47 protein-coding genes, 2 tRNA genes, 2 pseudogenes and 1 riboswitch (1 of these 52 running past the window's edge) are annotated in these 56,140 nt (G+C 70.6%); of the genes and pseudogenes, 16 read left to right on the top strand and 35 right to left on the bottom strand.

Features of this window, described 5'->3' with window-relative positions:
* The 7 genes from ABD340_RS44505 to ABD340_RS44535 form a co-directional block, all read right to left on the bottom strand.
* Positions 1-575, bottom strand: the 5' portion of a protein-coding gene (locus tag ABD340_RS44505) for a C40 family peptidase (protein ID WP_344597823.1). Its footprint begins 409 nt before the window's first position; only the first 575 of its 984 coding nucleotides appear in the window; the start codon lies at positions 573-575; its stop codon lies beyond the left edge, outside the window.
* On the bottom strand, positions 575-1,489 hold the full coding sequence (locus ABD340_RS44510; protein ID WP_344597824.1) for a replication-relaxation family protein: 915 nt from the start codon (positions 1,487-1,489) through the stop codon (positions 575-577). Before ABD340_RS44510 ends, ABD340_RS44505 begins: the two co-directional genes overlap by 1 nt.
* Positions 1,486-3,975 carry a DUF8128 domain-containing protein gene (locus ABD340_RS44515; RefSeq protein WP_344597826.1) on the bottom strand — a complete coding sequence of 830 codons (2,490 nt, stop codon included), beginning with the start codon at positions 3,973-3,975 and terminating at the stop codon, positions 1,486-1,488. Before ABD340_RS44515 ends, ABD340_RS44510 begins: the two co-directional genes overlap by 4 nt.
* A complete protein-coding gene (locus ABD340_RS44520; protein WP_344597827.1) occupies positions 3,972-5,789 on the bottom strand; it encodes a VirB4 family type IV secretion system protein in 1,818 nt (605 codons plus the stop codon). The genes ABD340_RS44515 and ABD340_RS44520 overlap by 4 nt, the downstream gene beginning before the upstream one ends.
* Complete coding sequence (locus ABD340_RS44525; RefSeq protein ID WP_344597829.1) at positions 5,786-6,814, bottom strand: PrgI family protein; 1,029 nt, start codon at positions 6,812-6,814, stop codon at positions 5,786-5,788. The genes ABD340_RS44520 and ABD340_RS44525 overlap by 4 nt, the downstream gene beginning before the upstream one ends.
* On the bottom strand, positions 6,766-8,091 hold the full coding sequence (locus ABD340_RS44530) for a TrbL/VirB6 family protein (protein ID WP_344597831.1): 1,326 nt from the start codon (positions 8,089-8,091) through the stop codon (positions 6,766-6,768). The genes ABD340_RS44525 and ABD340_RS44530 overlap by 49 nt, the downstream gene beginning before the upstream one ends.
* 328 nt (positions 8,092-8,419) lie before the next feature.
* On the bottom strand, positions 8,420-8,845 hold the full coding sequence (locus ABD340_RS44535; protein WP_344597832.1) for a pilin: 426 nt from the start codon (positions 8,843-8,845) through the stop codon (positions 8,420-8,422).
* 546 nt (positions 8,846-9,391) lie between these two features.
* Here ABD340_RS44535 and ABD340_RS44540 point away from each other — a divergent pair.
* The 6 genes from ABD340_RS44540 to ABD340_RS44565 all read left to right on the top strand — a co-directional run bounded on the left by ABD340_RS44540 (position 9,392) and on the right by ABD340_RS44565 (position 15,361).
* On the top strand, positions 9,392-10,219 hold the full coding sequence (locus tag ABD340_RS44540) for a hypothetical protein (protein ID WP_344597833.1): 828 nt from the start codon (positions 9,392-9,394) through the stop codon (positions 10,217-10,219).
* Positions 10,216-11,394, top strand: coding sequence for a TRM11 family SAM-dependent methyltransferase (locus ABD340_RS44545; RefSeq protein WP_344597834.1), 1,179 nt, complete (start codon positions 10,216-10,218; stop codon positions 11,392-11,394). The genes ABD340_RS44540 and ABD340_RS44545 overlap by 4 nt, the downstream gene beginning before the upstream one ends.
* Before the next feature lie 252 nt (positions 11,395-11,646).
* On the top strand, positions 11,647-11,955 hold the full coding sequence (locus tag ABD340_RS44550; protein ID WP_344597836.1) for a helix-turn-helix domain-containing protein: 309 nt from the start codon (positions 11,647-11,649) through the stop codon (positions 11,953-11,955).
* On the top strand, positions 11,909-13,537 hold the full coding sequence (locus tag ABD340_RS44555) for a tyrosine-type recombinase/integrase (protein WP_344597838.1): 1,629 nt from the start codon (positions 11,909-11,911) through the stop codon (positions 13,535-13,537). The genes ABD340_RS44550 and ABD340_RS44555 overlap by 47 nt, the downstream gene beginning before the upstream one ends.
* 194 nt (positions 13,538-13,731) lie before the next feature.
* Positions 13,732-14,487, top strand: coding sequence for a hypothetical protein (locus ABD340_RS44560; RefSeq protein WP_344597839.1), 756 nt, complete (start codon positions 13,732-13,734; stop codon positions 14,485-14,487).
* Positions 14,480-15,361, top strand: coding sequence for a hypothetical protein (locus tag ABD340_RS44565; protein WP_344597840.1), 882 nt, complete (start codon positions 14,480-14,482; stop codon positions 15,359-15,361). Before ABD340_RS44560 ends, ABD340_RS44565 begins: the two co-directional genes overlap by 8 nt.
* Before the next feature lie 103 nt (positions 15,362-15,464).
* On the opposite strand, the gene ABD340_RS44570 is transcribed toward ABD340_RS44565, so the two are convergent.
* Positions 15,465-15,983 (bottom strand): NUDIX domain-containing protein, encoded by a 519-nt coding sequence (locus ABD340_RS44570; protein WP_344597841.1) that lies wholly within the window; start codon positions 15,981-15,983, stop codon positions 15,465-15,467.
* Positions 15,984-16,217: 234 nt separating this feature from the next.
* Positions 16,218-16,649 carry a hypothetical protein gene (locus tag ABD340_RS44575; RefSeq protein WP_344597843.1) on the bottom strand — a complete coding sequence of 144 codons (432 nt, stop codon included), beginning with the start codon at positions 16,647-16,649 and terminating at the stop codon, positions 16,218-16,220.
* 577 nt (positions 16,650-17,226) lie between these two features.
* Here ABD340_RS44575 and ABD340_RS44580 point away from each other — a divergent pair.
* Positions 17,227-17,832 carry an SMI1/KNR4 family protein gene (locus ABD340_RS44580; protein ID WP_344597844.1) on the top strand — a complete coding sequence of 202 codons (606 nt, stop codon included), beginning with the start codon at positions 17,227-17,229 and terminating at the stop codon, positions 17,830-17,832.
* 375 nt (positions 17,833-18,207) lie between these two features.
* Here ABD340_RS44580 and ABD340_RS48245 read toward each other — a convergent pair whose 3' ends face one another.
* From ABD340_RS48245 to ABD340_RS48250, 3 genes and pseudogenes are all read right to left on the bottom strand, one after another.
* A complete protein-coding gene (locus tag ABD340_RS48245) occupies positions 18,208-18,333 on the bottom strand; it encodes a hypothetical protein (RefSeq protein WP_425547537.1) in 126 nt (41 codons plus the stop codon).
* The gene (locus ABD340_RS44585) at positions 18,309-18,536 is read right to left on the bottom strand and encodes a hypothetical protein (RefSeq protein WP_344597846.1); all 228 of its coding nucleotides are present in this window, start codon (positions 18,534-18,536) and stop codon (positions 18,309-18,311) included. The genes ABD340_RS48245 and ABD340_RS44585 overlap by 25 nt, the downstream gene beginning before the upstream one ends.
* Positions 18,537-18,724: 188 nt before the next feature.
* A pseudogene (locus tag ABD340_RS48250) lies at positions 18,725-18,874 on the bottom strand (hypothetical protein); the annotation flags it as partial.
* A gap of 29 nt (positions 18,875-18,903) precedes the next feature.
* On the opposite strand from ABD340_RS48250, the gene ABD340_RS44590 reads away from it, so the two are divergent.
* The 3 genes from ABD340_RS44590 (at position 18,904) to ABD340_RS44600 (ending at position 21,732) form a co-directional block, all read left to right on the top strand.
* Positions 18,904-19,377, top strand: a complete 474-nt coding sequence (locus tag ABD340_RS44590; RefSeq protein ID WP_344597847.1) for a hypothetical protein — start codon at positions 18,904-18,906, stop codon at positions 19,375-19,377.
* Positions 19,378-19,702: 325 nt separating this feature from the next.
* Positions 19,703-20,980, top strand: coding sequence for a delta-60 repeat domain-containing protein (locus ABD340_RS44595; RefSeq protein WP_344597849.1), 1,278 nt, complete (start codon positions 19,703-19,705; stop codon positions 20,978-20,980).
* Positions 20,981-21,177: 197 nt separating this feature from the next.
* A complete protein-coding gene (locus ABD340_RS44600) occupies positions 21,178-21,732 on the top strand; it encodes a hypothetical protein (RefSeq protein WP_344597851.1) in 555 nt (184 codons plus the stop codon).
* A 296-nt stretch (positions 21,733-22,028) separates the two neighbouring features.
* Here ABD340_RS44600 and ABD340_RS44605 read toward each other — a convergent pair.
* The 11 genes from ABD340_RS44605 to ABD340_RS44655 form a co-directional block, all read right to left on the bottom strand.
* Positions 22,029-22,101: transfer RNA gene (locus ABD340_RS44605), tRNA-Lys, on the bottom strand.
* Positions 22,102-22,180: 79 nt separating this feature from the next.
* Complete coding sequence (locus tag ABD340_RS44610; protein ID WP_344597852.1) at positions 22,181-22,729, bottom strand: response regulator transcription factor; 549 nt, start codon at positions 22,727-22,729, stop codon at positions 22,181-22,183.
* A 90-nt stretch (positions 22,730-22,819) separates the two neighbouring features.
* Entirely contained in the window at positions 22,820-24,100 is a 1,281-nt protein-coding gene (locus tag ABD340_RS44615; RefSeq protein ID WP_344597854.1) for an MFS transporter, read from the bottom strand.
* Positions 24,101-24,108: 8 nt separating this feature from the next.
* Positions 24,109-25,314: an alanine racemase gene (locus ABD340_RS44620; protein WP_344597856.1), complete on the bottom strand. Its 1,206-nt coding sequence runs from the start codon at positions 25,312-25,314 to the stop codon at positions 24,109-24,111.
* A complete protein-coding gene (locus ABD340_RS44625; protein ID WP_344597857.1) occupies positions 25,311-26,459 on the bottom strand; it encodes a M20 family metallopeptidase in 1,149 nt (382 codons plus the stop codon). The genes ABD340_RS44620 and ABD340_RS44625 overlap by 4 nt, the downstream gene beginning before the upstream one ends.
* Positions 26,456-26,878 (bottom strand): RidA family protein, encoded by a 423-nt coding sequence (locus tag ABD340_RS44630; RefSeq protein WP_344597859.1) that lies wholly within the window; start codon positions 26,876-26,878, stop codon positions 26,456-26,458. The genes ABD340_RS44625 and ABD340_RS44630 overlap by 4 nt, the downstream gene beginning before the upstream one ends.
* Positions 26,875-27,630, bottom strand: a complete 756-nt coding sequence (locus ABD340_RS44635; protein ID WP_344597860.1) for an IclR family transcriptional regulator — start codon at positions 27,628-27,630, stop codon at positions 26,875-26,877. Before ABD340_RS44635 ends, ABD340_RS44630 begins: the two co-directional genes overlap by 4 nt.
* Positions 27,631-27,917: 287 nt before the next feature.
* Positions 27,918-28,874, bottom strand: coding sequence for a TIGR03557 family F420-dependent LLM class oxidoreductase (locus tag ABD340_RS44640; protein WP_344597861.1), 957 nt, complete (start codon positions 28,872-28,874; stop codon positions 27,918-27,920).
* 91 nt (positions 28,875-28,965) lie between these two features.
* A tRNA-His gene (locus ABD340_RS44645) sits at positions 28,966-29,041 on the bottom strand.
* Between the two features lie 73 nt (positions 29,042-29,114).
* Complete coding sequence (gene orn / locus ABD340_RS44650; protein ID WP_344597862.1) at positions 29,115-29,714, bottom strand: oligoribonuclease; 600 nt, start codon at positions 29,712-29,714, stop codon at positions 29,115-29,117.
* A gap of 34 nt (positions 29,715-29,748) precedes the next feature.
* Entirely contained in the window at positions 29,749-30,375 is a 627-nt protein-coding gene (locus tag ABD340_RS44655) for a pyridoxamine 5'-phosphate oxidase family protein (RefSeq protein WP_344597864.1), read from the bottom strand.
* 113 nt (positions 30,376-30,488) lie between these two features.
* Between ABD340_RS44655 and pdxR the strand changes: the two genes are divergently transcribed.
* Entirely contained in the window at positions 30,489-31,814 is a 1,326-nt protein-coding gene (gene pdxR / locus ABD340_RS44660) for a MocR-like pyridoxine biosynthesis transcription factor PdxR (protein ID WP_344597866.1), read from the top strand.
* On the opposite strand, the gene ABD340_RS44665 is transcribed toward pdxR, so the two are convergent.
* Positions 31,768-32,640, bottom strand: a complete 873-nt coding sequence (locus ABD340_RS44665; RefSeq protein WP_344597867.1) for a hypothetical protein — start codon at positions 32,638-32,640, stop codon at positions 31,768-31,770. The genes pdxR and ABD340_RS44665 overlap by 47 nt on opposite strands.
* A gap of 521 nt (positions 32,641-33,161) precedes the next feature.
* On the opposite strand from ABD340_RS44665, the gene ABD340_RS44670 reads away from it, so the two are divergent.
* Positions 33,162-34,268, top strand: a complete 1,107-nt coding sequence (locus ABD340_RS44670) for a phosphotransferase family protein (protein ID WP_344597869.1) — start codon at positions 33,162-33,164, stop codon at positions 34,266-34,268.
* 72 nt (positions 34,269-34,340) lie between these two features.
* Here the strand turns inward: ABD340_RS44670 and ABD340_RS44675 are convergent, their stop codons facing one another.
* From ABD340_RS44675 to ABD340_RS44685, 3 genes are all read right to left on the bottom strand, one after another.
* A complete protein-coding gene (locus ABD340_RS44675; protein WP_344597870.1) occupies positions 34,341-35,768 on the bottom strand; it encodes an RNA polymerase sigma factor in 1,428 nt (475 codons plus the stop codon).
* A 309-nt stretch (positions 35,769-36,077) separates the two neighbouring features.
* Positions 36,078-37,613, bottom strand: coding sequence for an RNA polymerase sigma factor (locus ABD340_RS44680; RefSeq protein WP_344597871.1), 1,536 nt, complete (start codon positions 37,611-37,613; stop codon positions 36,078-36,080).
* A gap of 379 nt (positions 37,614-37,992) precedes the next feature.
* Entirely contained in the window at positions 37,993-40,221 is a 2,229-nt protein-coding gene (locus ABD340_RS44685; protein WP_344597872.1) for a substrate-binding domain-containing protein, read from the bottom strand.
* 282 nt (positions 40,222-40,503) lie between these two features.
* On the opposite strand from ABD340_RS44685, the gene ABD340_RS44690 reads away from it, so the two are divergent.
* Positions 40,504-41,526 (top strand): endonuclease/exonuclease/phosphatase family protein, encoded by a 1,023-nt coding sequence (locus ABD340_RS44690; RefSeq protein ID WP_344597888.1) that lies wholly within the window; start codon positions 40,504-40,506, stop codon positions 41,524-41,526.
* A 34-nt stretch (positions 41,527-41,560) separates the two neighbouring features.
* Entirely contained in the window at positions 41,561-42,382 is an 822-nt protein-coding gene (locus ABD340_RS44695) for a TrmH family RNA methyltransferase (RefSeq protein WP_344597873.1), read from the top strand.
* Between the two features lie 25 nt (positions 42,383-42,407).
* Here ABD340_RS44695 and ABD340_RS44700 read toward each other — a convergent pair whose 3' ends face one another.
* From ABD340_RS44700 to ABD340_RS44715, 4 genes are all read right to left on the bottom strand, one after another.
* The gene (locus ABD340_RS44700; RefSeq protein WP_344597874.1) at positions 42,408-43,391 is read right to left on the bottom strand and encodes a hypothetical protein; all 984 of its coding nucleotides are present in this window, start codon (positions 43,389-43,391) and stop codon (positions 42,408-42,410) included.
* Between the two features lie 141 nt (positions 43,392-43,532).
* Entirely contained in the window at positions 43,533-43,901 is a 369-nt protein-coding gene (locus ABD340_RS44705) for a hypothetical protein (protein WP_344597876.1), read from the bottom strand.
* Positions 43,898-47,104 carry an SseB family protein gene (locus tag ABD340_RS44710; protein WP_344597878.1) on the bottom strand — a complete coding sequence of 1,069 codons (3,207 nt, stop codon included), beginning with the start codon at positions 47,102-47,104 and terminating at the stop codon, positions 43,898-43,900. Before ABD340_RS44710 ends, ABD340_RS44705 begins: the two co-directional genes overlap by 4 nt.
* A 207-nt stretch (positions 47,105-47,311) precedes the next feature.
* Complete coding sequence (locus ABD340_RS44715; protein WP_344597879.1) at positions 47,312-48,628, bottom strand: aminotransferase class V-fold PLP-dependent enzyme; 1,317 nt, start codon at positions 48,626-48,628, stop codon at positions 47,312-47,314.
* Positions 48,629-48,692: 64 nt separating this feature from the next.
* Positions 48,693-48,809: riboswitch (SAM riboswitch) on the bottom strand.
* A 50-nt stretch (positions 48,810-48,859) separates the two neighbouring features.
* Between ABD340_RS44715 and ABD340_RS44720 the strand changes: the two genes are divergently transcribed.
* A complete protein-coding gene (locus ABD340_RS44720; RefSeq protein WP_344597881.1) occupies positions 48,860-49,243 on the top strand; it encodes a hypothetical protein in 384 nt (127 codons plus the stop codon).
* Positions 49,244-49,629: 386 nt separating this feature from the next.
* Here the strand turns inward: ABD340_RS44720 and ABD340_RS44725 are convergent, their stop codons facing one another.
* The 3 genes from ABD340_RS44725 to ABD340_RS44735 all read right to left on the bottom strand — a co-directional run bounded on the left by ABD340_RS44725 (position 49,630) and on the right by ABD340_RS44735 (position 54,126).
* The gene (locus tag ABD340_RS44725; RefSeq protein WP_344597882.1) at positions 49,630-52,332 is read right to left on the bottom strand and encodes a transglycosylase domain-containing protein; all 2,703 of its coding nucleotides are present in this window, start codon (positions 52,330-52,332) and stop codon (positions 49,630-49,632) included.
* Between the two features lie 230 nt (positions 52,333-52,562).
* Positions 52,563-53,705, bottom strand: a complete 1,143-nt coding sequence (locus ABD340_RS44730; RefSeq protein WP_344597883.1) for an FKBP-type peptidyl-prolyl cis-trans isomerase — start codon at positions 53,703-53,705, stop codon at positions 52,563-52,565.
* Between the two features lie 163 nt (positions 53,706-53,868).
* Positions 53,869-54,126 (bottom strand): hypothetical protein, encoded by a 258-nt coding sequence (locus tag ABD340_RS44735; protein ID WP_344597884.1) that lies wholly within the window; start codon positions 54,124-54,126, stop codon positions 53,869-53,871.
* Positions 54,127-54,571: 445 nt separating this feature from the next.
* Between ABD340_RS44735 and ABD340_RS44740 the strand changes: the two genes are divergently transcribed.
* Entirely contained in the window at positions 54,572-55,756 is a 1,185-nt protein-coding gene (locus ABD340_RS44740; RefSeq protein ID WP_344597885.1) for a LuxR C-terminal-related transcriptional regulator, read from the top strand.
* A 55-nt stretch (positions 55,757-55,811) separates the two neighbouring features.
* Here the strand turns inward: ABD340_RS44740 and ABD340_RS44745 are convergent.
* Positions 55,812-56,140, bottom strand: a pseudogene (locus tag ABD340_RS44745) (flavodoxin-dependent (E)-4-hydroxy-3-methylbut-2-enyl-diphosphate synthase); the annotation flags it as partial.

Below are 56,140 nucleotides of genomic sequence, written 5' to 3' on the forward strand. Positions count from 1 at the left end.
TCGCCGCAGGCCCCGCTCGCCTGCGGCGCTGTTGAGGAGGCACCTCGGGTGGTCTCGCCGGCCTTGGCGTAGGCGCGAGCTTGGCGCAGGACGCTTTGAACGTAGGTGGTCGAGTGGTTGTACCGGAACAGCGCCTGATGAATCTTGTCTGGTGCGCCTTCGTGCTTGAGGTAGCGGGCGGCGCCCGGGACGGCGTCCGCGGGGTCGTAGACGTCCTTGTCGCCGTCGCGGTCGCCGTCCACGCCGAAGGCCGCCCACGTCCCGGCCAGGAACTGCATGGGTCCAGCCGCGCCCGCCTGGTTGGTGCCTGATTTGATGCCGGGTTCGGTGCCGCGTCCGTGGTCGGATTCGATCTTGCCGACGGCGGCGAGCACGTGCCACCCGATTCCGTACCGCTGGCCTGCCTTGAGGTACAAGGCGCCGTAGACGGCGGGGATCCCGAGACCGGTCTGTCCCGAGGGCGGCTGGCACGCCGCCTCTCCGGAGTCGGAACCGGGCAGGACGGCACCGAGGACGGCGACGAACACCGCCGCAAGCATGAGCACGGCGACCACCGCCCCGATGAGGAGCGGCATCAGGACCGCTCGGGTTCAGGGTTTCGGGTGGTTCGCCACACTCGGGCCAGGGCGGCGAGGCGGAGCTTTGGGCCGTGGGTTCCGGCTGGTCGCCACACCGGCCCAGCAGGCCCTTGGAGAGAGCTGGAAAGTGTGTGGACGGCGGTTGCGACGGGGACCTCGGGGGTCCCGAGTCGTTCGCGTAGGTTGGCTTCGCGTCGTGGGCTGGGCAGCCAGAACAGGACGGGGGTGGTGGTGCCGGTGGATTCGGCGAGGTCGGCGTAGCCGCCGAGTTTGGCCGCGACCCGTGCCAGGGTTTCGGTGCCGTTGTCGTACTCGAGGAAGAAGTCCAGAGTGTTGGGCGTGCCGTCGGGTGCGGGTTCGGTCCAGCGGCCGAAGGCGTCGGGGCGGGCGAGGTCGCCCCACAGGTTGGCGCAGCGTTGCTCGGACCACCACTCCTGCACCGAGGTGCCGTCCGATCGGTCGCGGGCGTGGGCGTTCAGGCGGGTGAAGAAGTCGTTCACGCCGACCTGGTGTCCGAGTTTGGACGAGAGCGCTATGGCGGTGGCGCGTGCCTGCCGGTAGCCGAACTCCTCGAGGGTCTTGTCTTGTGCGATGGCCAGGACGTGGGCGCCGGTAGGCCCGAGGACCCAGTGCCAGGGCCGGGACCCGACCGGGGCCCAGGGCCGGAACCGCAGCAGCGCATACAGGCGGTAGAGCTGGTTGAGCCGCTGGCGGGCGCGTTCGGGTGTGCGGAAGAACAGTGCGGTGATCTGGTCGGTGGTGAGCACCTTGTGTTCCCACACCAGGCCGAGCATCGTCCGATCGCGGTCGGTGAGGCGATAGGCCAGATCGGCCACCAGCTCCGGCGTCACCCGCGGTGGACGAGCCTGCGCCCCACGCAGACGGTGGACGACTTTCCTGGGCTGCGTCATGCCAGCTCCTCATCCTTGTCCGTAGGTGATGGGCCTTCGTTGACTGGAGGACCGCTGGGATCGGCTGATAGGTCGCGGAGCCCGACGTCGGGAATCTCGCGTTCGGGGACGGTGGCCACGAAGTGCTCACGGGAGGCCCGCTGAACCTCCCGTGCCCGCCCCGGGATGCGGTCGGGTAGTGGGCGGGTGCGGAAGGTGAAGGCGGGAGTGGGCGCGCTGCCGTGCATCAGCCGTCCGGCGGCCTGAAAGGCGCCCAGGTGGGAGAGATCGTGTGGGGTGAGGAGTGGAGCGGTGTGACGCGACAGATCGGCTGCGTCTTCGGGTGAGGCGGCGAAGTAGATCTTGTTGCGGGCGTCGGCCGAGACTGCCTCACGGAGGTCTTTGGGTAGTTGGGAGAGGTGTTGGTGGGCCAGGACGAGGCTGAAGCGGTAGGCGCGGGCTTCGGCGAGGATGTCGCCGACCGAGCCGGGCAGGTTGAGGAAGTTGTGCGCCTCGTCGATGTAGGCGGCGGCGTCGCGCCGCTGGTGCTCGGCCTGCTGGGCGCGTGGGGTGACGGCCTGCCAGGTGTGGGCCAGCAGCAGCGACCCGAAGAGCCGCACGGCGTCCTCACCCAGGACACCCTTGGGCAGACGGGCCAGGATCAGCCCGCCGGTGTCGAGCATGTGGGCGAGGTCGACGGTCGACTGGCCACCCGACAGGGTGTGGCGGATGAAGGGGCGCAGCAGTACGGCGCGGAGCTTGTTCATGACCGGGCTGATGGCTGAGGCGCGTGCGGCGGGGGTGAGTTCGTCGTAGGAAGCCCAGAATCCGCGCAGCAGCTCGTCAGAAAGCCTGCCGGTCACCCGCGCCCGATATGGGGTGTCGACCAGCAGGCGAGGGATGTCGCCGAGAGTGGCGCGTGCGCCGTTGACGCGGACGAGGGTCAGGCAGGCCGAGCGCAGCAGGTCGTCGAGTCTGGGTCCCCAGGATGAGGAGAAGCAGCGGCGGAAGGTGGTGACGATCGACTCGGCCGCGAACGAAGCATCCGTCCCGGCCAGCACGTTCAGGCTCGGTGGCTTCCCGGGCGCGGCCGGGTCGAACACCACGGTTCGGTCGATGGCGCGTTCGGGTAGCCGGTCCATGACGTCGGAGACGAGGTCGCCTTTGGGATCGATGACAAGGACGCCGCGTCCGGCCTGGGCGTCGGCGAGGACGAGGTTGGCCAGGAAGGTGGATTTGCCGACGCCGGTCTGCCCGAGGACGTGCACATGTTGGCGGGCGCCGGCGACGGTGAGGCCCACCGGCCGGGCCGCCCCCGCCTCCGAGTCCCCGAGCACCCGTATCCCGGGGCCTGCGGTGGGCACGGCGGGCGAGGGCGTGACCGGCCGGGCGCCGGCGCGCGTGACGCCGGGCGCGGCCAGATCGTGGGGAAGGTGGGCGAGGGCGGCCAGCTCGGGGACCGACAGCAGGTATCCGCTGTCGAGTCGGCGGGCGGCCAGATGCACTGCGGGGTTGGGGAGGCGTCGGCGGCGTAGGTGCTGGTGGCCGGAGGTGAACAGGGCGAAGGTGGAGGCGATCTCGTGCGCGTAGCCCCGCAGCCACGCCTTGGCCTCGCCGCCTTCAAGCTTGGTGGTGGCGACCGCGTAGCAGATCCGCACCGCGAAACGGGGCTGTGAGGCTTTGTCGAGGATGGCGCGGACCTGGTCGGCACGCTCGGGGAAATGGCGTGATATCTCGCCCGCCTGCCACTCTCTGGAGGGTGTCCTGCCTGGTGTGAGCAGGTCGAACACCCTCCCGCGAGCGCTGGTGGAACTGCCTGCGCGGAGTGCTGCTGCGGCCCGGTGCGCGCGGTGCAGGCGGCGTCCGGTCACCGGGCGGGCGGACACCTGGACGGCGAGGTGCTCACCCTCGGCCAGGCCGGACGCAGCGCCCAACAAGGCGCGCAGCGGGTCGGTGGTGTGGTCGGTGTTGAGTGGAAAGGAGTCGGGCCGTCCCAGCACGAGACGCCCACCGGCGGCTGCGGCTTCGGTTGGGATCGGGGGTGTGGCGGGACGGGTGGTCAGGGTGGCGCCGGGCCATGCGGACCGGATCGCCTTCTCCAACAGCCCGTCAGGAATCGTCCCGGGCACCCAGATCTGGAACCGGACGCCGTTGTGGTCGGCGATGTACTCGAACGTCAGATGTGGTTGCCCGAAGAGCGTGCGCTTCCATGCGGGGGCGGTGAGGCCCACCAGGCGCGACCACCACGCGGCGGCGCTGCTGTCCTCGATCTTGGGCGGCACCGCGATCTCGATCAGCCGCGCCCCTGGGGCGAGTCGCTGGTTCTGCCAACGCCACAGCAGCGACCGCGCCGCCGTCAGCACCGCAGCCCCAGCCAGGACGCACGCACCGGCGAACGGCCCATGCTCACTGGCCGTCTCCATGAGTGGCTGCGGGTCGCGCAAGAGCCGGGCCAGGAAGTCCAGCCAGCCGCCGGTGTCGAGTGCGGGTGATAGGGGCAGAGTCATTGCGGGCCTGCCTTCTTTCGCTGTGGTGCGGCGAGTTCGGCGGGGTCGGTGGTGGCCAACCTGTGTTCTTGTGCACTGGCCACCCCGGCGAAGGCGGCACGGTCGGAGCCGCCCTCGGTGCCGCACAACAGGCCCTCGCCCCTGCCCGCCGAAAGAAGAAAGGCCTTCTCTCCGTCGGTGAGGTGGAACGCCTCTGCGATCTCGTCGATGACCTGGGGAGCCTGTCGGAGCAGGATCTGGGTGGCGGAGTTGGCGATGACCGCGCGTCCGAGGTCGGAGGACAGCAGGTCGGCGGCGTCCTGGGTGACCACCGCGAGCCCGGCCCAGTGTTTCCGCGCCGATTTGGCGAGTTTGTAGAGGAAGCGGGCGCCTTCGCTTTCGCGCATGAGCGTCCAGGCCTCGTCGACCACGACCAGGCGGCGGCGACGGTCGTCGGGGTCGGTGACCCGGCGCCAGATCGCATCCAGTGCCAGCAGCATCCCGACCGGCCGTGTCTCCTCGGGCAGGTCACGCAGCGAGAACACGACCAGATGGCCCTCGGCGCGAGTGGTGGTCGGCCCGGCGAACAGGCCCCGGTAGGACCCGGTCACGTACGGGGCCAGCCGCGCCGACAGCTCCCCGGCCTCGGCTGTTCCGGCTTGGGCAGCGAGGTCGAGTTGGGCGGCCAGGTCGGCCAGCAGCGGGGCCTGGCGTTTCCAGGTGCGCGGGTCGGAGGTGATGCCGGCTGCGGCGTAGGCGGCGATCACGGCCCGGTCCAGCACCGCCCGCATGGTCGGCGCGAGCGGTTCGCCGAGCATCGCCGCCACCAGCGTCTGGACGAACAACGCGCGGCGGATCAGGGTGTCCTCGTCCTGCCCGGGCGGTAGGTCGAAGGGGTTGAAGCACACTCCCGGGGCCCCGAGCCCGATGTGGGTGCCGCCGACCACGTAGGCGAGGCGGCGGTATTCGTCTTCGGGGTCGACCACCGCGACCTGCACGCCTTGATACAGCAGGCGCAGGGTTTCGAGCTTGGTGAAGTAGGACTTGCCCGCGCCCGAGCGGGCGATGGTGACCGAGTTGTGGTTGTCGCAGGCGAACCGGTCCCAGACCACCACCCCGGCCGAGTAGGCGTTCAGCCCGTACAACACCGGCGTCTCACCGAGCCGGGGCTGCAGGTCGGGCGAGGAGAAGGGGAACGCGGCCGCCAGCGCGGTTGTATCGAACGCCCGCCGCACGTTCAGGCTGTCGACCCCGAGCGGGAGAGTGGTGGTCCACCCTTGCAGGGCACGGAACGTGGCCGGCTGGGCGTCCAGCAGGAGGGACGCGGTCAGCGCCCGCACTTGTTGCACTTCTGCGTCGAGGTCGTCCTGGGTGGCGGCGTGCACGGTCAGGTACAGCCCGACGCGGAACAGGCGGCCGTGGCCGCGGGCGAGGGAGGCGGCCAGTTCGGCGGCATCGTCGGCAGCGGCCTCGGCCGCGAAGTCGGCCAGTCTGCCCCGGTGGGCATCGGCGCGGGAGGCCGACTCCAGACGGGCCAGCTGCCGCCGGAGCCGTTGCGCGGCTACCAGCGGCGGCACCGGCTCAACGTGCAACGAGACGTCCAAACGCCCCGGATAGGTCAGCAGGGGCTCCAGCCAGCCGGCGCCGACCTCGCGCGGGTACCCGGTCACCGCGAAGGAGGCGCACACCTCGCCCGGCAACTCCACCGTCCTGGCGTTCACCCGCAACGCCGACGGACCGGGCACGCTCGCCGCACCCACCTCCGACTCCTCGTTCAACGGGCCGCAACGCTGGAGACCCTCGGCGAGCCAGCTGATGATCGTTCGTCGCGTCACAGCTCCTCCTTGGCGGTGATCACTTCATCGGGCCCTGCGTTATCCACAGGACGGGGTTCGGCTGGGGATAGAGATTCGGCCAGGACGGCGGTGCAGATGGCCGCGTCGAGAACCTCGGCCGTGACGCCGAGGGCACTGAGGGAGCGGACGGCTTCGTCGGCTCGCCGCAGGGCCACGGCCGCGCCAGCGTCCCGGCCCGCGCTCCGCTTGCGGGACTTGCTCCAGGGACGGGGATCGGTCTGGTGCTGCTGGGTGGTGTCGCTGATCACGATGAGGACTTGGCGGATGAGCAGGTCATGCCGAGCGCCGAGCTCGTTGAGGAAGTCGGCGTGGTCCCGGGCGGCCTGTTCCAGGTCCGGATCGGGCAGCGTGGGTGCGGCCTCGAGGATCGGTCCGGCCAGGCCCGACAGATCGACCGGGCGCGCTTGGACAAGGATCTGGACAGGCGCGTCAAGAGAGTTGAGCCAGCGCCCGAACACCGCGACCAGCCCGGCCTGCTCACCCGGCGTCCGCAGCCCGAAGGCCACCGTTCCCGCCCGCACGATCACTGCGGTGCCGCCCTCGGCCAACTCCATCGCCCCGTCCTCGCGCACCGCCCGCACGGGCAGCCGCAGCGGAGCGGGCAGGCGGCCACGCATCCGGCACCAGGAGGGCGGACCCTGCACCGGCTCGCCCGCTGACACCCGGGTTCTGGGGCGTCGGGCATGGGGCAGGGCGGCAACCGCCAGCCGGTCCAGACTCAAGCCGTCCCGGTGCGCAACCGTGAGCACGGCACCGCCGGCAACGACCGGCAGGACGAGGGCCGCCAGCAACGGCAAGGGCAACCGGTCACCGCCCGCGAGCACTATGGCCATAGCGACCGCACCACTGCCGGCCAGAATCGACAGCTGCCTAGCGGTCATGCCGTAGAGGATCTTGTCCGGGCGGTCCACATCCGCCGGGATCTTCGCCGACAGGGGCGGGGTGTCGTGGCGGTTCACGGTTTCCTCCGGGATGGGTTTCGGGTCTTGGGCGGCTCGATCCACAAGGGCAGTTGACGGTGCGGCACGGGCCGCTTGGGCATCCCCGGCAACATCAGCTGGCCCGACCGCACGCGCGGTCGCCGCGGAGCCGGAGCCGGGCGGGCCCCGGGCGGACGCGGCACGCGAGTCACCGGGATCGGAAGCGCAAGCTGCACCGGCCGCTTGGAGGCGGAGTGGCCCGCGGCCGGGATCGGTAGGGCGAGTTGCACGGGGCTCCTGCCTTGGTCGGTGTCAGAGTCTTCGCCCGCCGGCTCGGACGGAGGCGGCGGAACGGGATGCCTGGGAGCAGGGGTGGGCGGCGGCGGTTGCCAGCGCCTGTTCGGCTGGTCTCGTTGCGGGAACCGGTACGGCTTTGAGGTGGTCAGACCACGCATGGCCGCAGCGCCCGTCTTGCTCATCACGGCGCCCACCCCTCGGTAGAGCAGGAAGCTCTTGAGGAGCTGGCCGAGCATGCGGGGCTGGGCGGGTTGCCAGATGGTGCGTGCCACCCAGGCCGGGATGCGGATCAGCAGCCACAGCAGCGCGGTGGCCAGCAGCAGGTCGATGGCGTCGTTGCGGGTCGGGATGCCCAAAACCGAGCCCTGATCGTTCTTGATCTCGGTGAACAGCAACTGGAACGCTGTCGCCAGCACCAGCGACTGGACCACCTGAATGGCCAGCACACCGGTGATGCCCCGCCACCACAGCCGCGCCAGCCCGTCGGTCATCGGCAGGGCGTGGAACATCAGCGCCACCGGCGCCGCCGCGATCAGCACCATCGTGATCGCGACGCGGACGATGTAGATGAAGGCCACGCACAACGCCAGCACCACCACGCCCAGAGCGATCAACGCGGTGAAGGGCTGCATCGGGATCAGGCTCGCGGCGATGTAGCCGGCGATCACATCGGCCATCACGCCCGGATCGATGCGTTTCTCGGCGCTTGTCAGGAACGCTCCGGCCAGCCCGTTGGCCAACGAGATCCCGTACCCGATGACGATCAGACTCAGGTTCGAGGCCAGGAACGCCGCCACCAGCCGGGCCAGCAGCCGCCCCGGTGTCAGCTCACCGCCGGGAAGGGATTGCCCGGCCATCAACAGCACACCGGCCACCGACACGACCAGCACGAAACAGACGTTGGCGATGGTCTGCGACGTGCCCCACAGGTCCCGCGCCCGTGCCATATCGGGTGAGTCCAGCTCCGGAGTCCCCAGCACCGTCGCGCGCAACATCCCGAAGACCGGCTTGGCGGCCCAGGACACCAGGTCCTCAAACCACCCGTTCACGGCCCGCTTGGCCATGCACCCGACATCGACGAACCCGCACTCCTCCCCTCCAGACTTTTGCTGCCCGGTCCCAGGCGAGGAGGCTGGCGCTGGAAGCGGGGACGGAGCCGCCGGGCTCGAGCTGGTCGGCTGCGGAGCCGGACTGGACGATGGCGCCGGCGGCGGCGTGCTGGGTGTGGGAGCGGTCGGGGACGGGGCTTGGGTGAGGGAGGGTGCTGGTGACGGCGTATCCGCCACGCCCGGCGCCGCACCGGCGATCAGGGTCACGGCCGCGATCACGAGCAAGCCCGCTGCGACCGCCACTTGCCCCAGCTGACCACGGCAGGGCCGGTCGGGCCCGGGGTCACGCTTCACCGACGACGCTCTGCAGCAGCTTGACCAGCACTGGTGCTAGGACCGCTACGCCGTAGCCGAGCGCGGCGTAGCGCAGGGTCTTCTTGGCGGCCTCGACCTCTCCGGGGTCGCCGCCGGCCAGGATGTAGCGGACGCCGCCGATGGTGGCGAACAGCGTGGCCAGCCCCACCAGCAGGCTGACGATCACGTTCCGCAGGTTGGTGATGACCTGGTTCAGCGACTCGGCCTTGGCCAGCAGCGTCCCGGCCTCGGCGACATCGGGCACCACCAGCGCGGTGGCCGCACACCCGGCCGTCCACAGCAACGAGGCGGCCACCAGCCGACCCCGGTTAGCCCTCTGGCAGCGCACGCGGGGCGCACTGGGCTGCTCCTGGGCGGTCGGGGCGGTGTGGTGCGAGCGGTTGTTGGTGCTCATGGCAGCGTCTCCAGAATCTGACGATGGGAAGAACGAACTGCCGGACGAGATCACGGGCGCCGGTACAGCCCGGGCTGCGGGCGTCCTCCTCGAAAGGCGACTGGGTGACGGGTTGTGCACGGTGGGGACCGGGTGAACCGTCCGCCCTGGCCGTGCCGGGCCCGTGATCTCGACTGGCCCCCATGAAGCACCGCCTCAACCGCCCAGATTCACGCCCACGCCGCAAGAGATTGCTGAACCTTGACCAGCGGTGACGCCTGTGAATGCGCCTCGGGGCGGCATCGAGCGCCTGGTGACACTGCGCTGTGACGGTGGTGGCCGGTCCCCGGTCGCGCGTGGCCGGGCAAAGCACCGGTCGCGAGTTCTTGACGAAGACGTGACCGGCCTCCGCCGTAAAACCGGGCTGCTCGGCGGTGCTTCAAAGGTGCACAGGGGATCGGGTGACCGTCTCGGGTCACCCAGCAGATGCACCACACACCTTCCAACCCGAACGACCACGGCCACCACCGCTCCGGCGGCCCAGACACCGCCTCCACGACACGGCGGATGCTCCCACTGACCGTCTGGCTCTGCTCCGACAACTCCACCCGGCCCGACCACGACACCAGACCATCCGACACCCCGGCGGCGGCTCGAACGGCAGAGCTCTGCGCACGGCACCGCCAGGCCGTCGGACACCAACTCGCCCGCCACCTCATCGCGCTAGGCACCCGCGAAGGAGACACGGTCGCCGAAGCCTTCACCACCAGCGAGGCCACTCTGGTCGCCGCAGCCGAACTCAACCGGCGTGGCCTGGCCGCCGTCCCGCACTTCCCACTTGCCCAGCACATCGGCTCGCGCCTCCGCACGACCCTGACCGAGGAGCAGTTGGCGCGGGCGGGGATGCGCCCGTGCCGCCCCGACCAGATGGCCCGCGGCATGGCTGACCACCTGGGCGAGGTCGGCCTGGTCATCGCCGCGCCACCTCCCTACGACCCCGGCGGTGGCAGCCCTAGATCAAGGGAGCGCGGGTGCCCGGCCTGCCGGGCCGACATGGGGACGCCCAGCGGCGAACACCTGGGAGCGTTTCTGGCCGCCTCCTGGAAGCTGCTGCGCCCGGGCGGAGTCCTGGCGGTCATCACCACCGCCCGGCACCAGAACGACCGGCTGATCGACCCGGCACCGCGCATCATCCGCCAAGCCCAAGGGCTGGGGTTCCGCTACGCCCAGCACGTCATCGCGCTGCGCGTCCCCGTCGACAAAGACTCCCTGATGGTCCAGGCGGGCCCCACGGATCTGGCCGAACTTCGCGACAGCCGTTCCCGCGTCCTACCACCCGCCGTCACAGTCCACGCCGATCTTTGCCTGTTCCTTCGACCGGGAGGCGCCCGATGAACATGCCATTGCTGTCGGTGCTGGCGACGGGGCAGCGGCCCTCACGGCTCCAACGCCAGGGCCGGTATACGCCCGAATCGATGCGGCACCCAGGCAAGATGCTGCCCGCCCTCGCCGCCCAGGTGATCGAAGCCTTCACCGCTCCGGGCGATGTGGTCGTGGACCCGATGTGCGGGATCGGCACCACCCTGGTCGAGGCGATCCACCTCGGCCGCGACGCGGCCGGAATGGAATACGAAGCATCCTGGGCGGAAATGGCGGCGGCCAACGTCCTGCTCGCCCAGCGCCAAGGCGCCACCGGCACCGCCCGACTCGTCATCGGCGACGCCCGCACCATCGCCAGCGCACACGCACCCCTTCAGGGCAAGGCCACGCTGATCCTCACTTCACCACCGTACGGTTCTCACACCCACGGACACGTGCGCTCGGGCACCCGCGACGGGGACGGCGGCCCGGTCACCAAATGGAACCACCGCTACTCCACCGACCGCGGCAACCTCGCCCACCACAACCTCACCGCCCTGCTGAGCGGGTTCGGCCAGATCCTGGACGCCAGTGCGCAACTGCTGCGGCCCTGCGGCATCATCGCGATCACCGTCCGCCCGATCCGCCACCAAGGCGAGCTGATCGACCTGCCCGGCCGCGTCATCCAAACCGCGCACCACCACGGGCTGGTCCTCACCGACCGCCTCGCCGCACTGCTGGCCGGCCTCCGCGACGGCGAACTGATACCGCGCGCCTCCTTCTTCCAGATGCTCGAAACCCGCCGCGCCCACGACAAGGGCATACCCGCCTGCGCCACCGCCCACGAAGACCTCCTGATCTTCCAACGCGCCATCGATCTGGACGAAAACCACCCACGAGACGAGCGAGGAGCCCACGATGACCGACCCCAGGAGCCACCGCACCGCTCAGAAGAACCGGACCAGCCGACCACGGATCGAGGAGGTGCTGGGCCGTCTGCAACTGGGCGCCTGCGGACGTTGCGGAAGGGCCCGCTACCTGACCCGGCGCACAGCCCGCCGAGCAGCCCGCGTCGCCGCCCCCGGAACCCGGCTCCGCGCCTACCTCTGTGGGCCGAGCTGGCATCTGACCTCGATCCCGGGACAGAGCCAGATCACCGGTCCGCCCGTCACCGTCGTTCGCTTCCTCCCACGCGCCAGCGGCGGACTTGACGTGCGGGGACGAGTCGAGCGTGCATACCAGCGCCCCGGCACGACCGGCCGCCATCGCCCACACCCGCGTCCGCGGGCTACGGCAGGCGGCCGTGACCGCCGGAACGATCCCGATCCGCTGGAGAACACCCATGACACCCCAACACCCGACACCGGTACCCCCGGGTCCGTCCGGTTGCGGTCCGCACGCCGGGCCCGGACGGCCAGCCGCGCCCGATGGGCCGGTCGTCGCGGTCGTGTTGGGGACGTGTGGTGAACCCGGGACTGACACCAGCGGAGCTCCGTTCGCTGCCCGTCACCGTCGATCTGGTCACCGCAGGACGCGCGTTCGGCATCGGCCGCACCACCGCCTACCAGCTCGCCCGCACCGGACAGTTCCCGTGCCGGGTGCTGCGGATCGGGCGCAGCTACCGGGTGCGTACCGCCGACCTGCTCACCGCCCTCGGCCTGGCCGTGGACACCTCGTTCGGCCCGTCGCCGGACGGGCAGCCCCGCACAGCAACAGGAGGAATGAGTGGCCGCCAAGGGAAGCACGTTCAAGGCCTGCGGATGCCGCGATGAGGCAGGCAGGCTGCTGGGCACTAGATGCCCCAGGCTGCGCCGCAGCGACGGGCGCTGGACCACGAGCCACGGGAAGTGGAAGTACCAGCTGGAGCTGCCTCTCACCGCTGCGGGCGGCCGGCGAGCACCGCTGCGCCGCGGCGGGTTCTCCTCCCAGGATGCCGCGGAGGAGGAGATGAACCAAGCCAAGGAGCTGCTGGCGATTGCCGGTGACGACGAAGCGGCACGGGCGCAGATCGCCGATCTGATCACGGCTACCGTCCGCGCGACCAAGACACTCCCGGTCGCGGATGATGTTCGGCGCAAGATCCGCACCGGCCAGGACCTGGCGTCGTCGGTGACGGTGGGGGAGTACCTGGAGTCCTGGCTGGCCGGGCGCAAGAACCTGCGCGAGGGCACCCGCCGCAGCTACGCCAACCACATCGACCTCTACCTGATACCTCACCTCGGCCAGATCCGGCTGGACCGGCTCGGCGTCAGGGACGTGGACCGCGTCTTCGACGCGATCGACGAACACAACGAGACCATCACCCAGGCCCGCCAATCCTGCGACCCGAAACTGCGCGCCAAGGTCAAAGGGCGCCGGGTGGTCGGCTCGGCCACCAAACAGCGGATCCGGGCGACCCTGCGATCGGCGCTGAACAAGGCGATCCGCGAGCGGCTGATCGAGGTGAACGTGGCCGCCCTGGTAGAGCTGCCCTCGGGCAAGGCGCCCAAGGCGCTGGTGTGGACCGACGAACGCATCACCCAATGGGAGCGGGACTTCGCCGCTCACATCGAGACGATGAACGCACGCCGCAAACGCCAATCACAGCTCGAACCACACACCAGGATCGGGACGCGGATCAACCGGCTGGACGCCTACATCGGTGCCCCACGCCCCTCCAGGGTGATGGTCTGGACACCCGCCCTGACCAAGCGGTTCCTGCACCGCGCACGCCACCACCGGCTGTACGCCCAGTTCCACCTGATCGCCTTCCGTGGCCTGCGCCGCGGCGAATCCTGCGGCCTGCGCTGGTCCGACCTGGACCTGGAGAACGGGACGGCCACGATCCGGTGGCAGATCACCCAGGACGGGACCGAGACCCGTGAGGGCAAACCCAAATCAGAGGCCGGGGAGGGGACCATCAGCCTCGACAGCACCACAGTCAAGGTCCTGCGCGCGCACAAGGCCCGCCAGAACGCTGTACGTCTCGAAGCCGGGGACGCGTGGGTGGAGACCGGGTACGTGTTCACCACCCCGACCGGTGAGCCGTTGAACCCCAGCCAGGTCACCGAACAGTTCGAGTACCTGTCGATGGAAGCCGGGCTGCCGCCGATCCGCCTGCACGATCTCCGGCACGGCGCCGCGACCTTCCTGCTGGCCGCCGGATACGACATGAAGGTCGTCCAGGAGACGCTGCGGCTGTCGTCGATCACCATCGCCGCCGACATCTACACCAGCCTGCTCCCGCAGCTGGCCCGCCAGTCCGCCGAAGACGCCGCCGCCATCGTCCTGACCGCCGATCACCACGGCGCCAAAGCCGGCTCGAACGGTCAGATCTCCCGGCCAGGGAAGGCGCTGGTCGCAGTCCCGAAGTAGCCACCCACAAGCAGGGGGCGGCCCTCGACGGGGCCGCCCCCTGTGCCCGTGGCCGCATGCGACGCGGCCCGGGCTCCACCTCCTGAGCAGGAAGGCAGGACCATGCGGCACAGGCGCGACCAGCAGGTCAAGCCCCATATCGGCCCCCACGAGAACGGAGACCAGAGCTCCACGAGAATGACGGAGACCACCCTGTGAGCCCGATCTACCCCGGTGACCTGGTGCGGTACCGGATCGGATGGGAAGGCGTCCCGAGCGGCACCGAGGCCGAGTTCCTCGGTCAGACCGAGGGCACGCCGGGAGCGTTCACGGTGGCGGTCGAGTTGACCGGTGGCGGCCCGTGCCTGCGCGTCCCACTGCTCTGCCTGGAAGCGGTCAGCCCGCGCGAACCACCCGTGCCGCAGGGCGACGTCCAGGACCACATCCTCCCGAGCGGTGTTCGGGTCAGCGAGGGCAGCGACCCCCGCACGCGCGCTCCCCGCTGGAGCTGGATCGACCCGCACACCGCAGACCAACGGCGCCTGATCTGGAACCGCGACCGCGAGCTGACCGAGTACCGCATCGTCGGGGACGGCCCGGAGATCCCCACGGGCACCACCATCCCAACCGGCCCGACACGTCCCCAAGCGCACGACGTGGCTTGCGGGTTCTTCGAACGGCGGGCGTCGGCCATCCCCGAGCCCCCGTACGTGGCCGAGGACGGGTACGCCTGGATCCGCGCCCTGCCGAGCCGGCCCTTGGTCTGGCGGCCCCTGGTCGTGTGGGAAGGCGCGTCACTGGGCCGCTGGCCCGATGCCGTCGTGGCGGTCTGCCGAGCGCCCCAGGGACAGCCGCTGTTCGCAGCATCGGGGTGCTGGCACGCCGGAGCCGTCAAGGTCACCAACCACACCACGCGGGCCGGCCTTCGGGCGCGCCTGCTCCAGGTCAAGAAGGAGCTGGCCAATGCGTGAGCAGACCCGGCGGTGCTGGTGCGTGATCAACCACCCGCAGACCCCCGCGAAGCGCGCCGAGGTCGGTGCGTCCCTGGCCTATGCGCGCCGTATCGGAGACCCGTCCGCCGTCCTGCTCTGCCTCGCCATGCTCATCGGCCCGTGTCCCGCGTGGCCGACGCCCCAGACCACAAAGGAGACCAAGAAACAGACCGATGTGGACGAGCTGCTGCGCACGCTGGCCGGGCGCGCCGCCCCCGATGAGCCCATGGACAAAGAAACGCTGCGCATGCACGTCGCCCGGCAGGTCACCTGCCCCATCAACAAGACCGTCCTGGACCTCAAGAACTCCGTTGTGATCCAGGGCGGCAGCCCGTTCAATGGCACCGCGGTCATCAGCTCCCAGGCCTGGGACGAGCTCGGAGCCGACCTGCTCGACCGGTTCGCCGAGGAGGGTGTCATGCCCAAGATCGTGGACGCGCGGCTCCTGGACTGGACCATCCGGCCCATGGACTATGAAGAACTGGGCGTGTACCGCGACGTGCTGGACAAGTTCGCCGGAGACGAGGCGTTCGCACGCTGGTGGCGCCAACCGGTACCCGTGGGGTGCCTTCGACCTCGACAACGACCGCCACGTGTACGACCAGCTCAACCTGTTCCGCGACGGCGAAACCGTGGTCATGCGGCTCGAGTGGGAAGAACTGCCCCAGGGCACCACGGGCCGCGCAGTGGGCCGCCCGTACGAGCTGTACGGCAAGCCCATCAGCCCGGTCCAGTTCATCGAACTGCAGACCTCCGTTGCGTGGTGGTACCACTGAACCACCTGGAACGGGCACCTTCACCCACCTCCGAGCTCGAGCCGGGTTCCGGATTGGAGCCGCCTCTCACCGCGTGACCGGCTATAGGGCTGGTCTGCTCCGGTTGGTCCGGTCGGAGCTATCGTCAAGACCTGTGGATCAAGATCTTTTAATGCGTTCGTCGCCTGGGTGATCTGGCGGTCAAAGATCGTGGATGTCGGGGCGGGAGATGGAGGCTTCGACGAACAGTCGGCGATAAAAGGGGCCAAGGCCGTCGGGGATGGTCAGGGACTGGAACGTCTTCTCCGCCGGCAGGAGGCGGCGGTGAGCCATCTCGAAGCGTGGATCCCACGGAGCCAGGCGCACTTCTGCTCGCCACATCGACCGGACCAGCACGAGCCCTTCCTGCGGACCCCGCACGCACACGCCCCGGCTGAACCCGAGGAGCCGGCAATCGAGCACCTCGGCGCAGGCCTCCTCACAGATTTCGCGGCGCATCGTGTCGACCCAGTGCTCATGTCGCTCGGGGCGACCGGCGGGCAGGCCCCACCGCTGTCCGTCTTTGCTGACCGCGACGATCCGATCGCCGGTGACGCACACCGCCTCCGCGCCGTGTGGCGTACCCGGCGGTGGGTCAGGAGGTGGATACCACGCAACGTGCCATTCCTGGCTGTTGATCGATGCGGTGAAGTCGACGCCATTCCCGGCGATGTCGTTCATGGTTTCGCTCCAGCGAGGATCAAGCGGCTGTGGGGACAGGGGCTTCGTCGGGTCGTTCGACGAGGTGGCCGCGTTCGAAGCGGGCTCCGGCACCGACGAGGGCGACCGTCGGCGTTCACTACGCTGGGCACGAGTGTGCCTTCCCGACCCACGCGGCAACGCGGTACGCCTTCCCGAGCCCGATCCACAGGATCTGAGCATTGCTTGTCCGGTCGCCTCAGTACGGAGCGGGTATCAGTGGTCGATGAACTTGCGGTGTCCGTACGGGCAGGAGCCTGAGTAGTAGTCGAAGCCGTGGTCGAACGTTGCCTTCAGCTGCCAGTGCTGTCCGCAGTAGGGGCGAAGGCAATGCCGACAGTAGAACGGTGCGTACTCCTTGTCGATTTCGTGGAGTACCGATGCGGCGTCGGCGCCCGCGTTTTGTACTGCGGTGGTTGTCGCCTCGTAGTCGGTGACCTGCATGGAATACTCGGTATAGGGCAGGAAGCCGCTCAGCCTGATGGTGCCGGAGCTGGTCGAGTCGGTTAGCTGGATCTGGTGGAGCAGGTCGGTGTTGCCGTCCGCGTAACGCCCTCCATTGGGCACAAGCTCCACCATCGCCGCCGCCTGGTCGCATCCAGGGAAGCGGCAGAGGATCGCGAGCCGCGTACGGGGAAGTTCTGTCATGTTCGCCAATCAGCTGGTCGGGGACGTGTGAGATTCCTGGGAAGTCGATGTCCGCCTGGTGTAGGAGGTCGAACATTAGCTCTGTTCGACAACGAAGAACTTTGTCAGATCCTCCTGCTCGCTGAGCCGGGCAGCGCCAGCTGTGCGAGGATGACCCCTGTCCTTCCCGAGCGCCTCGCATGAGGAGTTCGGTGGTGTCATACCCGACAGCGCCGTGTGAGGCTTTACGACAGCGTAGGGAGTGGTCGTTCTTGCCGGTTGGTTCTCCGTGCGATCAGCCTCTCACGCGACCCGATCGGTGACTTCATTCTCCCCACGCAGTCGAGCATGTCACTACTCCGGTGTCTCACGGATCGGTGATTACCTCGTCTGAGATTCGCTCCTTCTTGGTCAACGGTGTGTCGCTGGCGGTCACGGCGTGCGCGCCACTGCTGACGATCACACGGCAATGACGGTTGGCGCACCACGATCTATTGCCTGGCGGCGGAGGCCGTTGTCGGCGTAGATTCCGAGGTGAGTCACCTGAGCGTCGCCACTGAGGGGATGGACGCGGCATGGACTAGGATGGAATCCCGGTGTGATCCTTGCTGGCCTTGCTTCGCTGAGGGAGAGAGGTCCGCTGCCGCGCGAGGGCTTTGAACTGAGGCCGCCGCTGGAGTTGGAGTACGTTCTTGCCTTAGAGCGGAGTCACGAGGTCCGTTTGCCTGAGTCGTATCGCAACTTCGTCCTTCAGGTCGGTGACGGCGGGGCCGGTCCGCACCATGGTCTATGGCCGCTTCATCGGTCCGCCCGGTGGGTGGGCCACGGGCCGCCCTACGGGCCCGGGTATCTGGCCATACCGTTCCCGTTCACCACTCGCGTTCCCGCGGAGTGCTTCGACGAGCTGGACGACGACGGGGATTACGACGACGTGCTGACCGGGTCGATGATCATCACCGAGATCGGCTGCGGTGCGTTCTTCCGACTGATCGTGACAGGACCGGCCAGCGGACAAGTCTGGCGTGACGAGGTGAGCGTAGGCGGTGCCCTCGTGCCCGGCCCTGACTTCGGCGAGTGGTATCTGAGTTGGCTACGGGGAGTCGGTGCTGTCAAGGGAACCCCCACCGGTCGTCGCCGACGGCTGGCCGATTGGCACTCATCCTCGCTGGTCTACCGCGGGCCGGGTTCTGAGCAAGGTCGTTAGCCGTCCAGCACGGAGGCCACACGGAACCGAGAGAGGGGATCGGGCAACGGAGCCGCGCAATGTGCGATCGGTTGCGGCAGCATCTGCTGCCACAGCGACCTCTGATTGTGATCGTTTTGGGGGTCCCGGTAGCAATCGCGGAAAATCCAACGAACCTGTCCGTGACCTGTGGCGATCCCTCCGGACTCGGCAAGGGGTTTCGGCGGCGGCACGCCGTACGGCCAGCAGGACCGGATTGGGTCGGAAACCGGCGTCAAGAGCCTGACCTGCGGTGATGCTGTTCCAGAGACGGGACAGACCTTGCGTTCTGTCCCGTCACGCTCATATCCGTTGGTTTTTCGGCCGTTGCTACCGGGACCCCTACTACCGGAACCCCTATCGGGAGTGGAGGAGCGCGTTCGGGCCAGCGTGGATGCGGACGTCGCGGCGGATGCGGGCGGCCAGGAGCTCGACGAGCCGCTCGCGCTGCTCGTCGCTCAGGTGCTCGGGCGTGCGGGCCATGGGGCTACCTCGATCTCGTGGAGGGGGACGCCTTCGCGGAGCTGGGTGTGCAGGTCGACCAAGCGGCGGAACGCGACGTTGTCGCGGCGGTTGAGCGCGGTACGGGCCGGCTCGGGCAGCTGGGCCCAGCAGTCGCCGCACAGGTAGTGCCGGGCGAGCTTGGTGCCCTGGCAGGAACGGCAGACGGTACGGGTGTCGGGCACTGCAGGCTCCTCAGATGCGGTGGAAGGCGGTAAGCAGGGTCACAAGCCGACCAGATGCGCCACGTCACTGCCCACGCTGTAGACCAGCAGGCCGAGGGCGCAGCAGAGCCCGAGCGACCGCACCACCCGCTGAGCGCGCGGGACACCCACCGGCCCAGCAGCGCATCCCAGATCCGTCCGCCGTCGAAGGGGAAGAACGGCAGCATGTTCATCAGCCCCAGCGCGAGCGACATCGCCGGAATGAGATGTATCGAACGCAAAGAATGATCAATCTCGACCCGTTCTATATCAACATCGTGCCGTAGGCGACTCCATGTATCATATGACCATGGCTTCATGCACGGATAGGGCACAGCACAACCTGAGGGTGGACCATCACCTGTTCTTCCTCGCCGAACTGGAGGAGCGCCCCAATATTCCGGACTTCACCAACCGACTGATCGCGGTCGCGCCGGGTTTTGCGGCAGTCAAAACCGGTATCTTCTCGGGATATGTGCGGCTGGTCGTCGAAATCCACCACCAGGCGCCGCCCGTGAGCGTGGACGAGTGGGACGAGGCTGTAGAAGTCACACTCGAAGCCACCGAAGGTGAAATGGAGGTTGCCGCAATGATGGATTGGGCACCTCCGTTTCCGATTCTCACTCCTGATGGTCCAGGCCACTACCGGACGCGAGTCCATGCTCGGGGCAGGGACACCGCGATTGATTCTGCGGTCCAGGATCCGGTCGAGGACTACCTGATACAGGTATGGCCAGCGCCGGCGAAACCACAAATAATCTACAAACAGACTGACAGGTACGGTGCGCAGTGGGTCCTACCCGAACCTCGCAATGATTCGTAGGCTGGCATTTGTATGCAGGGGGCTTTTGTTGAATGAACATCAGCCATCGTTTCGTTCAGTGCGCCTGAGTACTCCAGCCTGAACGTGAGGTTTTGACTGACCAGGATTGGAGCGCATTACGGGCCACCTGCTAGAACTGGCCAGGCTAACCGAATTAGCGACTCCCATCACGCTGTTCAATTACCCGCGCCGACCGTGACCAAGCCATCCCCGCTTAGATTCGATGACCCGTTATGTTCAAGCCCCCTGAACGGTGCTCCGAGGAAGGATGTAAATGTCATCACTAAAGGGGAAGATCGCTGCTACCGCATTCACAGCGTTAGCAGTGTTCGCACAGGGAATCGCCGCCGCCCCGGCCGCGAGGGCAGACATTCAGCACAGCCGCGTCGTCAGCGAAAATCCTGTGGACAACACTCCGCACGTCCTCGATGGAACGGTGCGAGGAATTGCCGTCGTCGGCAACAAGGTCATCGTCGGAGGCGACTTCAGCAAAATCCAGAACGCTGCGACAGGATCGCCGGTAATCGAGCAGAACCATCTATTCGCCTACGACAAGACCACAGGACTGATCGAACAGAACTTCAAACCCCAGATCGTCTTCAAGCCCGAGACTCCCCCCACCATCTACGCCGTCGCACCGGGGCCGGACAACACCGTCTTCATCGGTGGAAGATTCGAGACCATCAACGGAACGACCACCAAAAGGCTCGCACGGCTTAACGTGTCCACCGGAGCGGTCGACACCAGATTCAACCGGTCCACCATCGACTTTGGTGTCATCACCTCTCTCGTCTCGCGCGGAGGCTTCCTCTATGCCAGCGGTGAGTTCGGAACGATCACCGACACCGTCACGAACGAGCACCGGTCCAATCTCGCGCGCCTGGACCCCAATACCGGGGCGGTAGACCCGGCCTTCAACATCATCGCGTCCGACAAGCGACGTCAAGCGGCGCAGCTCAACGTGCGCAACATGGCCGTCGACCAAGCGCACACCAAGCTACTGATCAACGGCACCTTCACCAAGGTCAACGGTGAGTCACGGCCGCAGATCGCCGTGATCGATCTGGCCTCCACCCCGACACTATCGAGTTGGGCCACCGACGACTACTCAGGTGAATGCCATCCGGACTATCACACCTACATGCGGGACATGGACTTCTCACCCGATGGCTCCTACTTCGTCGTCGTCACCACAGGCGGCCCCGGCTATGGGATCACACGCCTGTGCGACACCGCCGCCAGGTGGGAGACCAACCGGACCGGCCCCAGGCAGAGCCCCACGTGGGTGAACTACACAGGAGGGGACACCCTGCTGTCGGTGGCCGTGACCGGCCCAGCCGTCTACGTGGGCGGACACCATCGCTGGTTGGACAATCCGCAGGGCTACAACAGCGCTGGCCCCGGCGCTGTTGAGCGTCCTGGGATCGGAGCAATCCATCCAGAAACCGGCAAGGCCAAAGACATCGCCTGGAACCCCACACGCAGCCTGGGTGTCGGCGTGGAAGCATTCGTGGCTGTCCCTGAGGGCCTAATCGTAGGCAGCGACACCGACCAACTCGGGCGCGAATACCACGGCCGCATCGGCATGTTCCCTCTGAACTGATCAACCACTCAATCAAGCGTAGAAAGGTCATCCACGTTCCGCTTGCGCGGACACGCCAGGGCCGTGACGTCCAATATCGCAGCCCTGCCACGGTTGTTACCGCCAGCGCAGCACAGGCTTTCGAAAGGGCAGGCGAAGAGAAGTGGGTCGAAGATTGTTTTGACCTCGTAGTGCATTGAGGTGGCGGTCTCCTGTGCATGCCGAACGACAACGGGCGCCGCCACGCTGATCGACTGGGCGACGCCCCCGGAGGTGTGCCGCCGTCGAACTGCTCGTGCTGCGGCACGAGAACCATGTACTCCGTCGCCAGCTGCGTGGTCGGCCGCAGTGGGATCACGGCGACCTGGCTGTGGTTGGCGGCGTTGTCCCAGCTGGCTCACCGCCGCCGGTGGGCGGACATCTTCCCGGTCACCCCAGCAACGCCCCGGCGCTGGCACCGCCACCTGGTCGCCCGCAAGTGGACCTACACCGACCGGACGGCCGTCCATCGGCGTTTCGATCAGGATGCCGAGCGTGTGGATAGCGCGGGACAGTCCGGCCTGGGGCACCGGAGGATCCGGGGTGGGCTGGCCCGGCTCGGGTATGTGATCGCCGCGTCCACGGTGTGGGAGATCCTTAACACCGCCGGCGGCAAGCTGGACCCCTTCAAGCCCGCCGCATCTTCCTCCGGCAGCAGCAGGACGTCGTTATCCAGCAGCTCGTCGCCGATGCGCCATCAACCGTGCCGCACGGCTGTTCACCCGCCTGAATAACACCTGCTGCTCTGATCGCCACTATCCGGGGGCCTCCGCCTCAGGAGCCCCACGGGCTGCGACGTCCTCCGGCCGGACGTCAGAGCACACCTGCTGTGATCAATAGTCCTGGCACGGCCGCTCGGTCGAGGGCAGGGCGGCTAGTTCCGGAACGCCACTCGGTGCCCGTGGCGGCGACCGTTGTTGTCTCGGTTTGTGTCGGCGAGCCAACATGGAGCCAACATGGGAACAAAGCCGGACATAAAGAGTGGCGGTCAAACCGGTACATCTTTGAGGTTTGCCCTGGTGAAGCGGGGTGCGCCGTCAGGGACTTGAACCCCGAACCCGCGGATTAAGAGTCCGCTGCTCTGCCAATTGAGCTAACGGCGCTTGTCGGTGGGGGGTGGTGGAGCTTGCCCCTTGGCGACATCCAGAAGGTTAGCAGGACGCGCCGACCTGTGCGAATCGATTAGTCCTTGGCCGGCAGGGCGCTCATCATGCCGCGCCACAGGGCGATGGCGGTGGCTCGGGAGTCCACGCCCAGCTTGGCGTAGATGCGGTTGACGTGGTTCTTGACGGTCTTCTCGCTGAGGAAGAGCTGGCGGGCGATCTCGCCGTTGGAGCGGCCGCTGGCGATCAGGTCCATGACCTCGGCCTCGCGGGCGGAGAGGCCGTGGGTGATGCGGCTGGCGTCGCGTATGTGGCGGAGGAGGTCGAAGACTGTGAAGCCGGGCGGGAGGTGGCCGGTGGCGCCGTCGGGGACGGCGGAGCCGTCCGGGGTCAGGACGAAGACGCGGGAGAGGTGGGTGATGGACGGGGTGTGGTGGGCGCTGTCGGTGCAGAGGAGGGTGATGTCGGGGCGCAGGCGTTCGGCCAGGGGCACCGTGTTGGGGCCATCGTTCTCGGCGACGATCTCGAGTTGGGGCCCGGCGGCCAAGCGTGTGATGACGTCGGCGCGGGCATGGGGATCGGCGACCGCAACGAGAACGCGCAGCGGGGCCGTTTCGTCGACACTCATCCCGTCTCCGGTGGGGTGGGCTACGAGCATAACCGCCCGATCACCTGGAGCCAATGCGGGCCTGGCGGATCCCCGCCAGGCCCGGGGCGGTTACGCGCGGCTGCGGCCGAAGGCCGCCAGGGCCAGGGAGCCGAGCACGGCGATGCCGGCGGCGATGGCGAACATGCCGCCCCAGCCCAGCCGGGACTCCACGAGATAGCCGGTGGCGGCGGGCGCGATGATCGAGGCGGTGGTGGCGAACATCTGCACGGCGCCGGAGACCGAGCCGTAGGAGGCCGCGGGGACGGCCTCGCCGACGATCAGCCAGTACTGGGCTCCGGTGAAATAGAGGAGGAACACCACGACGGTCATGAGGGCGACGGCGCTGAAGGTGTTGCCGACCTGGCCGAGGAAGCCGAACAGGATGCCGGTCGCCGCGAGGCAGAGGATGACCGTCCAGCGGCGGGGCGCGCCGGACTTTCCGGTTCGGCGGACGAGCCAGTCGGTGAAGACGCCGCCCAGGGCGAGGCCGGCGCAGCCGCCGATCCAGGGGACGGCGGCGCCGACGGCCAGGCCCTCGATGTCGATGCCGCGCTCCTCGGTGAGGTAGGTGGGGAACCAGTTGAGGAACGTCCAGAGGATCCACGCGTACCCGAAGTAGGCGATGGCGGTGGCCCAGACGGCGGGGAGGGAGAGGTTCCTCCACCAGGGGCGGTCGTCGGTGGGAGCGGTCTCTTCTTCTTTGGCGTCCTGGCGGATGTGGGCGAGTTCGGCGGGGGAGACCCGGGGGTGCTGCTCGGGCGTGTCGCGGACGACGACGAACCAGCCGATGGCGCAGAAGATGCCGACCGCGCCGAAGATGATGAACGGCAGCCGCCAGTTGTCCTGGGTGGCCGACATGATCGCGACGACGATCGGGGTGCCGATCGCGCCGCCGAGCGGGGTGGCGGCGTTGGCGACGCCGACGGCCATGCCGAGTTCGCGCTTGGGGAACCAGTTGTGCATGACCTTGGCGGTCACCGTGGCCTGCGGGCCCTCGCCGCAGCCGAACAGGAGGCGGACGATCAGCAGGCTGACGAAGCCGACGCCGGCGGCGGTGAGCGCGGTGAACACCGACCAGACGATCGCGGCCCAGCCCATCACGTTGCGCGGGCCGTACTTGTCGGCCAGCCAGCCGCCGATGAAGCCGAACGGGGAGTAGGTGAAGGCGAAGGCCGCCAGGATCCAGCCGAAGGCCGCCTTGGAGATGTCGAGCTCCGACATGATCACGGGGGCGGCGACGCCGATGACGGCGCGGTCGGCGTAGTTGAGGGCGAGGATCACGAAGTCGGCCGCGAGGACGGCGTACCGGGTCCGGGTACGGCGGCCCGCGGCGAGGAGGGCGGAGGTCATGGGGGTCCTTAGAAATAGCAGCGGGCGACCGCGACCACCGTGTCGGCGTCGTCGGCGATCACCGCGGTGAGCCAGCGATCGTGGGCGGTGCAGGGGTGCGAGATGCCGAGCCGGACGAGGTCGCCGGGCGCGGCGGGGGAGTCGGCGGGGAGCCGTGCATAGGAGTGCTGGTCGTTGAGGGCGGTGATCTCCCAGCCGTCGGCCGGGCGGGAGCGGCCGAGGCGGTCGCGGACCTCCAGGGGGACGGGGAGGCCCTCGTCGTGGTTGAGGTCGCGGCGGCCGGCGCCGAGGATGGCGAGATCCGGTTCGGGACGGGTCAGGACGGGCGCCCACACCTCGATGGCCGGTACGAGGCCGGACAGCGGGGAGAGGGCCTGGTAGAGGCCCTGGTCGTGGGTGAGGTAAGCGCCGGGCCGGGCGATGACGGGGAATCCGTGCCCGGTGAGCTCGTCGGCAACCAGGTCGAAGTAGAGGCTGCCGCCGGCGGAGATCAGGGGGTTCTCGCACTGGGGCAGGACGGAGATCATCGTCTCGCGCAGCCGGGCCAGGTAGCCGCGTACGGCCGACAGGCCGGCTTCGTCCCGGGCGTGGCTGACCGAGCCCTCGTAGCCGGACACTCCGGCGAGAACCAGGTGCTCGCTGGACCGTACGGCCGAGGCGACCGCGGTGACGGCTTCGGCGGTGCGGCAGCCTCCGCGGCCTCCGGCGTGGCCCACCTCGATCAGGACGGAGAGGGGATGCTCGACCGAGTCGTCGAGCAGTTCCACTCCGGCGACCGAGTCGACGTAGCAGTGGAACTCGCGGTCCTCGGCCGCCGCCCAGGCGGCGGCCTCCCGGGCGAAGGAACGTTCCACAAGCTGGTTGGCCATCAGGATCCGGCGGTGCCCGGCGGCCATGAAGACCCTGGCCTGGTGCGGTGTCGCGACGGTGATGCCCCAGGCGCCCTCCCGCATGGCGTACTCGGCGATGTCCGGGGAGGAGGTGGTCTTGAGGTGCGGGGCGAGCAGGAGGCCGCGGTCGGCGGTGTACCGGCCCATGAGGGCGGCGTTGTGCCGCAGCGCCGAGTCCCGGAGCACCATGAGGGGCCAGGAGAAGCCGGAGTCGAACAGCCTGAGGCCGCGCTTCCCGATCGCGTCCAGTGTCTCGCCGGCCAGGCCGGGCGGCAGGCCCTTGAACCGCAGGCCGACCGGCCCGTCGTGGAGCGGCCCGGTCATCGCGTCCCCTCCCTGCGCAGCAGCGCCTCGACCACGTCGCGGGCGGCGTGCAGCTCGTCCAGCGGGACGAACTCGGCGGGCATGTGGGCCTGGGCGATCGCGCCCGGCCCGAAGACCACCGAAGGGACCGCGTCCATGGCGATCTTGGAGGCGTCGGTGCCGTGCCCGACCCCCTTGGGCGCGGGCTCGTGCCCGGCCGTGCGCAGCACGTCGGCGAAGCCGCGGACGAACGCCGAGTCCGGGTCGGTCTCCAGCGCGTAGTCGACGACGTGCGGGTCGGCGACCTCGACACCGTCCGGCCAGCGGGACAGCAGCCGGTCGCGCAGCTCCCGCCACACCTCGTGCGGGTCCTCCCCGGCGACCGTGCGGCGGTCCAGGGTGAGGGTGGCGCGCTCGGCCAGCACGTTCGGCCCGGAACCGCCCTCGACCATGGTGACGGCCAGGGACGGCGGGCCGACCAGCGGGCGGGCCAGGGCGTCCAGGGCGGGTGCGTACTCGTCCGCCAGGTACGCCGCGATCCGGGCGGCCGTGGTGATCGGGTTGGTCTTGCCCCACGGCTCGGAGCTGTGCCCGCCCGGCCCGCGCGCGGTGATCCGGCACCGCATGCAGCCCTTGTGCGCGGTGACCATGCGCAGCGAGGTCGGCTCGCCCACCACGGCCCCGATCGGCGCGACGCCCCGTTCGGCGAACTCCCGCCGCATGGCCTGGACGCCCCGGTAGACGTGCTCCTCGTCGACCACTCCGGCCAGCACGACCGTGTACGGCCGCGGCCCGCCCCTGGCCAGCGCCGCCATCGCGGTCATGAACACCGCGAGCGGGCCCTTGGCGTCGCACGATCCCCGCCCGTACAGCAGCCCGTCCTTGACGACCGGCTCGTACGGGTCGACGGTCATCCCGTCGGTCTCGACCGTGTCGAGGTGGGTCTCCAGCAGCACGGTCTCAGCGCCGTCGCCGTCCAGCGTGACCAGGACGTTGCGGCGCCCGTCCGCGACCTCGCTCAGGCTCGCGCGCATCCCGTTGCCTTCGGCCCAATCGGCGACGAACTCGGCCAGCGGCGTCTCGGCGGGCTCGGCGCGCTCGCGCGGGTTGACGCTGGGGATGCGGATCATGCGGCCGAGCAGGTCCTCGATCTCCGGCAGGCTCATTCCCCGGCCACCGCGGCGAGCGCGTCGATCTCCACCAGCATCACCTCGTGCGGCAGGTCGACGAACACGGTCGTACGGCACGGAAGCACGCCGCTGGGGCAGTTGTCCTTGATGAACTCGCCGTACGCCTCGTTCATCGCGGGGAAGTCCGCGCGCTTGGTCAGGTAGACGCGCAGCATCAGCACGTCCTCAAGGCTCGCGCCGCCCGCCGCCAGGATCGCCTTCACGTTCTCGAGCGTGCGGCGGGTCTGAGCCCTGACGTCCCCGGCGTGCACGTACTCGCCGCTCACCGGGTCCTGCGGGCCCTGGCCGGAGACCTGCAGCAGCGGGCCCTTGCGGACGCCCTGGGAGAACACCCACGCGGGTGCGGGCGCTCCGTCGGTGCGGACCTCGGTCTTGCCGTTCGGCGCGGTGGTCAACGTTCTTCTCCTTCGATGTGGCCGCACTCCGCGGAGATCGCGCGTGCGGTGCGGGTCAGCTCGGGCAGCAGCCCGAACACCTGGTCGCGGTCGAGCACCATGGTCGGTACGGAGATCGACATCGCCGCGGCCACCCGGCCGCCGACGTCGCGGATCGGTGCGGCGACGCAGGTGATGAACGTTTCGTGCTCGCCGTCGTCGACCGCGTACCCCTGCCGCCCGACCCGGCGCAGCTCGGCCAGCAGCCGTTCGGGACCGGTGATGGTGCTCGGCGTGAACGGGGTGTAGTCGATCCCGGCGGCGATCTCCTCGCGGCGGACGGGCGGCAGCCCGGCCAGCAGCACCTTGGCCATCGCGGTGGCGTGCAGCGGCATCCGCAGGCCGATCCGGGAGTACATCCGGATCTGGTGGGGGGCCTCGTACTTGTCCAGGTAGATGACCTCGTCGCCCTCCCGGACGCCGAGGTGGACGGTCTGCCCGGTGGACCGGTTGAGCCGGGCCAGGTGCGGGGCGGCGACGCCGCGGACCTCGCGCCGTTCCAGCGCCGCGTCGGCGAGTGCGAAGAGCCGGGAGCCGAGGTGGTAGCGGTGCGCGGCGTCGTGGTAGGCGAACCGCTCGCCCTCCAGGACGCGCAGCTGCCGCAGCACGGTCGACTTGTGGACGCCGGTCGCCTGCGCCAGGTCGTCCAGTGACCGCGGGCCCTCGGAAAGCTCGACGAGAATGCGCAGCACGCGGGCCAGGCTCTGGCTCATCGGCCCTCCTACCTGCGAAGTCTCCAGCGAAGTGTCGGAGACATTACGACAGGCGAGGCAAAGGGCGCAATAAGCGTTGCATCACACGCAACGCGTGAACAGGGGGGCGAAACTGGCGAAGGGCCTGATCCCGGGATCCGCCATCGGCAGGGGTGAAGCAATGAGCGGCCACACGGCCACGCATGTGCGGCGTGCGGGACCATCCGATGGCGCCCGGCTGTGCGTGGGCTGCGAAGACGCTCAGGGCGACGCGCTAGTCGCAACGTTGGAGTGTGACCGGGCGATCATCAGGAGCCGACGAGCCTGCCGGACAACTCGGTGGCGTAGAAGTCGAAGAAGCCGTCGACGTCGGGGCCCGCGTTCATGAGGGTGAGGTGGTCGAAGCCGGCGTCGGTGAACCGGCGGACGACCTCCAGGTGGCGGACCGGGTCAGGGCCGCAGCCGAAGGCGGCGTGCATGTCCTCCTCGGTGATCGACGCGGTGGCGGCCTCGAAGTTGATCGGGTTGGGCAGTTCGGCCTGCACCTTCCAGCCGGTCAGGCCGAAGCGCATCAGCCGGTGGGCGGACGCGGCGGCGGCGGCCTCGTCCTTGGCGTAGGCGAGCGGGACCTCGCAGTAGCGGGGGCCCGTGCCGCCGGCCTGCGCGTACGCGCCGATGACGTCGGACGCCGGCTCCGTGGCGAAGAGCCCGTCGCCGTGGGAGGCGGCGATCTCGGCGGAGCGCCCGCCCGAGGCGGCGACGATGATCTGCGGTCGTTCGCCGGGGAGGTCGAAGACGCGGGCGTCGTCGAGCGAGAGGTACTTGCCCTCATACGACTGGTAGCCGCCCGACCAGAGCAGGCGGATGATCTCCAGGGCCTCGCGGAGCATGGTGTGGCGGACGGTGACCGAGGGCCAGGGGGCGCCGGTGACGTGCTCGTTCAGCCGCTCGCCGGAGCCGACGCCGAGGGTGAAGCGGCCGTCGGACAGCAGCGCGGTGGTGGCCGCGGCCTGCGCGACGATCGCCGGGTGGTAGCGCATGAACGGGCAGGTCACGCCGGTGGCGAGGTGGATGGTCTCGGTACGGGAGGCGGCCGCGGCGAGCATCGACCAGACGAAGCCGCTGTGCCCGTGACTGTAGAGCCAGGGGTGGTAGTGGTCGCTGACCTCGACGAAGTCGAAGCCGGCGCGCTCCGCCTCGCGGGCCTGCCGGACGATCTCCTTCGGCTCGTATGCCTCGGCGAACAGCTTATAGCCGATCTTCACGGCTGCCTCCCATGATGGTCGAGGGGAGGTTTTGCCCGTGGGCGAAGGAGCTACACGCGAAGGGCCCGGTCGTTGACCGGGCCCTTCGGAGTGGGGTGAGTGACGGGATTCGAACCCGCGACATCCAGGACCACAACCTGGTGCTCTGCCGGCTGAGCTACACCCACCGTGGCCGGGACACGCTCCCGGCTCCAAGAAGTGTAGCGGTTCCGGGAGGGTGATTGGCCACCCGGTTTTCCCTCAGGCGCCGTCGACGATCTTGGCGGCCAGGGCGCGGGCGGTGTCGGAGTCGGGGCCCGGTTGCGGGACGAAGATGGCCGACCTGTAGTAGCGCAGCTCCTGGATGCTCTCGGTGATGTCGGCCAGGGCGCGGTGGCCGCCCTTCTTCTCCGGGCTGGCGAAGTAGACCCTGGGGTACCAGCGGCGGGCGAGCTCCTTGATGCTGGAGACGTCGACCATGCGGTAGTGCAGATGGGCGTCCAGCGCGGGCATGTCGCGGGCCAGGAACGAGCGGTCCGTGGCGATGGAGTTGCCGCACAGGGGGGCCTTCTTGGCGTCCCGGACGTGCTTGCGGATGTAGCGGAGCACGGTCTCCTCGGCCTCGGCGAGGGTGACGCCGCCGGGCAGGACGTCCAGCAGGCCCGAGGTGGTGTGCATGTCCCGCACGATCTCGGACATCTGGGTCAGGGCCTCCTGCGGCGGCTTGATCACGACATCGATGCCGGCGTCGAGGATATTGAGCTCGCTGTCGGTCACCAGGGCAGCGATCTCGATCAGCGCGTCGTCGCGCAGGTCGAGTCCCGTCATTTCGCAGTCGATCCAGACCAGCCGCTCGTTCATGGGTCAACCCTACGACCAGGAAGGACCTCGCGGGTCATCCGATGTGCGGAGGGACCGGGATTCCAGGGCGGAGCTTAGGGTCGGGTACGGGTTCGCCCAGGACTTGCTGTACGGGCAGGACGCCGGCCCAAAGGTCCAGTGCGTAGTCCTCATCGTCGTCTGATGGGGGTCCCTGCCGCACCTTCACGGAGGCTTCTTCCAGGGAGAGGGCCAATACCGTTGTGGCGGCCAGTTCCTTGCGGTTAGGGAGGCGGGCCACGTCCCATTGGCCGGGGGCCAGGCGTTCTGTGATGGCACGTAGGCCGGTGAGCTTTTCGTCGTCGTCGATGAGGCTGCGTGGGGTGCCGTAGATGACGGCGCTTCTGTAGTTCACCGAGTGGTGGAACAGGGAGCGGGCCAGGACGATGCCGTCCAGGTGCGTGACGGTGACGCAGACTTCCTCTGCGAGGAGGCTGGTGGCGCCGGTGGAGCCGTGGAGGTAAAGGGTGTCGCCGGAGCGGCCGTACCCGGTGGGGATGACCCGGGGGGAGCCGTCGACGACCACGCCGAGATGGCAGATGCGGCCCTCGTCCAGGACGTCGTAGAGGGCCGAGCGTTCGGTTTGGGCGCGGTCCTTGAGTCGGCCGAGGCTGGTCCGGGCTGTTGAGGACAGGGGCTTCATGGGTCTTACGCTAGGAAGGAAGTGGCATGGCCTGTAGGGCCACTTGGTGCTGATAGCGGGAGACCACTTTGTTCGACCTGCCCTTGACCGTGGATCGCTCCACGGCGAAGCCCTTGAACGAGCAACTCGCGGGGCAGTTGCGGTCGGCGATGCGCGAGGGGCGGCTCAGGGCCGGGGAGCGGCTGCCGTCCAGCAGGGCGCTGGCGGGGCTGATCGAGGTGAGCCGCACGGTCGTGATGGAGGCGTACGGGCAGTTGTACGCCGAGGGCTGGCTTGAGGGGCGGCACGGTTCGGGGACTTTTGTGGCGGACATCAACGCCGTGGAGCCGCCAGTGTCTCTGGTGCACGAGGAGGGGGCGGCCCTTGAGGAGCGGGATGGCGCGGGGGTCATTGATCTGCGGCCGGGGGTCGCTTGGGTGGGGGCTCTGAACACGCCGGCATGGCGTCGTGCTTGGCGATTCGCGGCGTCGGTGCCCCCTGCCCAGAGGCCGGAGCCGTTCGGGCTGCCTGGCCTGCGCGTGGTGCTGTCGGACTATGTGCGCCGCAGCCGAGGAGTCGCGTGCACTCCCGAACGGCTTCTGGTGACCAGGGGCGCTACGAACGGGCTGGATCTGCTCGCGGCGGCCGTTCTCCGTGCCGGCGACCGGGTGGGGGTGGAGGAGCCGGGTTATGCGAAGGCCCGCCAGGTGCTGAAGGCGCGGGGCATGGAGTTGGTGCCGTGCCCTGTGGACGAGCACGGCCTGGTAGTGGACGAGCTTCCCGACGACTTGCGGCTGGTCTACACGACTCCGTCCCACCAGTACCCCCTGGGCGGTGTACTGCCGGTGCCGCGTCGCCAGGCTTTGTTGGCCTGGGCGCGACGCACGGGTGCCTTGGTGGCCGAGGACGATTACGACGGCGAGTTCCGCTACGACGTCGCACCCCTGCCCGCGCTCTACGGTCTGGACCCGGACGTTGTGGTCTATCTGGGTACGTCCGCGAAGATCCTCACCGCGGACATGGGGGTCGGGTGGCTGGTGTCCCGTCCCGATCTGGTCGAGGCCGTCGCGAACCGTCGGGAGGAGCTCAACGACCGTACGGCCACCGGCCCGCAGGAGGCCCTCCGCGTGCTGCTCGAACGGGGGGATCTGGACCGGTACGTGCGCCGCATGCGTGCCGAGTACGCGCGACGCCGTGCGGCGGTGACGCAGACTCTGGACGGGCTGCCGTTGCGCGGCGACACCGCCGGCCTGCACCTGGTGGTGGAGTTGCCGGAGGCGGTCGCCGGGCGGGTCGTGCGTGCGGCGGCCCAACGGGGGGTGCTGCTGGACGATCTGGAACGCCATCACGCGAGTACGCGTCGTGTGTCCGGGCTCGTGATCGGCTATGGGGCCGCCGCGAGCCTGAGCGAGCTCAAGACCGCATGCTCGCTGGTTCGGGAACTGGTGGAGCGGGCGTAGGGGTCGGCGGTGGTGCCGTGGTGGCCAGCGGGGCGGAGAGCCTGTGGGACGTGGGCGCGTCCACGGGGTCGTCCAGTGGTGAGTCCGTCCCCAGCGAATAGGCGACGGACGCCACCGTAGGTCCCACGGGGGCGGCCGTCCGGGGGAGGACGGTCAGACGGCCGCCGTTCGCGTAGGTGGGTTCGGCGTCGGCGGGGTCGGGCGCGTCGGCCAGGGTCGCGTCGGTCAGGGTCGCATCGGTCAGGGGCAGGGCGGGCACCGGCCGGGCCGGTTGCTGCGACGGTATCGGGCGCTGCCTGGGAAGGGCGGTGACGGGGGTGTCGGGGCCGGTGACGCGCCGGATGTCGATGCCGCCCGGGTCGGGCCGGTGCAGCCCGGGGACCTGGGAGGCGCCGAAGTGGCCGCCGCGGGCCCAGTCCCGGCGGGCGCGCCGGGAGTGGTAGGACTGCGGCGAGGGCAGCGGCGGGCCGGCCGGCCAGCGCCGCGTGACGCCCCACGCGTCCAGCCACTTCATGATCGTGTCGAGCCGGTTCAGCAGCGTGCCGGTGAACGGGTCGCGGGCGTGGCCCACCACCAGCACCTGCGCGCAGACCCGTCCCTCGTGGCCGACGGAGCCCTCCATGAGCCCGCCGGCCCGGGTCATCGGGACGAGCTGGACGATCTCCCCCGAGCACGGATTCCATACCAGGTGCGCCGGAGTCTGCTCCTTGAGCAGGTCGGCGGCCACCGAGCGGGCTGAGACGACACGCGGGTCGGACTCGCTGCTGAACCAGACGACGCGGGGCGCACCTCCTCGCAAGGCTCCACCGTCCTGTTTCACGGGCATGCGGCCGACTCCCGGCAGCCATGCGTCTGCCACGGTGTGTCCCCCCCAATCGGGCGGTCTGGCCCCGAATGGTGTAGTTGCTCGTTCTAATTCCTCGTTCGTAGCCCAGCCGGACTTATAAGTCCAGCCTGCCGCCATGGGCTGTTTTGACGGCCGACATGGGTGATGTCCAGTGGGTCCTATTTTGATCGACCGCCGGCGCGGATGCGTACCCTCCGGGCATGCTGAATCACACTCGTGACAACAAGCCGTGATGGCCGGGGCCGCCGGGGCTCCGCGGACGGGTGCCCGTCCGTGCAGGTCCAGGCGCGGTTCGGCGGAGTATGAAAATAAGTTGCGGCCGACGGCCGGAACTGGCCGGGGAGTTACGGTCCGGCGGTGGAGATCATTTGGCGTGGCCGCCGGGGGCGTCCCGTGGGACGGGGTGCGGCCCGGACGGGAGGGCGGTCCGGGCCGGGGGACGGGACTCGGCAGGGGGCGGGGTTCACAGCGCTGACCGAGCAACGTTCTAATAGTGCGTCATGACCGTTGACGCTGAACTTCCGGCCGGGGTCCCCGGCATCGACGTCCCCCGCCTGGCGGACTGGCTGGCCCGCACACTGCCCGGCTCCGGCCGGATCACCGCGATCGACGTGATCGCCGGCGGGCGGTCCAACCTGACCTACGGGATCACCCTGGACGGCGGCCGCCGCGTGGTGCTGCGCCGCCCCCCGCTCGGCCATGTGCTGCCCACCGCCCACGACATGGGCCGCGAGTACCGCGTGCTGTCCGCGCTCGGTGCCGGCAGCGACGTGCCGGTGCCGACCACGCTGGCGTTCTGCGACGACGAAGAGGTCATCGGCGCGCGCTTCTACCTGATGGACTTCGTGGACGGCCGGGTGCTGCGCACCGTGGAGGACGCCGCGGAGATGACGCCCGAGCAGGCCGGCGTGCTCAGCGAGCGGCTGGTCGAGGCGCTCGCCGCGATCCACACGGTGGACCTGGAGGCGACCGGGCTGGACGACTTCGGGCGTCCCGACGGCTACATGGCGCGCCAGCTCAAGCGCTGGGGCAAGCAGTGGGACAGCTCCCAGGAGGCGATCCACGCCACCGGCACCGAGCGCCGGCTGCCCGTCTACGACCGGCTGGTGGCCCGGCTGGCGGAGCGGATCCCGGAGAGCGGGAACGGTCCCGCCGGGCTGACCGGGCTGGTGCACGGCGACTTCCGGCTCGACAACGCGCTGGCGCGGCTGGAGCCCCGTCCCGAGATCGCCGCCGTCGTCGACTGGGAGATGTCGACGCTCGGCGACCCGCTGTCGGATCTGGGCCTCACCCTCGTGTACTGGACGGACGCCTCCGACACCGAGGAGGAGCGGCTGCCGGTCGGCGGCACGATCACCGCGGCGCCCGGGTTCCACGACCGCCGCCGGTTCGCCGAGCGCTACGCCGAGCTGAGCGGGTTCGATCTGGGGGCGCTCGATTTCTATGTGGCGTTCGCCTGCTTCAAGCTGGCGGTGATCATGGAGGGGATCCATGCCCGCTACCTGCAGAAGGCGACGGTGGGCGAGGGCTTCGAGAGCATCGGCGAGGGCGTTCCGGTGCTGCTGGAACGCGCGCACCGCATCCTGGACGCCGGTTCCGTCTGGTGACGGTGACCTGACCCCGGGCCGGTGGACCGGCCGCGGGTCCTGCCGGACCCGCGGCCGTTCTCAGCGACGTCCTCAGCAGTAGGAGACCGAGGCCGCGCCGCCGGGCGAGAACGACACCGAGCCGCTCTTCCTGCCCCAGCACAGCCCGTTGGTGCGGGTGACCGTCACGCCCGCGGACTGCCCCGCGCCCAGCCGTCCGGAGCCGCCGGCGCTGAGCGACCCCGACGTCCCGGTCACCCGCCAGGTCACCGCGCCGCCCACGGCCGTGATGCGGATCGTGCACGACTCCTCGACGCCCATGTTGCAGCCGGAGACCGCCAGGTTGCCCGCCCGCGGCGGCGGCTTGGGCTTGGACGTGCTCGGCTTGGGCGTCGGCGACTTGCTCGTCGGGCTCTCCGACGGCGACGGGCTCTTGGACGGCGACGCGCTGGTGGACGACACCGACGGCGACACCGACTCGCTCGGATCGGTGCCGCCAGGGAGGGACGGGTCCCCACCGGGGGAGGACGGGTCGGACGACGTGCCGGGCGAGTCCGGTCCGGTCGCGCCGGTCTTCTCGTCGGCCCCGGCGCCGCCGATGGCGGTCATCGCGACCGCGGCGAGCGCGATGGCCGCCACCCCGCCGCCGATCGCGGCGACCAGCTTGCCGGTGTTGCGCTTGGGCCCGCCGCGGTCGCGCGCGCGTGGCGGGGCCGGCTGGTAGGGGACGGGCCAGCCGCGGGCGGTGAACGGCTCGGCGTAGGCGGCGATGGCCCGCCGGTTGTCGGCGCGGTCGGCGGCGGTCGCGGCGCTCAGCACGTCCAGCCGCAGGTCGCCGGGGATGGCCGCGATGGGCAGCACCGCCAGCAGCCGGTCGGCGGGCAGCTGCGGCGTCTCCCGGCCGCCGCAGGTGGGGCAGCTCTCCACGTGCCGGATCAGGGACCGGGCGGCCTGCGGGGCCAGCGGCCAGGACTCGGTGAGCGCCGAGACGCTGGGGCAGTCCTCCCAGTGGTTCTGTGCGATCAGCGCGGAGTGCAGCGAGATGGCCAGGTCCTCGAGGGTCTCGTCGAGGAGCTGGGCGGCCTCGTCCGGCGGGACGCCGAACAGCCCGGCCAGGTCGGTGGCGTCCAGCTCGTGCCGGGCCGCCAGGTCGACGGCCTCGCGCTGGCGGCCGCTCAGCGCGGCCAGCGCGCTGTGCGCCAGCGCCCGCCGCTCCTCGCGCCGGGCCAGCTGCTCCTCGGTGAGGTCGCCGTCATCGGCCTCGGGCGCCTCCTGGCCGGTGTGCCGGTTGGGGCTCTCCCGCCGGCGCATGCACTCCTTGCGCGCGATCGCGTACAGCCACCCGCGCAGCCGTTCCGGCTCGCGCAGGTTGCCGACGTGCTCGCGCGCCATGATGAGCGTGTTGCGCAGCGCCCCCGCCGCTTCCACGCGGTCGCGCAGCAATCCGTGGCAGTAGTCGTAGAGGAACGGCGCGTAGGTGTCGTAGACCTCGGTGAGCGCGATGACGTCGCCGGCGCGCAACGCATCCGCCAGCCGAGGATCATCGAACTGACCGGGACCTGGCCCAGCGGACACGGGAATCCTCCCAGGTGATCGTGATCTCGGACTTGCCCCCGAGGAGCGCCCGACGCATACCGCGGCGCTCCGGTTGCCCGATCTTGCCACCAAACATGAGAATTTTCTGCATCTTGGGGGATTTGTGTGACTGGAGTTACACGGCGAGTGGTCATAACGCCACGTCGCGGCCCTGTTTCTCAACGCGCGGTGACGCAGAGAATTTTCGCGGTGATCGGAGGTATGTAATCTTCTGTGCAAATCGACCCGGGGCCGTCAGTTCCCGCCCGGGCCGTCCTCGTCGTCACCGGCGCAGGTCCAGCTGACCGACGCTGAGCCGCCGGGCGCGAAGCTGACCGAGCCGCTTCCCGAGCCGCCGGCGTCGCAGTCGGGACGGGACGCCGGCACCGTCGTCGAGGCGCCCGCGGCGAGCCGTCCGCCGCCGCCCGCGCGCACCCCGCCGCTCGTGCCGGTGACCCCCCAGGTGACGGGGCCGCCCACCGCGCGCACGGAGACGCCGCACGAACGCTGGCCGGGATTCGTCATGGCGCAGCCCGACACCGCGAGGGTGCCGCGTGCGGGCGAGCGCGTGCTGCGGTTCGGCGTCGGCGTACGGGACGCGCGGGTGCGCGTCGGGGACGGCGTCGTCGCCTTCGGAGTCGGAGTGGGCGAGGACGTGGTCGCGGTCGGCGTCGGCGTCGGCGACTCCGAGGGCGACTCGGACGGATCGGCGGGCGACTCGGACGGGTCCGCGGCCCGCGGGCTGCCCGACGGCCGCTGCGCGCTCGTCCGGTCTTCCGACCCGCCGGGCAGCACCAGGAACGCGCCCGCCGCCAGCAGGATCACCGCCGCGGCCGCCGCGATCGCCGGCCACAGCCGGGGCGGGCCGGACCGGCGCGGCTCCGAGCGGCGCGCGGCGCCGCCGCGCTCGGCCGGCCGCGGCCAGCCCTGCGCGTCGAACGGCTCGGCGCCGTGCGCGATCGCCGCCAGCCCGCCGGCGTTCGCCGGATCGGTCGCGGTCGCCAGGATGCGGCCGCGCAGGTCGGCCGGCATCAGCGCGACCGGGAGCGTCTGCAGCAGGCCCGCCGTGGACACCGTGCGATGCCGCCGCTCGGTGCAGGTCGCGCAGGTGTTGATGTGCCGGATCAGCTTGCGCGCGGCGGCCTGCGGCAGCGGCGACTCGCCGTCCTCGGCCAGCGCCGCCACGCTCGGGCAGTCCGCGCGGCCGGTCCGGGCGATGATGACCGCGGCCAGCGCGTCGTCGAGCTTGTGCCGGGCCTGACCGGCCAGCTCCCCCGCCTCCTGGTCGGTGATCCCGAACGCGCCGGCGATCTCGCCGGTGTCCAGGCCGTGCCGCAGCAGCAGGTCGAGCGCCTCGCGCTCGCGGCCGCGCAGCCCGGACAGCGCGTTGTGCACCAGCCGCCGGGTCTCCTGCCGCTGCGCCCGCTCGTCGGCGTCCAGGAACATGTCCTCGACCTCGGGCGCCTCGTAGCGCTCGGCCGGACGATCGGGGTCCTGCAGGCGGCGCAGGCACTCGTTGCGCACCAGCGCGTACAGCCAGCTGCGGAAGAACACGGGCTCGTACAGCCGCCCGGCGTGCGCGTACGCCGCCAGGACCGCGTCGTGCAGAGCGCCCGCCGCCGACTCCTGGTCGCGCAGCAGAGCGTGACAGTAGTCGTACAGTCGCGCCGCATAACGGTCGAGGAGCTGGATGAGGGCTTCGGCGTCGTCCCCCGCGGCGAGCGAACGGGCGAGCCGTTCGTCATCGGCGCGGTCGGGACTCGGCCAACCGGAACTGGACCAACCGGACACAAGGTCCTCCTGCGGGCTGAGACATCGGCCGCTCGGCGGCCTGCGAAAACCAAGGGAGCCGGGGGATCGTCCAAAGATCTCGCCGCGGTTCTCCGTCGCCCCTGACCGGGGACTGCCCCGCCGTGGATCGCGGGGGTGGGTCGGAGGCCCGACGGCCCCGCTCCCCGTCGGGCCTCCGAATACAAGACGGTCCACCTCCGCGTCCGGTTGACACGGGTTGGCCGAGAAATCTCGGAGATTTCGGTGCCCGCGGGGCGGTTGCGGGGAGCTCCAGGTCAGGGACGGTTACAAGGAAATGGTCACATGGGGGTGGCCACGTGCGAACGGTCACGTGGGACCGGTCACGGGGGCGGCCGCGAAAGGGCGGGTAACGTGCGCATCAGTTCTGGATGCGGCGGGAGAGCATCTGCAGGAAGATCTTGGAGATCTCCTGCGGGGTCATGGCGACCGCGGTGGCGCCGCCGGTGGATTCGGCGATCCGCGTGAGCTCGTCGCGGTCCACCCCGCCGCCGAAACCGATCATGTTCACCTGGATCGGCTTGTTCGGGTCCTTCATCTCCTTCAGCTCGGCGAGCGTCTCCTTCAGCGTCGGCCCGTTCGGGTCGTCGTTCTTGCCGTCGGTCAGCAGCAGGATCGAGTTGCCGAACTCCGGCTTGAAGGTGTCGCTCATCTCCTTGTACGCGCCGAGGGCGACGTCGTAGAGCCCGGTGTCGCCGTCCGGCTTCGGGCGCATCCGCTGGAACGTGGACAGCACCAGGTTGCGGCGCGTGATGGAGCCGACGCGCTCGCCCAGCTGGCCGATCGGCACCGTCTCCTGCCAGTCCTGACCGCCGTTCATCTTGGTGGAGAACTGCCACAGGCCCAGTTCGGAGTCGTTCGACATCATCGCCAGACCGGCCTGCGCCACCTGCGCGATGGCCTGCAGCCGGTTGACGTTCGGCGCCACCTGCTCGGCCATCGACCCGGACACGTCGATCAGCACCAGCATGCGCAGGCCCAGCGTCAGCTTGGCCCAGGACTGCATGACCTGCGCCACCTCGGTGGCCTTGGGCGCCGGCAGCTGCCGGGGGCGCGACGGGCTGACGCCCTGCCGGGCACCGAAGCCGCTCGGCGCCTTGCCGTCGGGCGAGCGGAAGCCCAGCGCGCGCACGTCGGCGCGGGTCGCCTCGGTGCTCATCGCCTGCTCGAACCGCCGGGCGGCGTCCTGCTTGTCCTTGTCGGCGGCCGTCACCGTCACGGGGTAGTCCATCGACAGCGTGCCCTCGACCGGGTACAGCGCCACCGCGGGCTCGGCCGGGCTCTTGCGGTTGTAGCTCCACAGCGCCTGCTCCGACGACAGCGAGATCGGCTGCTTGCCGGTACGGCCCTTGCGGAAGTGCGCGAACTGGGCGTCCACCGTCGGCAGCATGCTCTCCCGGACGGTCCGGACGATCCCGGTGAAGATCGACTGGCGGTTGGGGTCGTTGGTGAGCAGCGTGCTGGTGACCATTAGCGCGCCCATGCCGGCGCCGTTGCGGGCCGGGTCGGGCACCAGCAGCCGGACCGCGCCCTGAGGGATCATCTGGTTCTTGGTGACGCCGCCGCCCGCGGTGCCGCCGGCGGCCGTGAGCAGGTTGTCCCAGGACGGCGTCGCGGTGACCCCCTGCTGCTTGAGCCGGTCCGACAGCGTCCGCGGCAGGCCCACCACGATCGGGCTGCTGGCGACCGAGGTCTTGGTGGGCCGGACGGAGCCCTTGCCCTTCTCGGAGTTGCCGACCATCGACGTCCAGAGGGAGGAGTCGGGGATCCACACGTCCGGGCGCCGGTTGGAGCCCGTGGCCACGCCCTGCCCGGACAGCAGCGTCGCGATGGCCGCCGGGTCGGCCTTGGTGATGCCGGCCCGGACGCACTTGCCGCCGGTCTCGTTCTTGGCGTCGTTGAAACGGGTCGCGGCCTTCACGACGGCGGGATGGACGTCGGGGGCCACGGCCACGTTCAGGGTGATGGCGTCGTCGCCGGTGCAGTCCCCGCCGCTCGCGGCGAACGCGTACACGCCGACGCCGAGCAGAAGGGCCAGCCCGACCGCGCCCGCCATCGGGCCGATGAGGGTGCCCGCGCCGCGCCGCTTCTTGCGGCGCGTCCTGTGGTCGCCGGTGCCGCTGCCGTAGCCGCCCGAGTCGCCCGGGCCACCAGGGCGGCCAGGGCCACCACCTGCGCCGTATCCGCCAGAGCCGCCGAACGGGTCTGAACGGCCGCGGCCGTGACCGCCCGTTGGGCCGCCGTCCGAACTGCGGATCGAGTCGTAGTCGCTGAAGCCGGACCCCTTGGGTTCCTGCGGAGGAGGAGCTCCCAGGGGAGAGGAGGCCGGTCCGTAACCGCCGCCCTGCGGTCCCCGTCGCGTCCCGTGGCCGCCCGCGTCGGACGCGCCGGCGAAGGGTGGGGACGCCTGCGACCTCGGGGCGGCCCAGCCGGGCTCGGGGGGAGCGGGCGGCGTCGACGACTGGGCCGGCCGCGGGCCGAACCAGTCGGAGGAGCCGTCGTTCGCGGGACCGAAGAGAGGTCTGGACGGGTCGTCCCCGCTGTCGTCCGGAGACCCGTCCGGGAAGTCATCTCTGTGACGTCCGCTCACGACTGCCCTCGATTCCCGCGAATCCCTCGATATTCCCCGGCACTGTAGTAGTACGAACGGAAGGTTACAAAAGTCTCAAATCAGATGACGATGCAGGTCATCGGGCCGGGTGTGTAGGATTCGACGATCAGTTTCGGTCTCGTCACGCACCGCGTCCGCGCCGTACGCGTCGGTACGGCAACTCACCGTCCCGCCCGGACGTCAGAAGATCAGGGGCTCCAAGGGGACGGACGCTCCGCCCGCGAGGGCACGCGCGGCCGATGAGGGGAAGCCGTGACCGATATGACCGCGCCGGAGAAACAGCAGGCCGCGCCGCAAACGGCCGCGTCCGGCGAACGGCCGGCCCGCTGGCGCACCGTGGTGGCGTGGGCGGGCGTCATCGGCTGGGGGAGCTGGGCCGTCCTGCGCTTCGCCGGCGGCGACCGCCTCCCGGGGATCGGCGCGCCCGCGGCACCGCTGCTCGCGATGACCCCGTACGTCGTCGCCGCCGCGCCGATCCCCGTCGCAGTCGCGCTGCTCACCCGGCGCCGGCGGGCGGCGGTCGCGGCGGTCGTGGTCGCGGTCGCGCTGGTGGCCGCGGTCGCCCCGCGAGCGGTTTCCGATGACCGGCCCGCCGCCCGCGGCCCGGCGCTGCGGGTCATGAGCGTCAACCTCTTGTTCAGCGAGGCCGATCCCGATGAGCTGGTGAAACTCGTCCGCGACCGGAACGCCGACGTGCTCAGCCTGCAGGAGCTGCGCCCCGAGGCCGTGGACCGTTACGAGCGCGCCGGGCTCAACCGGCTGCTGCCGCACAAGGTCGTCGACGCGCGAGACGGCGCGGCCGGTTCCGGCCTTTACTCCCGGCACCCGCTCCGGGAACTGCCGCCGCCCGGCCCGACGCAGTTCGCGACCCCGAGGGCCGAGTTCACCCTCCCCGGCGGGCCTACCGTGGAGATCACCGCGGTGCACCCGGTGCCGCCGATCTCGTCCGCGGCGTACCGGCAGTGGAGGCGCGACATCCTCCTGCTGCCCGCGGCCGCCCCGTCCGCGCCGGGCGGCCGCGCGCCGGTGCGCGTGCTCGCCGGCGACTTCAACGCCACCCTCGACCACGCCACGCTGCGGCGCCTGACCTCCCGCGGCTACGCCGACGCCGCCGACCGCGCCGGCGCCGGGCTCGTCCCCACCTGGGGGCTCGGCCAGCCGCGCCCGCCGATCACCATCGACCACATCCTCGTCGACCGCCGCTGCGCCGTGAACGGGTTCACCGTCCACGACGTCCCGGGCTCCGACCACCGCGCCGTCTTCGCCGACATCCGCCTCCCCTGACCTGCCCGCTCGCGGGCAGAGGCAGAATTGAGGGATGGCCGCCCGACTCGTCCCCGTCTCCGACCCGGCAGACCCGCGCCTGGCCGACTACGTGCGGCTGCGCGACGTCAACCTGCGCAAGAGCCTGGAGGCCGAGCACGGGCTGTTCATCGCCGAGGGCGAGAAGGTGATCCGCCGCGCCGCCGGCACCGGCCACCCCGTCCGCTCCTTCCTGACGGCCCGGCGCTGGGTGGAGCCCCTCGCCGATCTCCTGGACGCCGCGGACGCCCCGGTCTACGTCGCCGACGACGCCACCGTCGAGGCGGTCGCCGGCTTCCAGGTGCACCGGGGCGCGCTCGCCTCGATGGAACGGCTCCCGCTGCCCCCGGTCGAGGACGTCGTCGCGGGAGCGCGCCGCATCCTCGTCCTGGAAGACCTGGTCGACCACGCCAACGTCGGCTCCATCTTCCGGTGCGCGGCGGCGCTCGGCATCGACGCCGTCGTGCTGTCGCCGCGCTGCGCGGACCCGCTCTACCGGCGCGCGATCAAGGTGTCGATGGGCGCGGTCTTCGCCGTCCCGTACGCCCGCATGTCCGGCTGGCGGGACGGGCTGGGCGCGCTCCGGTCGGCGGCCGGGTTCACCCTGCTCGCGCTCACGCCCGACCAGTCCGCCGTGCCGCTGGACAAGGCGCCGCTGGGCGAACGCGTCGCGCTCATGCTCGGGGCGGAGGGCGACGGCCTGTCCTCCCGCTGGCTCGCCGAGGCCGACGAACCGGTCTGCATCCCGATGAGCGGCGCGGCCATGGCGAACGGCGTCGACTCCCTCAACGTGGTCGCCGCGTCGGCGATCGCCTGCCACGCCCTGATGCGATCCTGAACCGCGCCCCGGCCCGCTCGCCGGATTACTTGCCGAAGACGCCGCGGCGTGGCCGGCGGTGGTCGCCCTTGGAACGTCCCGACGCCCGGCCCGCCCGCGCCGGCAGCGGCCTGTTATACCGGCGTCCCAGCCGCAACTGCGTCATGAGCAGCGAGAACGCGACCAGCAGCGCGGCCAGCCACGCCACCTGCGTGCTCGCCATCCGCTCGAACGTCAGGTCCTGTGCGACGGGCGTCTTGTTGTTCCGCAGCCGGCTCTCCGGAGTCGGCGGAGTCTGCGGGGCCACCGAGGGCGACGCGATCGGCGGCAACGCCACCTGCGGGCTCTGCGGCGCGCTCGGCGTGTTGAACGACCCGTTCGGGTTCGGCGGCGTGTACGACGACCCGGATCCCAGCCCGGATCCCGACGACCCCGACGATCCGCTCCCGGATCCCGACGACCCGCTGCCCTTGTCGTCGTCGTCCTTGTCCTTCGACTTCGTCGGGGACGGCGACGGCTTCGGCGGCTTGGGTGTCGGCTTCGGCGGCGTGGGCGTCGGCGTTGGCGACGGCGTGCTCACCGGCGTGAAGGTGACCTCGCTGGTGGCGACCTTCTCCTCGGTGTTCGCCGCGTCCACCGTGAACGTCACTGTCACGGTGGTCTTCGTCTTGAGGCTCTTGGGGACCGTCACCGAGGTCAGCGGGACGGTCTCGACCTTGGCGTCCGCGAGTGACGCCGTCAGGTCGCAACTCGGCACGCACGCGCCCTTGAGGCTGATGTCGACGCCCGCGGCGGGCTCGGCGACGGCCGACAGCGACGTGACCTTCACGGTCTCCGCCGTGCCGCCGACGGCCTTGACGCTGGCCGGCAGCGTCACCGTGGCGCCAGCCTTGGCCGTCTTGGCCGCCGGAACGGTGACCTCCAGCGTTGGGGCGGGGGCCTCCGCCTGGACCTGGGCGGCGCCGACGGCGAGGATCGCCGCCGTGCCCACGCCGATGAAGACCGGTTTGCCTGCCGACCGGGGAAGCACAGCCCCAGCACCTCCGTCGCGGTGTCCGCGTCCTCGTTGAGTGCCGGGGCACGCCACACCCACACACCCCGGATCGTCGCAGAAATCATGCGAACACGGATGAGTGCGTCAAAGCAACCCCGCGCTCCGCATCTCATGCGATCAGATGAATTCTTCCTGGAGATCCACGATCTCGTTGCGCGGCGCCCACGACTGCCACACGCCGTGGTCGATCCGATCCAGCCCGAGCCGTTCGGCGACCGGGGACCGGCCGCCCGCGTACTCCACCCGCAGCCAGCCCTCGTGCTCGCCCACGACCACGAACGGCTCACCGCGCCAGGTGCACACCGTGCGGATGTAGCGCAATTCCTCCACCTCGGACGCGGGGACGACGCGCCGGAAACGGCCTGGCCGCTGCTCCTCGAAACCGTCGGTCGGCTCTGGCGCGTAGAGCCGGATCTCCCCGTCGGCGCCGGGGGACGCCTCGAACTCGCGGCCGAGCCAGCGCGCCAGGTAACCGTCGCGGATCACTGCGCGGCCTCCTGCCCGGCCTGGCCTTCGTCCCAGCCCTCCTGCCAGCCCGCGCCCGTCTCGGGACGCAGCCAGGCGAGCCGGTCGGGGTCGTACATCGCCACGAACCGCTCCGTGCGGTCCTGACCCAGGAAGTACATTTCCGCGCCGAACGGCAACCGGACACTGTCGACCTTGTACTCGCGGATGGAGCCGGCGCTGCCGGGCGCGAACCCGCCGCCGTGGAACGGCGGCCGCTCGATCACCCAGCCCGACTCGCCCCAGGCCTCCAGCTCCTCCTCGGTCTGGCCGCCGAAGGGGATGCGGTACAGGTCGGGGCAGTACGCGGGCCAGCGGATGACGTGCACGCCCTGGTCGCCGGGAGTGAACGGCGAGTCGTCGTAGAGCAGGCCCAGCGCCTCGTACAGCTGGATCGGCGTCTGCAGCTCGGCGACGTCGGAGGTCGGGTGCACGAAACCGCCGACGCGGTCGTACCCCTGTTCCAGGTACCACTCGACGTGCCGGTGCGACACGACCTTCTGCATGATCGTGGGCTGCGCGACGCGGTCGCCGTCGGGTTCGGGCAGCGGCTCGGGCGCCCGCCGTCCCGGCACCGGCCCGTGCTGCTGCGCGGACGCGGGCGCCGGACGCGCGTCGTCGGCGGCCGGGGCCGCGTCGTCCGGGGGGTGCGCGCCCGGCTGCGGTAGCTCCTGCAACGGCTCCTGCCGGGGCGGCGCGGGGTGGGACGACGGCGGCGGCGCCGGCACCTCGGGACGGGGCGGCACGAGCCCGACCCGCATCGCCCACTCGCTGAGCGCCCGCACCTGTTCGCCGCGCAGCGAGGCGCCGATCCGGGTGCCGGGGTTGAGCAGCATGGCCCATTCGGCGCGCGGCCATGAGCCGATGAGCTCGCGGAAGTCGGCGTACACGAACCGCGACTCGGGAAGCACCTCGCGCAGCCGGACCAGCGAGGTGAAGACCTGGACGGCGGACTCGCCGCGCAGCGCGGCCTCCCACCGGAACTCCCGCTGGACCGGCGTGACCTCCAGCGGGGCGTCGGCCGGGATGGGCACCAGCACGTTCGCGGCCAGCAGGACGCGCAGGAACCCGTCGGAGTCGGCCGCGAGCGCGGCCTCGTACAGCTCCTGGTCGATCCGGTTCCCGGGCTCGAACTCGGCCTCCGGCGATGGCACCGGGGCCACCGGAGGTGCCTGGGGCGGCGGGGCGGCGGGCTCCTCGGCGCGGACGGGCTCGGTCGGCGCCGGGGCCTCCGGCGGCGCCGGAGCGGACGCGGATGCAGGTGTGGGCGTGGGCGGGGCGGTGCTCTGGGGACGGGGCTCGGGCGTCCGCTCAGGGACCGGCTCGGGTGCCGGTTTCGGCGGCTCCGGCTCCGGCTCCGGTTGCGGCTTCGGTGCCGCGGACGGCGGCGCCGGCGCGTCGGAGGAGGGCCCGCCACGGGACGGGCCGCTGAGCGCACGGACCTGTTCACCGGGCATCGTGGCGTCGATCGGCGTGCCGGGGTTCAGGACGAGGCTCCACTCGGTGTCCGGCCACGCCGACACGATCTCCAGCAGGCTCGGCATCACGAACCGCGACGTCCCGATCGCCTCGGTCATCCACTTGAGCGAGGTGAACAGCTGGATCGAGACCTTGCCGTGCACCGGAACGGGACGCCACGGGAACTCGGAGTCGTCCGGCGCGATGCCCCACGGCGTCTCCTGCTCGGCCGGGATGAGCACCTGGGCGCCGAGCAGCACCTTGAAGAAGGCGTCGGTGTCGCGGCGCAGCGCCGCGTCGAGCAGCCGCTGTTCCACGTCGTTCTGCGGCTCGAAGGACTCGGACATGCGGCGGGCGGCGCGCTGGTCGGCCCAGGCCGCCAGCCCGGACAGCTGCTCGGCCAGGATCGTGCCGCCCGCCGGGGAACCGGAGTTGATGGCGAGCGCGCGGCGGCGGTCCGGCCAGTAGCGCAGCGCGATGGTGAACGGCAGCGTGGTGTACTCGGTGCCCGTGCCGGCGGAGGCGGCGGCCTCGACCAGGCGCTCCCGCGAGGTGAACACCGGGATCACCTCCGCCCCGTCGACCTCCCGGGTCTGCCAGGGGAAGCCGGGACGGCCTGGCCGCAGCGTGAAGTCCATGTCGTCGGGGATCGGCAGCAGCACTTCGGCGTCGGCCAGCGACTGCAGGAACAGGTCGTGGTCGTTGTTGGCCGCGGCGCGCAGCAGGGCCCGCTCGACGTCGTTGGCGGGACGGAACTCCGGCCGCTTCGGCTCCTCGCGCGGCAGGTCCCGGTGCTGCTCCTGAAGCTCTTCCCAGGGGGCCGGTTCGCTTCCGGTCCCGTTCCCGTTCGCGCTGTCCCGGGACGCCTCTTTCGGGACGGCCGGGGTGTCGAGCCGAGTGGCGTCGGCGGCGTCCTGCGGCGGCACTGACGTGTCGGCGCCGAGCGCGGCCGCGATCCCGGCCTCGGGCGGGGGCGGCAGGTCGCGGCCGGGCACGTCCGGCCGACCATCGGGCGCGGGCGCGGCGGCGGCCTCCGCGGGCGCGGGCGGCGGGGTCGGTTCCGCGGCTTCGGACACCCCCCGCGGTGCCGACGGTGGCGGTGCGGGCGGTGCGGGCGGCGGTGCCGGTGGCTGTGCGGGCGCGGCCGCCGCGTCGGTGCCGCCCTCGTTCGGCGCGGCGTGCTTCCCCAGCCCCTTGCCCGCCGCGTGCGCCGGGCTCCGCCGCGCGTCGCGGACGCCGTCGAACGCGTCCCGGCCGTCCGCCGCACCCGGGAACCCGGACGGCCCGTGGCCGACCTTCGGCGGCCTGCTGTCGCCCTCGACCACCTGCTTGATGAACCACGACGGCAGCCGGGCCTCGATGGGCAGCAGCACCTCGTCCGCCCCGCGCGCGGGCGCGTCGACGGCCAGCCACCAGCGGGCGTCCGGCCAGGTCTCGGCGAGGTCGCTGAACTTGAGCCGCAGATAGTGCCGGTACGCGGGGCCCAGGCACTCGCGCATCGCCGCCGCCGAGGTGTAGGCCAGCACATGGGTGCGGCCCTCGTCCTCCTGGATCGGCCAGCTCGGCTGCGCCCGGTCGGCGAGCACCTCCTCGACCAGGTCCGGCGGTACGGGTAGCACCAGCTCGCTGCCGGCCAGGACGCGGAAGTACCCCTCCTGGTCGCCGGTCCGCACCGTCTCCTGCAGCCGGCGCTCGAGTTCCGACGTGGGCCGCCACGTGTCGGTCACGACCGCCACCCCCTGTATCAGTCCCGCCTGCGTCAATCCCCCGCCGCGCACCGGCGGAGCTCAATCCTGCCCGTCCCGGGCCCGATGTCCGGGCTCTTGACGCGCAAGTTACGGACTCGCCTTACGCTACATGGGCGAACATGGCCAAAGCCTCCCACCGGTGTCCCACCCGGTGGGACGGCCCACCGGACGCCGCGGGCCGCGACGTCACCCCCGCGGCCGGGCCGCCAGCTCGGACAGCGCCTCCAGGAGCCGGTCGACGTGCTCCTCGGTCGTACCGAGCCCGAAGCCGGCCCGCACCGCCGTACCGTGCGGTCCGTCGCAGGATCCGCCCTCCTCGCCGCCGAGCAGGTGCTGGACGAAGGGATGTGCGCAGAACCTCCCGTCCCGGACGCCGACGCCGTACGTCCCCGACAGGGTAAGCGCAGCGTCGCGCGCGTTCCAGCCGTCCACGACGAAAGTCACGATGCCGACCCGCGGGTTGCCCTTGCCCCACAGGGTCAGCTCGCGCACGCCGGGGATGGCGGCGATGCCGGCGCGGAGCCTGGCCAGCAACCGCTCCTCCCGCTCCACCAGCGCGTCCCAGCCGGTCCCGGCGAGGGTCTCGCAGGCGGCGGCGAGCGCGATGGCGCCCAGGACGTTCGGGGTGCCCGCTTCGTGCCGCTGCTGCGCGTCGGACGACCACAGGACCCGGTCGCCGTGGTCGCCGACCGAGCCGCTGGCCCCGCCGCCCTTGAGGTACGGCGCGGCGGCGCGCAGCCAGTCGGACCGTCCCGCCAGCACGCCGGCGCCGAACGGCGCGTACAGCTTGTGGCCGGAGAACGCGACGTAGTCCACGCCGAGCGCGGTCATGTCGAACGGCCGGTGCGGGACGTACTGGGCGGCGTCCACGGCGATCCGGGCGCCGTGCGCGTGCGCCGTACGGGCCAGCTCGGCGATCGGCCACACCTCGCCGGTCACGTTGGACGCGGCGGTGACCACCAGCAGCCGCGGACCGGTCGGGGCGGCGGCCAGGGCGCGGTCGGCGGCGGCGATCGCCTCGGCCGGGGTCGCGGGCGCGGGCAGCCGCACGGCGCGCTTCCAGGGGAGCAGGCTCGCGTGGTGCTCGGTCTCGAACACGACCGCGGTGGTGCCGGGCGGGGCGGCGTGCGCGAGCAGGTTCATCGCGTCGGTGGTGTTGCGGGTGAAGACGACCGCCGCGCGCGTCCAGGCGCCGAGGAAACCGCGGACGGTCTCGCGCGCCTTCTCGTACGCCTCGGTGGTGACCTGCGACGCGTACCCGGCGCCGCGGTGCACGCTGCTGTAGTACGGCAGTGCGCGGGTGACGGCCTCGTGCACCGCCTCGAGACACGGCGCGCTCGCGGGGTAGTCGAAGTTGGCGTAGGCGACGCTGCCGCCGCCGTCCAGGGGGACCAGGGCGTCGGTCCCGATGACGCGCGGCAGCACGTCGGGGCTCGCGGGGCTCGTGCCGCTCACCTCGCGCGGCGCGGGCGGAACGAGAGTCGAGATACCGGCGGACGACATGCGGCGGCCCTCCCAGGGCTCCAGGGACCCCGTGGGACGTCGGGCAGACGGCCGCGAACATCGGGATCCGCGCTTGCCGGGACGCGTTCTCGCGTCCGGCCAGGTCCTCACCCGGAGCACCCCATCGCGGACGAAGGGTTGCCGGTCAGCAAGCCGGGGCTTATCGCTGACGCTCATGACCTTGTGCGGAAGTATATGCGGATGCTCACGGGGATCAAATGGAGGGATGCGATGAGGAACGTGGCGGTAAGGGCACTGACCGGGGGAGTGCTCGCCCTCGGCGCCCCGGGGCTGCTGGGCGGATGCGGCCTGATGGGAAGCGACAACTCCGCCCAGATCTGCACCGACACCAGGAAGACGTTCGAGCAGTACATCACCCAGGTCAAGGGCGCCCCCGCGAACAAGCCCGAGCAGTGGAAGCAGGCCACCGAACAGCTCGCCGGGCGGATCGACGGCCTGTCGGGCAAGGCCGAGGACCCGCAGCTGAAGAAGGCGCTGAAGGACGAGTCCGGCCGCCTGCGCGGCGCCGCGGCCTCGGTCGGAACGGGGGACGCCGCCCAGCTCAACTCGGTGATGACGGAGACCCCGCAGCGCGTCGGCCGGGCCTGCTCCTGAGCTGTGTTTGTTGCAATCCCGGCCCAGGATGCTCGCCTGGCGGGCTGTGTTTGTTGCAATCCCGGCCCAGGGGGCTCGCCTGGCGGCTCGCACCCTGACCGTGCTTGGGGCGAGCGCGACATCGCTTCGCGATCTGGCCGGTGAGGCTCGCCTTCGGCATCGCCTCACCGGCCAGGTAGCGCGCTCGCGCGGTACCTGAGGCCGCTTCGGGACAGGCCCTAGGCCACGGGAGGACGGACCGGAAAGAGGGAAAGGGGAAGGGCCCGGCGTTGGGCGGATTCAAGGGGTCGTCGCAACTCCTCAAATCGAGGTGTTGCGACGACCGCGTGAACCCAAGTTGCCGCCGGGCCCTTCCGCTCAAGTCCGCCTAGCCTTCGCGCCGCCGATCAGCCGCGCGAATCGGGACGTTCGGGCTCCTCGGGTCCGCCCGGGCCGCCGGGCTCCTCGGGTCCGCCCGGGTCGCCGGGCTCCTCGGGGCCGTCGGGCGGCGGTTCCGCGCTCTGGCTGGGCCGTGACGGGGACTCGCGGCCGGGCCCCTCCGAGCCGCCCGGGCGGGACGGGGCGGGAGCGAGCGACGGCGGCCCGCCGGGACGGTCGGACGGCTGCCCGGAGTACGTGCCGCCGGTGTTCACCGACGGCGACCCGAACCGCTCCTGCGAGTAGCCCAGGGTGCTGACCGCGTTGGTCATGTAGGTGTTCCACATCCGCGCCGGGAGCGCGCCGCCGTACACCCCGTACCCCGGGATGTCCAGCGGCTTGCCGTCGCTGCGGAACATCGACACCGTCGTGGCCATCTGCGGGATGAACCCGTTGAACCAGATCGCCCGGCCCGCGTCGGTGGTGCCGGTCTTGCCGGCCACGTCACGGCCGTCGGCCAGCTGCGCCCCCGTCCCGGTGCCGCCCCGGACGACCTGCTGCATCGCGTACGTGGCGTCCCGCGCCACCTGCGTGCTGAAGACCCGCTGGCCCTTCTCGGTGAACGAGCGGGTGTGCTCCTTCTTGTTGTCGGTCACCGACTTCACCACGAACGGGGCGCGGTAGATGCCCTCGGAGGCGAACGTCGCGTACACCCCCGCCTGCTGCACCGGGTGCACCGAGATGACGCCCAGCGGGAACGTGGGCGCGGTGTTGGCGCCGTTGGCGGTGAGCTGGCTCTTGGGGATGCCCATCTTCACGGCCATCTGCGTCACCTTGTCCAAGCCGACCTTCTGGCCGATGTTGACGTAGGCGGTGTTGACCGAGTTCTGGGTGGCGCCCACCAGGTTGGTGTAGCCGAAGCTGCGGCCGCTGTCGTTGCGCACCGCGGTGCCGTTGTAGTACTGCGGCGACGACCCGTCGACGGAGTCGTACAGCTTCATCCCGCTGTCGAGCGCGGTGGCCAGGACGATCGGCTTGAATCCTGAGCCGGCCTGCGCCCAGTCGCCGAACGAGCTGCTCAGCGCCTCCATGAGGTAGTCGCGCCCGCCGTAGAAGGCCACCACCTGCCCGGTCGCCGGGTCGACCGACACCATGCCGGTGCGGATCTTCTTGCTCATCCCGGGCGGGGCGCTGGTGGTGACCGCGCGGCGCGCAGCGTCCATCAGCCGCTTGTCGAAGGTGGTGGTGATCTTCAGCCCGCTGCGGTTGATCTCGTCCTCGCTGTAGCCGCGGCGCTCGATCAGCTCCTTCTTGGCCACATTGACCATGTAGCCCTTCTGGCCCTTGAGGATGTTGGTGATCTTCTGCTTGACCGGCATCGGGAAGGTCATCGCCGACGCCTCGGCCTGGGTGACCGCCCCGTCCCGGACCATGTTGTTCACCACGGCGCGCCAGCGCTGCTCGGCGTAGGCCCGGTTCGCGCCCTCGGGCTCGGCGAAGTTGCTGGGCTGCTGGATCGCCGCCGCGAGGAAGGCGCCCTGGGCGGGGGTCAGCCGGCTGACGTCCATGCCGTAGTACGCCTTGGCGGCGGCCTGCACGCCGTACGCGTCCCGGCCGAAGAAGATCGTGTTGAGGTACTGCTCGAGGATCCAGTCCTTGGACTTCTCCCGCCCGACCTTCAGGGAGACCATGATCTCCTTGAGCTTGCGGGTGACCGAGCGCTCCTTGCCGATGCCGCCGTAGTAGTTGCGGACCATCTGCTGGGTGATGGTGGAGCCGCCCTGCAGCTGCTCGCCGGTGATCGTGGACCAGAACGCCCGCCCGGTGCCCTTCGGCGACACGCCGGGGTCCTGGTAGAAGCTGCGGTTCTCGGCCGCGATGACCGCGTCCCGCACGCCCTTGGGGATCTGCTTGATCGGGACGGCGTCGCGGTTGGTGCCGGTCTTGGCGATCGGCGTCTTGCCGTCGGAGTAGTAGAACGTCGGGCCCTGCGCGATGGCCTGCTGCTGGGGCGAGGGGACGGGCGTCATGAGGTAGGCCACGCCGAACGCGGCCACGGAGAAGCCGAGGAAACCGAGAACGATGAACAGCGCCCGGCGGGCGTAGCGGGCGGGCCTGCCGCGCCGCTTCTTGGGCGGCTTCTTACCGCCGCCGCCGGAGCCTGCGCTCTCGGACTTCTTGTCGCTTTTCTCGGGGGGTGCGGCCGTGGGGGCGTCCGCGGGCTCGATGGAGGGCCTGGAAGCGTCGTCGACGATCGGGACCCCGTCGCGGACGGTCTCGTCGGCGGGCGCCTTGGAGGGGGCCTCCGCGACGGCGACGGGCGTCTCGTCCGCGGGCTGCTCGTCCGCGGGCTGCTCGTCCGCGACGGGCGCCTCGCTCGCCGCGGGCTCCTTTCCTGTCGGCGCATCGCCTTCGGGCGCCTCGGCGGGGGTCTCTTCCGGGGGCGTCTCAGCTTCGGACGCCTCTTCCACCGGCGTCTCTGCCGGTGTCTCTTCCTGGGGCGCCTCGTCGGCCGAGTCGACCTCCGAGTCGGCTTCCGGGGGCGTCTCGTCCGCGGACGGCGCCTCGGTCTCGTGGTGGGTCTCGGTGTCGGTCCCGGTGGCGCCGGGGACGCCGTTCTCATTCATGTTCGCGGCGATGTCGTCATTCTTGGATTCGTCGGATTCGGTGCTGTCCGGGGCGGCGCCCTTCGCCGTGCCGCCCACGGCCGGGTCGTCATCTTGACTGCTCACAAGCCCCCCGTGATTCTTTTGTTACCGACGATACCCGAGGGCTTCGACGGCGTCGGTGGGTCAAGCACACTCCCATTGCTTCCCCATCAGTAAGGACGATCCGGCGGCCCGAACGGTTGTCCTCATCCTTTTAGCGGGATGAGTCCGTTCGGTCCGGAATGGCGAACGGCGGGCCATCCGGATGCGGATGCCCCGCCGTTCGGCGCGTTGCGTACCGCGCTAGGCACCGGTCACTTGGGCATGGTGCCGAGGATGTCGACCAGGAAAACGGTGTGGTCGGTGCCCTTGATCCCGGCCTGCGGGTTGCCGTCCTTGCCGTACCCGTCCTTGGGCGGCAGGACGAGCATCACCCGGCTGCCGATCTTCTGGCCCTGCAGGCCCTTGAAGAAGCCGGTCATGCCCTCGGTGGAGTTGAGCGGGAAGGTGGCCGGCGAGCCGTCCTCCCAGCTGGAGTCGAACTGCTTGCCGTCCCGCCAGATCAGGCCCTTGTAGTTGACCACGGCCACGTCGTCCTTGGTGGTCGCCCGGCCGGTGCCCTCGATCAGGGTCTCCACCCGCATCTTCTCCGGCGGGTCGGCCTTGGGAATGGTGACCTTGGGGCCCTTGCCCGGCTCGTTCGCGCCGACGGTCGGCAGGTCCTTGTCGTCCAGCTTCTTGGGCGTGCCCTGGGCCTCGGCGTTCTTGCCGAAGGCGGCCAGCAGGTCGACCACGAAGACGACCGAGTCGGTGTTCGAGAGCCCGAGCTGCTGGCCCTGCTGGCCGAAGCCCTCCTTGGGCGGGATCTCCAGGATCACCCGGCTGCCGGCGGTCTGCCCGACCAGGCCCTTGTCGAGGCCCTTGAGCTCGGTCTTGCCGAGGGTCATCGGGAGCACCTGCTGGCCCGCCGGGCGCTCCCAGGACGAGCTGAGTTTCTTGTTGGTGCTCTCGTCGGGCTTGTTGGTGTCGGTGCTGCGCGCCCACTGGTAGAAGGTGAACTTCACCAGCGCGGTGTCGCCGTTGGCGAGCTTGGTGCCGTTGCCCTTGATGGCGGTGTTGACCTGCAGCTTCCCGGTGGGGACCAGGTCCTTGGGGATGGCGACCTTGGGCGCCGTGCCGAGCGCGCCGGTGGCCTTGATCTCGGGCCCGGGCCGGGTCAGGTAGAAGGTCGTGCCGCCCGCGATGGCCAGCACGGCGACCACCGCGACCGCGATGCCGATCCGCCGCTGCCGCTTGGCCTGCGCCGCGGTCTTGCCCGACGGGCGCGGGCCGCGGCTGCGGCTGCCTCCGCTGATCCCGTGCGGGGTGAACTCCGGGCTCCGGATGTTCTTCGCGTTCGGCAGCTTGGCCTTGGCCTTGACCGTACGCTCACCCCGGGGCTTGTCATCCTCGGACATGTTTCCTCACTCGCTCCGGGCTCGACGACACCACGAAGGTCACACCCTGCCACCGCGGACCTAAGATGGCTGTGAAAACAGGGCAAAGAAGACCGCTTCGAATCTACCGGTCCCGCGGCAATCTACCGGTCCGGCGCCCGTTCGCGGGTGTCGAGGACGCCGTTCAGGAAGATCTTCGTGCCGGCGGTGCCGCGCGATCTTGGCCGGCGGGGCCGACCTCGGCGCCCTCGCGGGCGAACGCGATCGCGGCGGCACCGCCGATCCCGGAGGTGGCGCCGGTGATCACCACCACCTTGCCCTCGTAGCGGCGGGTCCCGCCGCCATGCCCAGCCCGGCCGCGCCCGCGGTCGGCGCCGCGCCCGTCGGCATGGCCCGCCGGCCGAGCCCGGCACGTTCCGCACTCGTGATCATCTCCTTGCAATGCGAATACTTGCTCGTGTTCGTGGTTCGCGATACGAGCGGGTGCTCGCATAATCAAGCGGGTGGAGCCGCCCGCGCGGGTGGCCGGTGGAGCCGGGCGCGGAAATGAATTCGTCGCCGCGGTCGCCCGCGTCCGCGCGAAAGGATGAATGGGGATGGTGATCTGGAATTGTTTGGGGATGTGGCGTAAGGGTCCTCTAACTGGGGGGACAGATCGTGGGCGGGACGCCGCGCGTCGGAGTCGACGACCCGGTCTACCACCGGAAATGGCCGGATGTGGCCGCCGGTCGCGGCCGCGGACGTTGTGTGTCCGAAAAGTCGCGGTGAACCGCCTTGCCGGCGACCGGGCCGCCAAACGGAATGAACGTTCTCGGACTTTCCGTCATCTCACCGGATATCTAATCCCGCGCCTAAGAAAGTGATCTTTAGAGCCAGGGGGCACCACGATGGCGTCAGGTCATGTCCACTCCCGCCTTCCGACGAAGAGACCCACCCGTGCGCGGGGGCCCGGAGCGGACGCGACCGCCTTCACGCCGATCGTCGGGCGGGACGGCGAGCTAGGCCTGCTGCGCGAGCAGCTCGCCGACCCGTCCGTGCGGCTGCTGACCATGACCGGGCCCGCCGGGGTGGGCAAGACCCGGCTGGCGCTGGCCCTCGCCGAGGACCTGCACGGCCCGTACGAGCGCCTCGACCTGGCCGGGCACGACCGGGCGGGCACCGTGCTCGACGCGCTCGCCGCCGCGGCCGTCCCCGGCCGGCTGGTCATCGTGGATCAGGGGGAGCACTTCACCGAGGCGCTGGCGGCGGGCCTGCCGCGGCTGCTGGCGGACCGGCCGGAGACCCGCGTGCTGCTGGTGAGCCGGGAACCGCTGCACCTGTACGGCGAGCGGGTGCTGCGGGTACCGCCGCTCGCCCGCGTCGCGTCCCTGGAACTGTTCCGGCAGCGCGCCGTCGCGGTCCGCCCCGACTTCTCTCTCAACGGCGGGGTGCGGGCCGAGGCGGCCCGGCTGTGCGAGCTGCTCGACGACCTGCCGCTGGCGATCGAGTTCGCCGCGGCACGGCTCAAACTGTTCCGCCCGGCCGAGCTGCTGGACCGGCTGCGGGACGGGCAGGACGTCCTCTACGGCGGCCCCACCCTGTCGCACCACGCGAGCATGCGGGCGGCGATCGGCTGGAGCCACGACCGGCTCACCGGCCCCGAACAGGCCGCCATCAGCGCGCTGGCGCTCCGCGACGGGGTGTTCTCACCGGCCGACGACCCCGAGCTCGCCCCCGAGATCATCGAGACGCTGGTGGACAAGAACCTGCTCGTCCCCATGCCGTCGGTGGACGGGGAGCCGCGCTTCCGGATGCTGAACGTCGTCCGGGCGTTCACCCGCGCGCTGGACGCGCCGCCCGTCACCCCGTCCCGGCCGCGGCCGCCGGCACCGTCGCTGACGCCGCGCGAGCAGGAGGTGGCGATGCTGGTGGCGCAGGGGCTGACCAACCGCCAGATCGCGGGACGGCTGGGCATCGCCGAATGGACGGCCGTCAACCACGTGCGCAACGTCATGCGCAAGCTCAACTGCACCTCCCGCGTCAACGTGGCGAGCTGGGTCCTGCGGGACGGCGCCGTCGCCGCCGCCGACTGACCGGGTGAAAGGGATCGGGCGGGCGGAGGATCTCCTCCGCCCGCCCGACGGCCGGTCAGTCCAGGGCGTCGAGGTCGTGGCCCATCTCCTCGGCCAGTTCGAGGGCCTTCTCGATGAGGGTCTCGACGATCTGGGATTCGGGGACGGTCTTGACGACCTCGCCCTTGACGAAGATCTGGCCCTTGCCGTTGCCCGAGGCCACCCCCAGGTCGGCCTCGCGGGCCTCGCCGGGACCGTTCACCACGCAGCCCATGACGGCGACCCGCAGCGGCAGGTCGAGACCCTCCAGTCCGGCCTGGACCTCGTCGGCGAGCCGGTACACGTCGACCTGGGCGCGGCCGCAGGACGGGCACGACACGATCTCCAGCCCCCGCTGCCGCAACC

Source organism: Actinomadura vinacea, assembly GCF_039532545.1.
Classification (GTDB): domain Bacteria; phylum Actinomycetota; class Actinomycetes; order Streptosporangiales; family Streptosporangiaceae; genus Spirillospora; species Spirillospora vinacea.

What these genes read in the sequence shown, in the direction of transcription:
- ABD340_RS44530 (WP_344597831.1), bottom strand. Translation starts at nt 8,091, where the DNA reads ATGGCCAAGCGGGCCGTGAACGGGTGGTTTGAGGACCTGGTGTCCTGG.
- ABD340_RS44575 (WP_344597843.1), bottom strand. Translation starts at nt 16,649, where the DNA reads ATGACAGAACTTCCCCGTACGCGGCTCGCGATCCTCTGCCGCTTCCCT.
- ABD340_RS44545 (WP_344597834.1), top strand. Translation starts at nt 10,216, where the DNA reads ATGAACATGCCATTGCTGTCGGTGCTGGCGACGGGGCAGCGGCCCTCA.
- ABD340_RS44540 (WP_344597833.1), top strand. Translation starts at nt 9,392, where the DNA reads ATGCTCCCACTGACCGTCTGGCTCTGCTCCGACAACTCCACCCGGCCC.
- ABD340_RS44690 (WP_344597888.1), top strand. Translation starts at nt 40,504, where the DNA reads ATGACCGCGCCGGAGAAACAGCAGGCCGCGCCGCAAACGGCCGCGTCC.
- ABD340_RS44510 (WP_344597824.1), bottom strand. Translation starts at nt 1,489, where the DNA reads ATGACGCAGCCCAGGAAAGTCGTCCACCGTCTGCGTGGGGCGCAGGCT.
- ABD340_RS44730 (WP_344597883.1), bottom strand. Translation starts at nt 53,705, where the DNA reads ATGTCCGAGGATGACAAGCCCCGGGGTGAGCGTACGGTCAAGGCCAAG.
- ABD340_RS44695 (WP_344597873.1), top strand. Translation starts at nt 41,561, where the DNA reads ATGGCCGCCCGACTCGTCCCCGTCTCCGACCCGGCAGACCCGCGCCTG.
- ABD340_RS44720 (WP_344597881.1), top strand. Translation starts at nt 48,860, where the DNA reads ATGAGGAACGTGGCGGTAAGGGCACTGACCGGGGGAGTGCTCGCCCTC.
- ABD340_RS44565 (WP_344597840.1), top strand. Translation starts at nt 14,480, where the DNA reads ATGCGTGAGCAGACCCGGCGGTGCTGGTGCGTGATCAACCACCCGCAG.
- ABD340_RS44610 (WP_344597852.1), bottom strand. Translation starts at nt 22,729, where the DNA reads ATGAGTGTCGACGAAACGGCCCCGCTGCGCGTTCTCGTTGCGGTCGCC.
- ABD340_RS44740 (WP_344597885.1), top strand. Translation starts at nt 54,572, where the DNA reads ATGGCGTCAGGTCATGTCCACTCCCGCCTTCCGACGAAGAGACCCACC.
- ABD340_RS44570 (WP_344597841.1), bottom strand. Translation starts at nt 15,983, where the DNA reads ATGAACGACATCGCCGGGAATGGCGTCGACTTCACCGCATCGATCAAC.
- ABD340_RS44635 (WP_344597860.1), bottom strand. Translation starts at nt 27,630, where the DNA reads ATGAGCCAGAGCCTGGCCCGCGTGCTGCGCATTCTCGTCGAGCTTTCC.
- ABD340_RS44515 (WP_344597826.1), bottom strand. Translation starts at nt 3,975, where the DNA reads ATGACTCTGCCCCTATCACCCGCACTCGACACCGGCGGCTGGCTGGAC.
- ABD340_RS44535 (WP_344597832.1), bottom strand. Translation starts at nt 8,845, where the DNA reads ATGAGCACCAACAACCGCTCGCACCACACCGCCCCGACCGCCCAGGAG.
- ABD340_RS44615 (WP_344597854.1), bottom strand. Translation starts at nt 24,100, where the DNA reads ATGACCTCCGCCCTCCTCGCCGCGGGCCGCCGTACCCGGACCCGGTAC.
- ABD340_RS44670 (WP_344597869.1), top strand. Translation starts at nt 33,162, where the DNA reads ATGACCGTTGACGCTGAACTTCCGGCCGGGGTCCCCGGCATCGACGTC.
- ABD340_RS44715 (WP_344597879.1), bottom strand. Translation starts at nt 48,628, where the DNA reads ATGTCGTCCGCCGGTATCTCGACTCTCGTTCCGCCCGCGCCGCGCGAG.
- ABD340_RS48245 (WP_425547537.1), bottom strand. Translation starts at nt 18,333, where the DNA reads ATGGCCCGCACGCCCGAGCACCTGAGCGACGAGCAGCGCGAGCGGCTC.
- ABD340_RS44655 (WP_344597864.1), bottom strand. Translation starts at nt 30,375, where the DNA reads ATGAAGCCCCTGTCCTCAACAGCCCGGACCAGCCTCGGCCGACTCAAG.
- ABD340_RS44665 (WP_344597867.1), bottom strand. Translation starts at nt 32,640, where the DNA reads ATGCCCGTGAAACAGGACGGTGGAGCCTTGCGAGGAGGTGCGCCCCGC.
- ABD340_RS44620 (WP_344597856.1), bottom strand. Translation starts at nt 25,314, where the DNA reads ATGACCGGGCCGCTCCACGACGGGCCGGTCGGCCTGCGGTTCAAGGGC.
- ABD340_RS44600 (WP_344597851.1), top strand. Translation starts at nt 21,178, where the DNA reads ATGCCGAACGACAACGGGCGCCGCCACGCTGATCGACTGGGCGACGCC.
- ABD340_RS44625 (WP_344597857.1), bottom strand. Translation starts at nt 26,459, where the DNA reads ATGAGCCTGCCGGAGATCGAGGACCTGCTCGGCCGCATGATCCGCATC.
- orn (WP_344597862.1), bottom strand. Translation starts at nt 29,714, where the DNA reads ATGAACGAGCGGCTGGTCTGGATCGACTGCGAAATGACGGGACTCGAC.